Genomic DNA, 55624 nt, shown 5'->3' on the forward strand with positions numbered 1-55624 from the left:
CGACTGGTACGACATGATCCCGCTGCCCACCGGGAAGCTGGCCCTGGTCATCGGCGACGTCCAGGGCCACGACGTACGGGCCGCCGGACTGATGGGACAGCTGCGGATCGCACTGCGCGCGTACGCCTCCGAGGGGCACCACCCGGACGCGGTTCTCTCCCGCGCCTCCCGCTTCCTGGCGGGCATCAACGGGGACGGCGACGAAGGCTCCGAGCAGCGCTTCGCCACCTGCCTCTACATCGAGGTCTGCCCCGGCAGCGGGCTGCTGGTCATTGCTCGTGCCGGGCACCCGGACCCGGCGATCCGGCTGGCCGACGGCACCATGCTCGTCCGCTCCACCGCGGGCGGACTGCCGCTGGGCATCGTGCCCGACGCCGACTACCCCACCACCCGCCTCGTCCTGGAGCCCGGCGAGACGATGCTGGTCTGCACCGACGGCCTGATCGAGACCGGCGGCCACGACCTGGAGACCGGCTGGGAGCGGCTGCGCCGGATCGTCGAGGAGCACCCGCTCGACGCGGTGGACGGCAGCCTGGAGAAGCTCGCCGACGTGCTCGTCCAGGCCGTGCACGGCCCTCCCTCGCACTACACGACCGGACCGCTGATCGACCGGCGCGAGGACGACATCGCCCTGCTGCTGCTGCGCCGCGAGGCCCCGGCCGCGGCGGTCACCGGCGCCCCGCCGGTGCCGCATCCGGTGCGCCGGACGGTGATGACCGTCGCGCAGGCCGAGCCCGAGCGGATCGCACTGGCCCGGCAGCAGCTGCGGGACCTCCTGCACGACTGGCCGGACGCGGGCCAGAGGGACTCGGCGGTGCTGATGGTCTCCGAGATGGTCACCAACGTGCTCGTGCACACCGACGGGGACGCCCGGCTGGTCGCGAAGATATCCGGCGAGCCGGGCACCCGCTGTCTGCGCGTGGACGTCTCCGACGGCAGCGACGAGCTGCCGCACCTCCGCCACCCCGGCGAGATGGCGTCCTCCGGGCGCGGCCTGGTGCTCATGGAGCTGCTGGCCGGGAGGTGGGGCGTGGACCCGGAGGGCGAGGGCAAGAACATCTGGTTCGAGCTCTACGAGTCGGCCTCCCACGCGGAAGCGGCGCAGGCGGGCGCCCCATAAGGGGCGCGGGGAACTGCGCGACCAGCCCCCACCGGCCCGCAGCGGCAGGACCACACCTCCAGCGGAGCGCTCAGGCGTCGGCCGGAATCCGTCCCAGGCGGCCCGCCTGGAAGTCGTCGAAGGCCTGGGCGAGCTCGGCGTGCGTGTTCATCACGAACGGGCCGTAGTGCTCCATCGGCTCGCGGATCGGCGCTCCGCCGAGCAGCACGACCTCGAAGTCCGGGCTGCGGGACTCCTGAGTGGCGTCCGCCCGGAGGGTCAGCGACTCGCCGTCGCCGAAGACCACGGTCTGCCCCGTGCGGAACGGCCGCCCCTCGCCGCCCGCGGTGCCGCGCCCGGCGAGCGCGTAGGCCAGGGCGTTGAAGTCGGAGCGCCAGGGGAGGGTGAGCTCCGCACCGGGGCTGAGGGACACGTGCATCATCGTGATGGGCGTGTGGGTGATCCCCGGGCCGCGGTGCCCGTCGATCTCTCCGGCGATCAGCCGGAGCAGGGCGCCGCCGTCGGCCGAGGTGAGCAGCTTGACCTTGCCGCCGCCGATGTCCTGGTAGCGGGGGGCCATCATCTTGTCCTTGGCAGGCAGGTTCACCCACAGCTGCAGACCGTGGAAGAGCCCGCCGCTGACGACGAGCGCCTCCGGGGGCGCCTCGATGTGCAGCAGTCCGGACCCGGCGGTCATCCACTGGGTGTCCCCGCCGTTGATCGTGCCGCCGCCCCCGTGCGAGTCACGGTGCACGAAGGTGCCGTCGATCAGATAGGTGACGGTCTCGAAGCCGCGGTGCGGGTGCCAGGGGGTGCCCTTGGGCTCGCCCGGGGCGTACTCCACCTCGCCCATCTGGTCCATCATGATGAACGGGTCGAGGTAGCGGTAGTTGATCCCCGCGAAGGCCCGGCGGACCGGGAAGCCCTCGCCCTCGAAGCCGCTCGGCGCGGTGCCGACGTGCAGCACCGGGCGCTGCCGGGCATCCGCGGCGGCGGCCACGCGTGGCAGGTTCAGCGGGTTTTCGACGGTCACAGCAGGCATGACGGCCTCCTCGGGGTGTCTGCTGCCTCCAATTTAGTTGAAGGGTGAACAACCAGCAAGGCCGCTTTCATTCCCGCTTCATTCCCGTTCCCTTCCCATCACGCGTGTGGGGGCGCCCCGGCCGATCGTGGACACTTGATCAATGCGCCTGAAAGCCACCGGTGCCGGTCCCGCCGGGTACACCGCCCTCGTCGCCGTCGTGCTGGCCCTGGCCGTCGCCGGACTGCTGGTGGCGGGCCGGGGGCTGGACAGTGACGGGCTGCTCGCCGACGGCGACGCCTCCGGCCACTACAAGGAGCCGGCGCGGGCCGGCGACGCGGCGGCCGACGCCATGCGGTCGGTGGTGCACTCGGCACCGCCCAAGCCCCTGGAGGCCGCGCAGACGGACGCCGCCGCCGGCACCCGCACCGACGGGCTGACCCCGTCCAAGCCGCTGGTGGCGTCCGACATGCCCTCCTCGCCGGCGGTGGGGCCGCTGTTCTACACCGGTCAGGGCGAGGTGGGGCACGGCTGCACGGCGAGCGTCGTGCACAGCGACCGGGGCGATCTGATCGCCACCGCCGCGCACTGCGTGCACCAGGGCGGCTTCCGCACGGACATCACCTTCGTGCCCGGCTACCACGACGGGGTGGCGCCCTACGGGGTGTGGGTGCCCACGGCGGTCGACATCGACCCCGCCTGGGCCGAGGACCGCGACCCGGATCACGACGTGGCGTTCCTGCGCGTGCGCCCCGTGGACGGCTCCGGGCCCATCGAGCGCGTCACGGGCGCGGAGCGGATCCGCTTCGGGGCGCCGGCACGGCAGCCGGTGCGCGTCCTGGGCTACCCCAGCGGGGCCGAGCGGACGGTGGGCTGCCAGAACTCCACCGTGGCCGAGAGCGCCACACAGCTGCGCTTCGACTGCGCGGGCCTGCCGAACGGCACGAGCGGCAGCCCGTTCCTGGCCGACGTCGACGCCACCACGGGCCTGGGCACGCTCGTGGGCGTGCTCGGAGGCAAGGACGAGGGCGGCGACGACGAGACGTCGTACGCCGCGTACTTCGGCGCGGCGGCCGAGCACCTGTACCGGCGCGCCACGGGCTGAGCCGGACGCGCCACGGCATTTAGCCGTCTAGCCGTCTAGCCGTCTGCGAAGCAATGGCGTCTAGCCATACATCCGCCGCATCGCGAAGTCCACCATCTGCTCCACCGACTTCGCGTCGAAGACCATCCGGTGATCCCCCTCCATGTCGAGGACGAAGCCGTACCCCGTCGGCAGCAGGTCGAGCACCTCCGCGCCGGTGATCACGAAGTACTTCGACTCCTTGCCCGCGTACCGCCGCAGCTCCTTGAGCGAGCTGAACATCGGGATCACCGGCTGCTGGGTGTTGTGCAGGGCCAGGAAGCCCGGGTTCTCACCGCGCGGGCAGTAGACCTTGGAGCCGGAGAAGACCGTCTGGAAGTCCTCGGCGGACATCGAACCCGTGGTGAAGGCCCGTACCGCGTCGGCCAGTGACGGGGGCGACGGCTCGGGGTAGAGCGGCTGTTCGCCGTAGCCGCCGGGCTGCTGCGGGGGCGCGTAGCCCTGCTGTGCCGCGTTCTGGTCGTAGCCGTACATGCCCAGAAGAGTAACGAGTCACAGTTGGGCGATCAGGTCTTGCTTCTTATTACCGGCCGGTAGCATCATGGAGCTTACTGACCGGTACGCACAGAGGATCGCCCTCCCGTCACCTACGGAGCCGTCTGTCATGGGCCACTACAAGTCGAATCTCCGCGACATCGAGTTCAACCTCTTCGAGGTTCTCGGTCGCGACAAGCTGTACGGCACCGGCCCGTTCGGTGAAATGGACGTCGAGACGGCGAAGAGCGTGCTGTCGGAGATCGCCCGCCTCTCGGAGAACGAGCTGGCCGCCTCCTTCGTCGACGCCGACCGCAACCCGCCGGTCTTCGACCCGGAGACCAACACCGCTCCCGTCCCGGAGTCCTTCAAGAAGAGCTACCAGGCGTACATGGACGCCGAGTGGTGGCGCCTGGGCATCCCGGAGGGCATCGGCGGCACCACCACGCCGCGCTCGCTGCTGTGGGGCTTCGCCGAGACGATCCTGGGCTCCAACCCGGCGATCTGGATGTACTCCTCCGGCCCCGCCTTCGCGGGCGTGCTCTACGCCGAGGGCACCGACGAGCAGAAGAAGATCGCCAAGCTCGCGGTGGACAAGCAGTGGGGCTCCACCATGGTCCTCACCGAGCCCGACGCCGGCTCGGACGTGGGCGCCGGCCGCACCAAGGCCGTCAAGCAGGAGGACGGCTCCTGGCACATCGAGGGCGTGAAGCGCTTCATCACCTCGGGTGAGCACGACATGGCGGAGAACATCTTCCACTACGTCCTCGCCCGCCCCGAGGGCCACGGCCCGGGCACCAAGGGCCTCTCCCTCTTCCTCGTGCCGAAGTTCGAGTTCGACTTCGAGACCGGCGAGCTGGGCGCGCGCAACGGCGTCTACGCCACCAACGTCGAGCACAAGATGGGCCTGAAGGCCTCCAACACGTGCGAGATGACCTTCGGCGACAAGCACCCCGCCAAGGGCTGGCTCATCGGCGAGAAGCACGACGGCATCCGCCAGATGTTCATGATCATCGAGTTCGCGCGGATGATGGTCGGCACGAAGGCGATCGCCACCCTCTCCACGGGCTACCTCAACGCCCTGGAGTACGCCAAGGAGCGTGTGCAGGGTCCGGACCTGGCCGCCTTCACGGACAAGTCCGCGCCCAAGGTCACCATCACGCACCACCCCGACGTGCGCCGCTCGCTGATGACGCAGAAGGCGTACGCCGAGGGCATGCGCGCCCTGGTCCTCTACACGGCCGCGATCCAGGACGAGATCCTGGTCAAGGAGGCCGCGGACGAGGACGCCAAGGCCCTGCACGGCCTCAACGACCTGCTGCTGCCCATCGTCAAGGGCTACGGCTCGGAGAAGTCCTACGAGCAGCTGGCCCAGTCGCTGCAGATCTTCGGCGGCTCCGGCTACCTGCAGGAGTACCCGATCGAGCAGTACATCCGGGACTCCAAGATCGACACCCTCTACGAGGGCACCACCGCCATCCAGGGCCAGGACTTCTTCTTCCGGAAGATCGTCCGCGACCAGGGCCAGGCGCTGACCACCCTCTCCGAGGAGATCAAGAAGTTCCTGGCCGAGGCCGCGGGCGGCGAGGAGCTGGCCGAGGCCCGCGAGCAGCTGGCGAAGGCCGCGGTCGACCTGGAGGGGATCGTCGGCGCGATGCTGACCGACCTCGCCGCGACCGAGAAGGACGTCAAGTCCATCTACAAGGTGGGCCTGAACACCACCCGCCTGCTGATGGCCTCCGGTGACGTCGTCGTCGGCTACCTGCTCCTCAAGGGCGCGGCCGTGGCCGCCGAGAAGCTGCCGACCGCCTCCGCCAAGGACAAGGCCTTCTACGCGGGCAAGGTCGCGGCGGCGAAGTTCTTCGCCCACACGGTCCTGCCGGCCCTGGCCGTCGAGCGCGCCCTCGCCGAGAGCGTCGACCAGTCCCTGATGGAGCTGGACGAGGCCGCCTTCTAAGGCCTCTCCCGCTTTAAGCAACCACCGTCTGACGGGCAAGAGCCGGGCACCGAAAGGACCGCCCGGCTCTTGCCCTGATCTCTATCCTGAGGCCATGAGCTCTGCGCACCGCTTCGACCGCGGCCACACCGACGACCTGATGACCTTCCTCGCGGCCAGCCCTTCGCCGTACCACGCGGTGGCGGAGGCCGCCGAGCGGCTGGAGAAGGCGGGCTTCCGCCAGGTCGCGGAGACGGACGCCTGGGACGCCTCGGCGGGCGGCAAGTACGTCCTGCGCGGCGGCGCGATCATCGCCTGGTTCGTACCGGAGGAGGCGAGCGCCGCCACCCCGTTCAGGATCGTCGGCGCCCACACCGACTCCCCCAACCTGCGCGTCAAGCCGCTGCCGGACACCGGCGCCCAGGGCTGGCGGCAGGTGGCCGTCGAGATCTACGGCGGCACGCTGCTCAACACCTGGCTCGACCGCGACCTCGGCCTGTCCGGCCGGATCACCCTGCGGGACGGCTCGCACCGCCTGGTCAACGTCGACCGGCCGCTGCTGCGCGTGCCGCAGCTGGCCATCCACCTCGACCGCGGGGTCAACGCGGACGGGCTCAAGCTGGACAAGCAGCGCCACATGACGCCGATCTGGGGCCTGGGCGAGGTCGGCGAGGGCGATCTGATCAGCTTCGTCGCCGAGGAGACCGGCGTCGACGCCGCGGAGATCGGCGGCTGGGACCTGATGGTGCACAGCGTGGAGGCGCCCGCCTACCTGGGGCGCGACCAGGAGCTGCTGGCGGGACCGCGCATGGACAACCTGCTGTCGGTGCACGCCGGTGTCGCGGCCCTGATCGCGGCGTCCCGGCCGGGCGCCGCGCTCACGTCCATCCCGGTGCTCGCCGCCTTCGACCACGAGGAAAACGGCAGCCAGTCCGACACCGGCGCCGAAGGCCCGCTGCTCGGCAACGTCCTGGAGCGCTCGGTCTTCGCCCGCGGCGGTTCGTACGAGGACAAGGCCCGCGCCTTCGCCGGGACTGTCTGCCTGTCCTCCGACACCGGCCATGCCGTGCACCCCAACTACTCCGAGCGCCACGAGCCGGGCCACCACCCGATGCCCAACGGCGGGCCGATCCTCAAGGTCAACGTCAACCAGCGCTACGCGACCGACGGCAGCGGCCGGGCCGTCTTCGCCGCCGCGTGCGAGCGCGCGGGCGTGCCGTGGCAGCACTTCGTCTCGAACAACTCGATGCCCTGCGGCACCACGATCGGTCCCATCACCGCCGCCCGGCACGGCATCACCACCGTGGACATAGGCGTCGCGATCCTCTCCATGCACTCCGCGCGCGAGCTGTGCGGTGCGGACGACCCGCATCTGCTGGCCTCCGCACTGACCGCCTTCCTGGAGGGATAGGGTGCCGCCACACCGCCCGTACGGCAGCACCGCAGCATCCGAACCGTCGAACGTCCCACCGGGGGAAGCACCATGACCATCCGCACCCTGCGGATCACCGCCGCCGCCTTCACCGCCGCGGCCGCCCTCACCCTCACCGCCTGCGGCAGCAGCAGCGATAGCAAGAAGGACGACAAGGCCGCGGCGGCCGACCCGCAGGCGTCCGACGCGACGAGCGACCAGGGCAGCGATGCCGGGGCCGACGGCGACGAGGGCGGCAGCGACACCGAGGGCAGCTCCGCCAAGGCCGGCGCCTGCACCCCGGCAGCCGTCAAGTTCGAGGCGCGGGCCGTGAAGTCGCCGGTCAACCACGTGCTGCTGGTGGCGACCAACACCTCCAAGTCCCCCTGCACGGCCTACGGCTTCCCCTTCCTCCGCTTCGACGAGGACCAGGCCAGCTCCGGCGTGACCGAGGAGAGCAAGCCCCAGGGCAAGATCACCCTCGCGCCCGGCAAGTCCGCCTACGCCGGGGTGCTGGCCTCCGCCGCCGACGGCTCGGGCGGCAAGGGCCACGAGGCCAAGAAGCTCGCGGTCACCTGGCAGAACCCGGACGGCAACCCCATCGAGGGCGGCCCGTCCCAGGCCGACGTGCCGGGCGGCTCCCTGCACGTGGACGACTCCGCCAAGACCACGTACTGGCTGGACAGCGAGGCCGCGGCCCTGAAGTGGTAGCCCGCCGCCGGTGATTGGCCGTACCGCGCGGGGGTACCCGCCCGGTACGGACGGCCCATCACACGGGAAGGTGTTCTGCCATGGGCATGGGATGGTGCATAGGCCTGATCGCCGCGGGCGCGATCCTCACCTTCGCGGTGGACTGGCGCATCGACGGCATGAACGTCCACCTCGCGGGCCTGATCCTGATGGCGGTCGGCACCCTGGGCCTGAGCGCCTACGTCAGCGTGCTCAGGCGCCGTAGGGTGCAGCCGCCGCCCCCGGCGGCCCCCGTCGTGGAAGAGGACCACCGGTTCGTACCCTGACCGGCGGGGCGGCGCCTCAGCCGTCGAGGCCCGCCAGCACCAGCGGCAGCCGCCCGGCGGCGCCGGGCACGATGCGCACCGGGACGCCCCAGTCCTGCTGGTGGACGTGGCAGGCAGGGTATTCGTTGGCGGGGTCGTCGTCGCAGGACGCGGCCATCGCGGAGACGTGCAGCACGCCTTCGGCCACCCCGTCCGCCAGGGTCAGCGCACGGCTGAGGTCCGTGCCCTGGCCCGAGCCGTCCGCGAGCAGCTCCGGCGGCGTGGAGCTCACCAGCAGCCGCGTCGACGGCCCGTAGCGGGTGTCCAGCTTCTGCCCCGACGGCGCCTGGAAGACGATGTCCAGCAGCAGCGTGCCCGGCGCGATCTCCGTCGCCTCGCGCTGCGTGCGGTGCGCCACCGCCTCCACGCGCACGGCCTCCTCCGGCAGCCGCAGCCGCGTCAGCCGGTGCCGGGCCGACTCGACGACCACGATGTCGTCACCTGCCAGCACGGCGTCCGAGGGCTCGCGCAGATCCGTCGCGAGCGTGCTCACCTGTCCGGTGGCCGGGTCGTAGCGGCGCAGCGCGTGGTTGTAGGTGTCGCAGACGGCCACCGAGCCGTCCGGGAGCACGGTGACGCCCAGCGGGTGCTGGAAGAGCGCCTGCCCGGCGTCCCCGTCGCGGTGCCCGAAGTCGAAGAGGCCGGTGCCGACGGCGGTGCGGACCGCGTAGCCGTCCTCGGTCCGCTCGACCCAGCGCAGGGCCGAGGTCTCGGAGTCGGCGATCCACAGACGCTCGCCGGCCGCGGCCAGCCCGGAGGGCTGGGCGAACCAGGCCTCGGCCGCGGCCCCGTCCACCAGGCCCTCGTTGGTGGTGCCGGCCGCGACCGCGACGGTCCGGGCGGCCGGGTCGTACGTCCACAGCTGGTGGACGCCGGCCATGGCGATCCACACCCGGTCGTCGAAGAAGGCCACGTCCCAGGGGGAGGACAGCTCCACCTCGCGGGCGGGTCCGGAGGTGGGCGCCCCCTGCATCCACTGCAGGCCGGTGCCCGCGACGGTCTCGACGGCGCCCGTCTCCGGGTCGTACGCGCGCAGCGCGTGGTTGACGGTGTCGGCGACGATCACCCGGCCGTCCGGCAGCAGCGCGAGGCCCTGCGGCTCGCTGAAGCGCGGGGGGCTGTCGGTGAAGCCGCGCTCGCCGGTGCCGATGCGGCGCACGACGCTCTCGCCGTCGGCGGCCAGCTCGACCAGCTGGTGCCGGGTGGAGTCGGAGACCAGGAAGGTGCCGGACGGCAGTTGCACGGCCTTGCCGGGGAAGCGCAGATCGGTGGCGACGGGCTCCGGCGGCACGTACGGTCCGTCGCCGCGGCGCAGCGTGCCCTTCGCCGCGTGCTCGGCCTCCAGCTCCTCGACGAGCTTGGCGAGCGCGTGCGCATGCCCCTCGCCGGCGTGCTGGGCGACGACGTATCCCTCGGGGTCGATGACGACGAGGGTGGGCCAGGCGCGGACCGCGTACTGCTTCCACGTGGCGAGCTCGGGGTCGTCGAGGACGGGGTGGTGGACCCCGTAGCGCTCGACGGCGTCGACAACGGCCTGGTGATCGGCCTCGTGCACGAACTTCGGGGAATGCACGCCGATGATCACAACGGTGTCGCGGTGCGCCTCCTCCAGCTCCCGCAGCTCGTCGAGGACGTGCAGGCAGTTCACACAGCAGAAGGTCCAAAAATCCAGGATGACAATGCGTCCTCGCAGGTCAGCGAGGGAGAGGTCAGTGCCGCCGGTGTTGAGCCAGCCGCCCTTGCCGATGAGTTCGGGGGCGCGGACGCGTACGTGAGCCATGCCCGCATGCAACACCACCTCCCCCCGCGGCTATTCCTCGGTCCACCGAGTGGACCTACCGTCCCAGCACTCGGTCCCGCAGGGCCGGGAAGTCCTTGCGGGTCTTGGCCACCCGGCCGAGGTCGAGCTCCACCGTGAGCACCTCCTCGTCCGCCCCCGCCTCCGCCAGGACCTCGCCCCAGGGGTCCACGACGATGCTGTGACCCGCCTGTTCGACGCCCGCGTGGGTGCCGGCGGTGCCGCAGGCCAGGACGTAGGCCTGGTTCTCCACGGCGCGGGCGCGGGCGAAGAGCGTCCAGTGGTCGCGGCGCTTCGCGGGCCAGCCCGCGGGGACGACGAAGACCTCGGTGCCCTGGTCGACCAGGGCGCGGAAGAGCTCGGGGAAGCGCAGGTCGTAGCAGGTGGCCAGGCCCAGCGTCGTCTCCGGCAGCCGTACGGTGACCGCTTCGGAGCCCGCGCTCATCATGACGGCCTCGCCCTTGTCGAAGCCGAAGCGGTGGATCTTGCGGTAGGTGCGCACGAGATCGCCCGAGGGCGAGAAGACCAGGGAGGTGTTGTAGAGCGGGCCCTCGGGGTCCCGTTCGCAGATCGAGCCGGCGTGCAGCCAGACGCCCGCGTCCCGCGCGGCGTCCGACATGGCCTCGGCCGTGGGTCCGTCCAGCGTCTCCGCCTCGGCGGCGAAGGACTCGTAGGCGAAGGCCCCGACCGGCCAGAGCTCGGGCAGCACCACCAGATCGCTGCCGCGCTGTGCGCGCACGAGCTCCGCGACGCGGGCACGGCGGGCGGCCACGGGCTCTTCGGGGTCCACTGCCGTCTGGATCAACGAGGCGCGCACGGTACCACCACTCTCAGCTTTGCTCGGGTGTTTCCTCGGGTGAAAACTCTGCCGGGCCGACCCTGCGCAGCGTAACTTAACTGCAGAGAACCCAGACAGCACTTGCCACGCACCCGTTGCCCAGCGCCGCCCGAGGGATCCGCCCGTGACAGTCCACCCCAGCCTCCAGCCCGTCATCGACGCCTGGACCCATTCCATCGAAGCGATCAACGAGTTGGTGAAACCGCTCGCCGAGAGCGACTGGAACCGCGCCACGGAGTGTCCGGGCTGGTCCGTACGCGATGTGGTCTCGCACGTCATCGGCGTCGAGTGCGAAATGCTGGGCGAGCCACGGCCGATCCACACGCTGCCGCGCGATCTCTACCACGTCACCGACGAGTTCACGCGCTACATCGAGGTGCAGGTCGACGTGCGGCGCTGTCACACGGCGCTGGAGATGACGGCGGAGCTGGACTACACGATCCTCAGGCGCTGCCGGCAGCTGCGCAACGAGACGCGCTCCCCGCGGGCCACGGTCCGCTGGCCGCTGGGCAGCGGCAGCGAGCAAACCCTCGAACGGGCCCTGACTGTACGGGCGTTCGATGTGTGGGTGCACGAGCAGGATCTGCGCCGGGCCCTGGGAATGCCGGGGAACCTGGATTCGCCTGCGGCCGTCGTCGCCCGGGACTTCCTGCTGCGCGCGCTGCCCCGGGTGGTGGCCAAGGACGCGGGGGCGTGGCCGGGTTCGACGGTCGTCTTCGACGTCGGCGGGCCGCTGGAGTTCATGCGCACGGTCCGGGTCGACGCGCAGGGCAAGGCCACGATCGACGGCAGCATCTCGCTGGGCCCGACGGTGACCTTCGCGACGGACTGGGAGACCTACGCCCGGCTGGCCTGCGGCCGGGTCCGCCCGGAGGCGGTGGCGGACCGGATCAAGGCGGGCGGCGACGCGGAGCTCGCGGCCGCGGTCCTCGGCAATTTCTCGGTCACCCCCTGAGCCCTCCCGGCTCCCCGACCGGCACGTGCACGGTCTCCACGCGCGAGGCCACGATCCGCTCCCGCTCCCGCCGGCTCGCCCGGCCGCGCAACCGCAGGACCTGCCACAGCCCCAGCGCCTGGAGCACGAACACCGAGGCGAACGCGGCCTTGTAGTCGTCCCCGGTCGCGTCCAGCAGGACGCCGACGGCCAGCAGCGTGGTGATGGAGGCGGTGAAGCCGCCCATGTTGACGATGCCGGAGGCGGTGCCCTGCCGCTCCGGCGGATTGGCGGGCCGGGCGAAGTCGAAGCCGATCATCGAGGCGGGGCCGCAGGCGCCGAGCACCGCGCACAGCAGGACCAGCAGCCACATCGGCGCGTGCGCGCCGGGCCAGACCAGCACCGCCGCCCACAGCAGCGCGGTCGCCGCGACCGTGCCCAGCGCCAGCGGCAGCCGGGCTGCGTGGTGGCGGCTGATGACCTGCCCGTAGACCAGCCCCACGGCCATGTTGACCAGGACCACCAGCGTCAGCAGTGAACCGGCCGTGCCGCGCGAGAGCCCCTCGGCCTCCACCAGGAACGGCATCCCCCACAGCAGCAGGAACACCATGGCGGGGAACTGGGTGGTGAAGTGCACCCACAGCCCCATCCGGGTGCCCGGCTCCCGCCAGGTCCGCGCGATCTGCTGCCGCACGAAGCCCTTGCCCTTGTGCGCCACGGGCGTCGGGGCACGGCCCTCGGGGTGGTCCCGCAGGAAGAACAGCATCAGTACGAGGACGACCGCTCCGGCGCCCGCGCTGCCCGCGAAGGTGGCCGTCCAGCCCTCGCTGTGCAGCAGCCGGGCCAGCACCAGCGTCGAGACCAGGTTTCCCGCCATCCCGAACAGCGCCGCGACCTGCGCGATCATCGGCCCGGTCCGGGCGGGGAACCAGCGCGCCCCCAGCCGCAGCACGCTGATGAACGTCATCGCGTCGCCGCAGCCCAGCAGCGCGCGGCAGGCGAGCGCGGCGGCGTAGGAGTGCGAGAGGGCGAAGCCGAGCTGCCCTCCGGTGAAGAGAACGATGCCCAGCGCGAGCACCTTCTTGGTGCCCAGCCGGTCGACCATCAGGCCGACGGGTATCTGCATGCCCGCGTAGACGAGCAGTTGGAGTATGGAGAAGCCGGCCAGGGCCGAGGCGTTGATGTGGAACCGCTCGGCCGCGTCGATCCCGGCCACGCCCAGGCTCGTGCGGAAGATGATGGCGACGAAGTACACCGCGACGCCGATGCCCCACACGGCGACGGCGCGCCGTCCGCCGGGAGGGTCGTCGGGCAGCGCCGCGGCGCTGCGGCTCATCGGACCTCACCCCGCGCCAGGTGCCGCACCCAGCCGACGTGCCGGTCGATGACGCGGACGGCCTCCTGGGCGTCCCCCGCGCGCAGGGCTTCGAGGATCTCGGTGTGTTCGGTGTGGTTCTTGGTGATCCGGTCGGGGTGGGCGTGCATCAGGGCCACGCCCATCCGCAACTGCCGGTCGCGCAGCTGGTCGTAGAGGCGGGAGAGGATCTGGTTCCCGGCGCTGCGCACGATCTCCGCGTGGAAGGCGCGGTCGCTGACGGAGACGGCGGCCAGGTCTCCGGCGGCGGCCTGGCGGCGCATGGCGTCGAGGAGTTCCTCCAGCCGTGCGATCAGGCCCTCGGGGGCGGGCACGGCCTTGGCGGCCGCGTGCTTCTCCACCAGCAGCCGGGTCTCCACCACGTCTGCGATCTCCTGGGCGGACACCGCCAGCACGAGCGCCCCCTTCTTGGGGTAGAGCTTGAGCAGCCCCTCCCCCTCCAGCCGCAGCAGCGCCTCTCGTACCGGTGTCCGGGAGACGCCTACGGCCTCGGCCAGATCGCCTTCGGTCAGCAGCGTCCCGCCCTCGTAACGCCGGTGCAGTACGGCGTCCTTGACGTGCGCGTACACCCTCTCGGCGGCTGGGGGTCGTCTGGTCTGGACAGCGGGAGAGGGTGCCATGCGCACAGCATAGATACAACATGGGTGCGTGAGCAGTCCCGGTCCGCCATTCGGACCACGCGAGGGGGGACGCGGGCGGCCGTCAGACCCCCGCCCAGCCGTCCGCCGGAGTGATGAAGACGAATCGCAGGTCCGGGCGTTGTATGGGCAGCAGCACATGGGTGGTCACCCTGATCTCGGCGTTGCCGTGGTACGGCAGGCGCAGCCGGAAGTCGTGGCCGTCGCGGTGCTCGACCACGTCGTACTCCTCGGCCCAGATGCGGCGGCAGTCGGCGTCGGCTTCGAGGATGTCGCGGACCAGGGTGCGCAGTTCCTCGTTGCCGGGGTTGCTGTTGGAGGCGACGCGGAGCATGGCGAGGTAGATGCGGGCGCAGCTGTCCTCCCAGTCGAGCATCTGCTCGCGGGCCTCGGGGTGCAGCAGGGCCCAGCGCATGAGGTTGGGCTGGGGGCGGGTGACCCAGGGAAACCATTCGCCCATCAGGGAATTGGCCGCGACGACATTCCAGGCGACGTCGGAGAGATAGGCGGGATAGGAGACCTGCTGTTCCAGCAGGGCTTTCACGCCTCTGGGCAGATCGGACCGGTCGCGGCCGGATTCGGGCGGGCGGCGGCCGCAGACGGCGAGAAAGAGCGTGAGGGTCTCCGCCTCGCTCAGCCGGAGCGCCTGGGCGACCCGCAGCAGAAAGCTTTCGGAGAAGTCCTGGCGGCGGCCCGCCTCCAGCGCCCGGTACCAGCCCTCGCTCACCCCGGTCATCCGGGCCACGTGCTTCTGGGAGAGCCGGCGCCCCGGGCGGGGAAAGACTCCCCGCAGCTCGGGGAGGGTCCGGGCGTCGACGCGCGCGCGCCAGCCGCGGAGCAGGCGGCTGATGGATTCGCCGTCCACCCGGTCCACCGCAGCCTCCATTTCCGACACTGCAAGTGTCGGTCAATCTTAAGTAATTTGCTTAGCACGGGCCATTTGGCACCCGACCAGGGGTGCTTTCTGCCCGAGGCCGCTCCGTACACGGACAGAGGGCCCGGACGACTGCTCTCTCCTCGCTGGAGGGGGGTGAGGAGAGAGCGTCCGGGCCCTCTGTCCTGTTGTACTTCCGAACGTCGTACGTCGGCGGCTATTCGCCCGTCACGCCCAGGTAATGAGGCGCTTGGGGTTTTCCAGGACGGCCGCGATGTCGGCGATCACCTTCGAGCCGAGCTCGCCGTCGACGAGCCGGTGGTCGAACGAGAGTGCCAGGGTGGTGACATGGCGCGGCTTGACCTTGCCCTTGTGCACCCACGGCTGGAGCTTGACCGCACCGAAGGCGAGGATCGCGGACTCGCCCGGGTTGAGGATGGGCGTGCCGGTGTCGACGCCGAAGACGCCGACGTTGGTGATGGTGACCGTGCCGCCGGACATCGCCGCCGGGGTGGTCCTGCCCTCGCGCGCCGTCGCCACCAGCTCGCCCAGCGCCTGCGAGAGCTCGGGCAGGGTCTTGGTGTGCGCGTCCTTGATGTTCGGGACGATCAGGCCGCGCGGGGTGGCGGCGGCGATGCCCAGGTTCACGTAGTGCTTGAGAACGATCTCCTGGTTCTCCTCGTCCCAGGCGGCGTTGATCTCGGGGTTCCGCTTGATGGCGACGAGGAGCGCCTTGGCGACGATCAGCAGCGGGTTGACGCGCAGTCCGGCCATGTCCGGGTCGGACTTGAGCTGCTGGACGAGCTTCATGGTGCGCGTGACGTCGACGGTGATGAACTCCGTGACGTGCGGCGCGGTGAAGGCGCTGTGGACCATCGCCTGGGCGGTGGCCTTGCGGACGCCCTTGACGGGGATGCGGGTCTCGCGGCCCTCGGGGGCGGCCTGTGCGACGGCGGCCGGCGCCTCCTCGGCGACGGGCTGCGCCGTGGCGCTCACGGCCGCGTGCACGTCGTCGCGGGTGACGACCCCGCCGGGGCCGGTCGGGGTGACCGCGGCCAGGTCGATGCCCAGGCTCTTGGCGAGCTTGCGCACCGGCGGCTTGGCCAGCGGACGGGCGCCGCCGGCTGCCTCCACGGCGGCCGGGGCCGCGGGCTGCGCGGGGACGGCCGGTGCCGCGTGTCCGTTCAGCTCCGCCTGGACGGCGGCCGCTACGGAGGAGCGGTCGGCGTCCGGACGCGCCTTGCGGGGGCGGCGCTTGGTGGAGGAGGGGGCGGCTCCGTAGCCGACGAGCACGGCCTGGCGGCCCTGCGGCTCCTCGTCCTCGGCGGGGAGGGCGGGGGCGGCGGACACGGTGCTCTCGGCGTGGGCGGCCGTCGCGGCGGGGGCCTCCTCCGCGGGCCCCGCACCGGGCTGGGTGTCCACGGAGATGATCACCTGGCCGACGTCGACCGTGGTGCCCTCGGGGAAGCGCAGCTCGTGCACCACCCCGTCGAAGGGGACGGGGAGTTCGACGGCCGCCTTGGCGGTCTCGACCTCGCAGACCACCTGGCCGTCGGTGACGGTGTCGCCGACGCCGACGTACCACTTGAGGATCTCGGCCTCGGTGAGGCCCTCGCCGACGTCCGGCATCTTGAACTCGCGGAAGCGCTGACCGGCGTTCGCGGTGCTTGCAGTCATGGTCACGACTCTCCTAGGGCCCTAGTACGCCAGCGCGCGGTCGACGGAATCGAGCACCCGGTCCAGGCCGGGCAGGTACTCGTCCTCGAGCCGGGACGGCGGGTACGGGGCGTGGTAGCCGCCGACCCGCAGGACGGGGGCTTCCAGCTGGTAGAAGCAGCGCTCGGTGATCCGGGCGGCGATCTCCGCACCGGCGCCGAAGAAGACGGGCGCCTCGTGGACGACGACCAGGCGGCCGGTCTTCTCCACGGAGGCCTGGATCGCGTCGAAGTCGATCGGCGAGACGGACCGCAGGTCCAGCACCTCGAGGGACTTGCCCTCCTCCTCGGCCGCCGCGGCGGCCTCCAGACAGGTCTTGACCATCGGCCCGTAGGCGACCAGCGTCAGGTCGGTGCCGGAGCGGACCGTGCGGGCGGCGTGCAGGGGGCCGGGGATCGCGGCCGTGTCCAGCTCCGAGCGGTCGTGGTAGCGGCGCTTGGGCTCGAAGTAGATGACCGGGTCGTCGCTCTGGATGGCCTGCTGCATCATCCAGTAGGCGTCGGCGGCGTTGGACGGGGTGACCACCTTCAGGCCCGCCACGTGCGCGAACAGCGACTCGGGCGACTCGCTGTGGTGCTCGACCGCGCCGATCGCGCCGCCGTAGGGGATGCGGATGACGACCGGCAGCTTGATCTTGCCGAGTGCGCGGGCGTGCATCTTCGCCAGCTGGGTGACGATCTGGTCGTAGGCGGGGAAGACGAAACCGTCGAACTGGATCTCCACGACCGGGCGGTAGCCGCGCAGGGCCAGGCCGATCGCGGTGCCCACGATGCCGGACTCGGCGAGCGGGGTGTCGATGACGCGGTCCTCGCCGAAGTCCTTCTGCAGGCCGTCGGTGACCCGGAAGACGCCGCCGAGCTTGCCGACGTCCTCACCCATGATCACGACCTTGGGGTCGTTCTCCAGGGCGGTGCGCAGCGAGGCGTTGATCGCCTTGACGATGGAGAGCTTCTCTACGGCCATCAGTTGCTCTCCTCAGCGAAAGACGCCTGGTAGGCGGCGAATTGTGCACGCTCTTCGTCGACCAGGGCGTGGCCGTCGGCGTAGATGTTGTCGAAGATCGCCATGTCGTCGGGGTCCGGCATGGTCCGGACGGCGTCGCGCACCCGCTTGGCGAGGGCGTCGGCCTCCTCCTCCAGGGCGGTGAAGAACGCCTCGTCGGCGTGGCCCTCGCGCTCCAGATGGGCGCGCAGCCGCAGGATCGGGTCCTTGGCCTCCCACAGCTCGCGCTCCTCGTCCCGGCGGTACTTCGTCGGGTCGTCCGAGGTGGTGTGGGCGCCCATGCGGTAGGTGAAGGCCTCGATGAGCATCGGGCCCTCGCCGGAGCGGGCGCGCTCCAGCGCGGCCTTGGTGACGGCCAGCACGGCCAGCACGTCGTTGCCGTCCACCCGGACGCCGGGGAAGCCGTAGCCCTGGGCGCGCTGGTAGAGCGGGACGCGGGTCTGCCGCTCGGTGGGCTCGGAGATCGCCCACTGGTTGTTCTGGCAGAAGAAGACCACCGGCGCGTTGTAGACCGCCGCGAAGGTGAAGGCCTCCGCCACGTCGCCCTGGCTGGAGGCGCCGTCGCCGAAGTAGGCGATCACGGCCGAGTCCGCGCCGTCCTTGGCCACGCCCATGGCGTAGCCGGTGGCGTGCAGCGCCTGCGAGCCGATGACGATGGTGTAGAGGTGGAAGTTGTTCTCGTTGGGGTCCCAGCCGCCGTGGTTCACGCCGCGGAACATGCCCAGCAGGTTGGTGGGGTCGACCCCGCGGCACCAGGCGACGCCGTGCTCGCGGTAGGTCGGGAAGACGTAGTCGTCGTCCCGGGTGGCCCGGCCGGAGCCGATCTGGGCGGCCTCCTGGCCCAGCAGCGAGGCCCACAGGCCCAGTTCGCCCTGGCGCTGCAGGGTCGTCGCCTCCCCGTCGAACCGGCGGGTCAGCACCATGTCCCGGTACAGGCCGCGCAGTTCCTCGGGCGACAGGTCGATGGAGTAATCCGGGTGCTCGACCCGGTCGCCTTCCGGCGTCAGCAGCTGTACGAGCTCGGGCTCACCGGCGGCCTTCTTGGCTCCGGCGCGCTTGCTGCTGCGTCGCGGCTTGCGCGCGGCAGTGCTGTCCACGGTCACGTGTGCTCCTCCGTCTGTCCGGCCCCCGGGGTTGCCGGCGGCCAGAGGGGGTCCCCCCGCCGTCAGGCGGAGAGAGGCTCGCTCGATCCCCGACGGCACACGGGGTGGGTGTGCCGAGGCCGGAACCGGGCGTGACAGGTGCCCCGGCGAATGGCCTGCAATAAGCACGTTACCCAGTGGGCGGCATTCCTGCGAAACCCCCCTTGACCTGCGATTTTGCTTGGATTTCCAAGTAAATCGGCAAAGCGGGTCCCTATGCCTGGCCAATCACTGGCCAATCCACTGGTCACAGCCTTGCGGCCGCATGCCGGAACGGGGGCACGTTATCCCGGAGGACAAGAGCAGGGGAAGGGTCGATGTGTGAGACTGGCCCTGTGCGCGAACAAGGAAAAATCACGGTATTTCTGCTTGACGACCACGAGGTCGTGCGCCGTGGGGTCCATGAGCTGCTCGCCCAGGAGCCCGACATCGAGGTGGTCGGAGAGGCCGGAACGGCCGCCGACGCCCTTGTGCGCATTCCCGCCACGCGCCCCGATGTGGCCGTACTGGACGTTCGTCTTCCGGATGGCAGCGGAGTCGAAGTATGCCGTGAGATCCGTTCGCAGGACGAAAACATCAAATGCCTGATGCTCACTTCCTACGCCGATGACGAAGCGCTCTTCGACGCCATCGTGGCGGGCGCCGCGGGCTATGTCCTGAAGGCCATTCGCGGCAATGAGCTGCTCTCGGCGGTGCGGCACGTGGCGGCCGGGAAATCCCTGCTCGACCCGGTGGCGACGGCCCGGGTGCTGGAGCGGCTGCGCGACGGCAAGGGCACCCGCGGTGACGACCGGCTCGCCTCCCTCACCGACCAGGAGCGCCGCATCCTCGACCTCATCGGCGAGGGCATGACGAACCGCGCCATCGGCGAGCGGCTGCACCTCGCCGAGAAGACCATCAAGAACTACGTCTCCAGCCTGCTGTCCAAGCTGGGCATGGAGCGGCGCTCGCAGGCGGCCGCCTACGTGGCCCGGATGCAGGCCGAGAAGCGCTGAGCCCGTGGAGGGCCCTCAAGAGGACCTACGTCCCGCCCCATCAGGGGCGGGTGCCCCTACGCCGCCCGCGGTCCGGGGCGGCACAGTGGTGCGCATGCCCTCTGCGTCGTACGACGAACACCGTGCACTCCAGCTGCTGGCCGGCACCCCCTACGGCCGGATCTCCGTGAGCATGCGCGCGCTCCCCTTCGTGACCGTGGCCCGGCACGTCGTCGTCGGCCGGAAGGTGCTGCTGCGGCTGCACGGCGGCTTCGGCTACGCCCGCGCCTGCGACGGCAGCGTGGTGGCGTACGGCGCCGACAACCTGGCCGACCGGCGTGCGGGCGACGAGTCGGTGTGGACCGTGCAGTTCGTCGGCACGGCGCGCGTCTTCGACCCGGACCCCGCGGAGCTGGCACTCTTCGGCCGTGCGCCCAGCACCGCCGACGACGCCCCCTTCATCCCCGAATACCTGTGCATAGAACCCCAGTTCATCACTCTGCACCACCTTGAGGGCGTTCCCGTGCGAGTGGCCGCGCACTCTTCGTGAACTAACATTTGGGACGTGCCGCGCTCACTTGTATCCACCCCCGCCCCACCGGACAGCGGCACCCTGCGCACCCTTCTGCACCGCTATGCGCACGCGGGCGAGCCCGTCTCCTGCGAACCCCTGACCGAGGGCCTGCTCAACCGCGGCTATCGCCTCTCCACCACCCGGGGCCGCTTCTTCCTCAAGCACCACCTCGACGGCGACCGCGAGGCCATCGCCCGCCAGCACGAGGCCACCCACCGCCTGGGCGCCCTCGGCCTGCCCGTGGCCCCGCCCGTCGCCGACACCGAGGGGTCCACCGTCGCCGTGCTCGGCGGCCGCTGCTACGCCCTGCACCCCTGGATCGAGGGCCGCCACCGCGACGGCGGCGAGCTGACCGCGGCCCAGTCCCGCCGCCTCGGCGCGCTGCTGGGGCATGTGCACACCTGCCTGGAGCAGGTCATGGAGGGCCCGGAAGGGGCCTGTGCGGGCGCTGGAGCGGCTCCGGACGCCGCGGCGGACCCCGAGGACACCTTCGCCCTCATCGAGGAGCTCCTGGGGCTGGTGCGCCGGGGCACGGGGAGCCGTCCCCGCGACGCCTTCGACGAGCTGGCCGAACACCGGCTCGTGGAGCGCCGCGCGCTGCTGGAGCGGCACGCCCACCGCCGCCCGCCCGCGGCCGTCACCCCCGCCCGGGGCTGGGTGCACGGCGACTTCCACCCGCTCAACCTGCTCTACCGGGGCGCCGAACCCGCCGCGATCATCGACTGGGACCGGCTGGGCGTGCAGCCCCGCGCCGAGGAGGCGGTACGGGCCGCCGTGATCTTCTTCCTGCGGCCCGACGGCACGCTGGACCTGGCGAAGATACGGCCGTACTCCCGCGCGTACCGCAGGGCCACCGGCGCGGACGCCGCGGAGCTGGCCGCCGCCGTGCACCGGGTGTGGTGGGAGCGGCTCAACGACTTCTGGATGCTGCGCTGGCGCTACCAGCTGGGCGACCACCGCGCCGACCCCGGTTTCCCGGCGTCGGCGGCGCTGTCGGTGTGGTGGACGCGCGCGTACGAGTCCGTGCGCGACGCGTTCACCGACTGACGGCCGGGCCGCGGCGGCCGGCGTCAGCCGGTGGTGCCGCGGACGGTGCCGCCCCCGGTGCCGCCGACCGGCGGCGTGGGCGGGTTGGGCGTCGGCTGCTTGCCGTCGTCCGTCGGGCCGGCGGTCGGACCGCTGGTCGGGCCGGTGCTCGGCTGCTCGGCCGTCGGACCCGTGGTCGGCCCGTGCGACTGGCGGCCGGTCGACTCGTCGGTCGGCTCCTGGGTCCAGCCGCCCGTGCCGTTCTGGTCGCTGGTGTCGCCGCCGGTGGTGCCGCCCTGGTTGGGGGTCGGGTTGGTGTGCTTCTTGCCGGGCGTGGACGCCTCGGGGGTGGGCGACGCGGGGGCCGAGGTCTGGGAGTCGGTGGTGTTGCTCTTTTGGTTGTTGTGGTTCGTCGTCTTGGACACCATGAAGTAGCCGCCCACCGCCACCGCGATCACCGCGATGGCCGCGACCAGCCACAGCACGCCCTTGCCGCCGCCGCTCCGGCCCCGGCCGCTGCCACGGCCGCCGTAGCCGTCGAAGCCGCCGTCGTTACCGGCACCGGCGCGCTGCGGGATGAGCGGCTGCTGCGAGGTGTCGCCGTGCGGCGGGTGCTGCATGGCCGTGGTGGCGCCCATGCCCATGCCGCCCAGCACCTGGGTGGAGGCCGTGACGTGGTCGATCGGGCCGGTGTTCCACACGCCCGTGTGGCTGCCCGCGTCGTGCAGCATCTGCAGCGCGTACTGGACCAGCCCGCGCATCTCCTCCGCGCTCTGGAACCGGTCGTCCGGGTCCTTGGCGAGGGAGCGCATGACGAGCCCGTCCAGCTCCGGCGGCACCGTCTCCAGCACCTGGGACGGCGCCACGGGGGTGTCCTGGACGTGCTGGTAGACCACCGACAGCGGGGTCTCGCCGGTGAACGGCGGGCGCAGCGCCAGCAGTTCGTAGAGGAGGCAGCCGGTGGCGTAGAGGTCCGAGCGGGCGTCGACGGTCTTGCCGAGGGCCTGTTCGGGCGAGAGGTACTGCGGGGTGCCCATGACCATGCCGGTCTGGGTCATGGTGGACGCCGCGCCGTGCAGGGCGCGGGCGATGCCGAAGTCCATGACCTTGACGGCGCCCGTGTTGGTGATGATCACGTTGGCGGGCTTGATGTCACGGTGCACGATGCCGTGCTGGTGGCTGTAGGCCAGCGCTTCCAGCACGCCCGAGACGATGATCAGGGCCTGCTCGGGCGGCGGCGCGTCGGCGTTGAGCAGCAGGTCGCGAATGGTGCGGCCTTCAACCAACTCCATGACGATGTACGGCACGACGTTGCGGCCGACGGTGTCCTCGCCGGAGTCGTAGACGGCGACCACGGCGTGGTGGTTCAGGCCGGCGACGGACTGTGCCTCGCGGGTGAAGCGGGCCTTGGAGACCGGGTCCTCGGCGAGGTCGGCACGGAGCAGCTTCACCGCGACCGTACGGCCGAGGCGCACGTCCTCGGCGGCGAAGACCTCCGCCATGCCGCCGCGGCCGAGACGGTGGGTGAGGCGGTAGCGGCCGTCGCCGACCAGCCCTCCATTGCCCCACATTTCAGGCACATCGGGCATTCCGCCCCCGTTGGCGTCAGGGTCGGGACCCTGGGCGCTCTGCGTCTGTGCCATCAGTCCTCGCCGTCGTGTCTGGTCCGGCTTTTCGCGTGAGAGGCGAATGCGCGGGGAAAACGGTCTTCCGCTAGGGCACGCTACAGCCTTCGAGCCGTGTGCCGGTCCGGGATGGACCGGCTATCAAACCCGTACCGGTACGAGCAAGGCAAATCCCGTGACGGCTTGTCGCGCAGACGGTCACGGAACGGGCACGCGGCTTGACGTGCCCGTGACCTCGGGCAGACTTGGCCGGGATACGACGAAGAACAGCTGGATCAGACCCTGGGACCGAAGCGGTCCGGGCCTGGTCGGCGGGACCGGGCACGCCGGGCAGGGCGCCGAGGGGGAAGTAACACCATGAGCCAGGACGGCGCACAGGGCCGGTACACGGGGCGAGCTGTCGGCGGTGGGCGCTATCAGCTGCGCGACCTGCTCGGCGAAGGCGGCATGGCATCCGTGCACCTGGCCTACGACTCGGTGCTGGACCGCCAGGTCGCCATCAAGACCCTGCACACGGAGCTGGGGCGCGAGGCCTCCTTCCGCGAGCGGTTCCGGCGCGAGGCCCAGTCGGTGGCCAAACTCACGCACACCAACATCGTCTCGGTGTTCGACACGGGCGAGGACGACCTGGACGGGTCGACCATGCCGTACATCGTCATGGAGTACGTCGAGGGCCGCCCGCTGCGCTCCGTGCTCGACGAGGACGTCACCCACTACGGCGCGATGCCCGCCGACAAGGCACTCAAGATCACCGCCGATGTGCTGGCGGCCCTTGAGGTCAGCCACGAGATGGGCCTGGTCCACCGCGACATCAAGCCCGGCAACGTGATGATGACCAAGCGCGGCGTGGTCAAGGTCATGGACTTCGGCATCGCCCGCGCCATGCAGTCCGGCGTCACGTCGATGACCCAGACCGGCATGGTCGTCGGCACCCCGCAGTACCTCTCGCCCGAGCAGGCGCTGGGGCGCGGCGTGGACGCCCGCTCCGACCTGTATTCGGTCGGCATCATGCTCTTCGAGCTGCTGACGGGCCGGCTGCCCTTCGACGCGGACTCGCCGCTGGCCATCGCCTACGCGCACGTCCAGGAGGAGCCGGTCGCGCCCTCCACGATCAACCGCTCGATCCCGCCCGCCGTGGACGCGCTCGTCGCCCGCGCGCTGAAGAAGAACCCGAACGAGCGCTTCCCGAGCGCCGAGGCCATGCGCGACGAGTGCGCGCGGGTGGCGAGCACGGCGCAGGCCGCGCCCGCGCCCACGATCGTGTCGGGCGTGCCGCCGCGCAGCGGCGCCGGGGTCGGCTCGGCCGTTTTCCCGCCCGTGGACGGCCACGCGCCCGCTCCGGGCCCGCACAGCGTCCAGACCCCGTACCAGCCCCAGCCGGGCCCCCAGGGCCCGTACAGCGGCGGCTACGGGCCTTCCACGCCGCCGCCCGCCCCGCAGAGCTACCCGACGCCCGCCCCGGCCTACCAGACCGGTCCGAGCACCCCTCCGCCGTACTCGGCGCCCTCCTCCTCCGGCCAGGGCGGCGGCAAGAACAACAAGCCGGTGCTCATCGGCTCGGGTGTCGTCGCCGTGCTCGCCGTCATCGGCGTGATCGCCGCCGTCGCGCTCAACGGCGGCGGGAAGACGGACGACGCGAGCAAGAACAAGCCCTCCCAGTCGGCCGCTTCGGCCGCCCCCGCGGGCGGTACGGGTGGTACGAGCGGCTCGGGCGGCACGACCGGCAAGCACCGGGACGGCGACAAGTCGAAGACCATCGACAAGGAGAAGTGCACGCAGGCCTACGACGTCTACAACGACAAGACGAAGAAGTCGGCGCCGGACTTCCGCTACATGTACATCGACTCCGTGAAGGAGTGCCTGCAGGCCGCCGGTTGGAAGTACCGGGTGGACACGCAGAACGAGAACACCTGGGGCCAGGGCACCGTGCTCAGCCAGACGCCGGACGCGGGCGACCCCTTCGACCCGAAGTCGCCGAGCTCGGAGTTCGTGCTGACGGTGTCGACGGGCGAGCCGTCCTCGTAAGCCGCTTGTGCGAAAGGCCGGTTGTCGCGGACGACAACCGGCCTTTCGCTTTCGAAAGAGCTTGCAGACAGCGCTTTACAGATACGGCCCGGACCGCGCGCCACCGTGCTGCGGGCCGTCGTGGTCGTCCTCGCCCAGGACACCGGCCGGCAGCGCCCTGCGCATCTGCTCCAGCTGCGCGCGGGCGGCCATCTGCTGGGCGAACAGCGCCGTCTGGATGCCGTGGAAGAGGCCTTCCAGCCAGCCGACCAACTGGGCCTGCGCGATGCGCAGTTCGGCTTCGGTGGGGATCGTCTCGTCGGTGAAGGGCAGCGACAGCCGCTCCAGCTCCTCCACGAGCTCGGGAGCGAGCCCGTCCTCCAGCTCCTTGACGGAGCTGTGGTGGATCTCCTTGAGCCGGACGCGGCTCGCCTCGTCGAGAGGCGCGGCCCGCACTTCCTCCAGCAGCTGCTTGATCATGCTGCCGATGCGCATGACCTTCGCGGGCTGTTCCACCATCTCCGTCACCGGGACCTCGCGCGGCTCGTCGTCGCCCTCCCCGCCGCCGGGGCTGGCGCTGCCGAGAGCCATGCCGTCCGGTCCCACGACCAGGACGTGCGGGCTCTCCTGCGACCGTTCATTCCTCGGCATATCCATGCCGCCATTCTCTCGCACAGGTGATTTCCCCCTCTTGATGCCCCCGTACACGCCTGATCCACCGCCCCATTGCGCGGGGCGCACCGGCAGCACGTGGGCGGACGGCACTCACTCTTCCGTATCGCCGCACTCCCCGGCGTACGAGCCGCGGCGCGGCGCGCGGATCCGCGCGCTACCGCCTGCGGAGCCGCAGCGCGAGGAAGCCGAGGCCGAGGCCCGTCAGCGTCATGCCCGTGCCCAGCGGCAGCACCCGCATCACATGGGGCGCGGGCTCCGCCTCGTCCTTGCGCACGGGCCCGTGCCGGGCGGGGGCGGGGGCCTGCGAGGGCCGCGGGGCCGGGTCGCCTCCCTCGCCGTCGCCGTCGGCCGGCAGGGCCGCGGCCGGCCCCTTCGGCGCCCCGCGGCGCGGTGTGGCGCCGGGGCTGCCGCCCGGGGGGCCGGCGGACGAGGCGTCCGTACGGCCGGGGTGTCTGCGCCCCTCGCCCGCGACCGTCCCGGCGAGTTCGCCGGCGCCGGGCGAGGGCGGTGCCGAGGGGAACACCGTGGTGGACGTGGTGGCCGCCGCCGGTGGCGGCGGCCCGTCCGTGGGCTCGCGCTCCTGCGCCGACGCCGGGCCCTGGGATATGAGGGCCGCCGCCAGCACCAGTCCGGGGAAAGCCACCGCGCGGAACCCGCCGGCCCTGCCGCTCATGCGCCACCCTCCGTGAAGAGTCGTCGCCCCCTGCGGACATGCCCACCCTCACACGGCCCCGTGGTGCCCGGCACGCCGGGCCGCGTCCGGTCGGGTGAAAACCGGGCTCCAGGCAGGGCTCAGGCGGTCAGCAGCACCTTGCCGACGTGCGAGCTCTCCTCCACCACGCGGTGCGCCGCCGCCGCGTCCCGCATCGGCAGCGTGCGGTCGACGACCGCCCGTACCCGCCCTCCGGCGATCAGGGGCCAGACGTGTTCGCGCACGGCCGCCACGATCGTCGCCTTCTCCGCGAGCGGGCGGCCGCGCAGCGAGGTCGCGGTCACCGCGGCCCGCTTGGCCAGCAGCTTGCCGAGATCGAGCTCGCCCTTGCGGCCGCCCTGAAGGCCGATGATGGCCAGACGGCCGTTGACGGCGAGGGCGTCGACGTTGCGCTCCAGGTACTTCGCCCCGACGATGTCGAGGATCACGTCCGCGCCGACCCCTCCGGTGACCTTGTGCAGTTCTTCGACGAAGTCCTGCTCGCGGTAGTCGATGAGGATGTCCGCACCCAGCTCGCGGCAGCGCTCCAGCTTCTCGGGGCCGCCCGCGGTGACCGCGACGCGCGCCCCGACCGCCTTGGCCAGCTGCACGGCCATGGTGCCGATGCCGCTGCCGCCGCCGTGCACCAGGAGCGTCTCGCCGGGCCGCAGGTGCGCCACCATGAAGACGTTCGACCAGACGGTGGCGGTCACCTCGGGCAGCGCCGCCGCCGAGAGGACGTCCAGGCCGGCCGGTACGGGCAGCAGCTGGCCCGCCGGCACGCAGACCTTCTCCGCGTATCCGCCGCCCGCCAGCAGCGCGCACACCTCGTCGCCGACGGACCAGCCGCTCACCCCCGGCCCGATCGCCGCGATGCGGCCGGAGCACTCCAGGCCCGGGTAGGGGGAGGCGCCGGGCGGCGGGTCGTAGAAGCCCTGCCGCTGGAGCAGGTCGGCGCGGTTGACGGCGCTGGCCACGACCTCGACCAGGACCTCTCCCGCTCCGGGCGCGGGGTCGGGGACCTCCGCCCACACCAGGGCCTCGGGTCCGCCGGGTACGGGAATGGTGATCGCATGCATGCCGCGAGGCTACTCCCGCGGCTGCCGGGCGGCTTGGGGTGCGCGCTGGCGCCCGTCCTGCGCCGGGCGGGCCCGGACGATCGTGATCAGGCGGTCCGTCGCTTGCAGGGGCCCGCCTCGGGGTCGTCGTAGGCGAGCAGCCGGTGGCCGCGCAGCACGGAGACGACCAGGTCGTCGGTCTCCCGCACGCCGCGCCCGACCTCAAATTTGACTACCGGCTCGTTCCGCGATGTCGACGCGGCCGTCGGCGTTGTCGTGGTAGCCGCCGCGGTCCGCGTAGACGATGAGGATCGTCGCGGCCATCACCAGCAGGGCGACGACGATGCGCCGGGCCACCTGGCGGAGCGGGGCCGCCGTGTGGCGCGGCAGTATGACGCGGAAGCGGGCGCCGGGCGCGCCGTCGCGGGCCGCCGCGTCCTGCGCGGGCAGCTTCACCCGGCGCTCCCTGCCGCCTCCGTCTGCCAGGGCAGGCGCAGGAGTTCGACTTCGGCGCCGCGGGCCGCGCCGCCGGGCGGTACGACGGCCAGCGCGTCGGCGGCGGCGAGGCCGCGCAGCATGGCGGGACCGTGGAAGCGCAGCAGGCGGACCCGGCCGCCGTCCTCCCGGGTGACGGGCACCAGGCGGGTGTCGGCGGACGGTCCCGGTACGGACTCGGTGAGCCGGGCCGGGTGCGGCCACGGCGCGGCGAGCCGGCCCGAGAGCGTGCGCAGCAGGGGTTCGGCGAGGGTCAGCAGGGCGGCGACGGCGGCGAGGGGGTTGCCGGGGAGCCCCACCAGGTGCCGTCCGCCCTCCAGCCGGGCGAGCAGCATCGGGTGCCCGGGGCGTACGGACACGCCGTCGACGAGCAGTTCGGCGCCGAGGCGGGCGAGGGCCGGGCGCACGTGGTCGACGGGGCCCGCGGCCGTGCCGCCGGTGGTCAGCACGAGGTCGGCGGCCGAGCCTTCGAGGGCGGCGTGCAGCGCGTCGGCGTCGTCGCCGAGGCGGCGGGTGACACTCACGTCGGCGCCCAGTGCGTGCAGCCAGGGGCCGAGCATGGGGCCGAGGGCGTCGCGGATCCGGCCCTCGCGGGGCAGGCCGTCGGCGAGCAGTTCGTCGCCGAGGACGAGGACGTCGACGCGGGGGCGGGGGGTGACGGTCAGCTCGTCGTAGCCGGTGGCGGCGGCGAGGCCGAGGACGGCGGGGGTGACGAAGGTGCCGGCGGGCAGCAGGGGGTCGCCGGTGCGGCACTCCTGGCCGCGGGGGCGGATGTCCTGGCCCTGGGTGACGCGGCGGGTGGCGTGGAGCTCGCCCTGGCCGGTGACGGTGCCGTGCTCGCTGCGCAGGACGGCGGTGGCACCGGGGGGCACGCGGGCGCCGGTGGCGATGGGCACGGCCTGCCCGTCGCACAGGGCGTCCTCGCCGGGGTCGTGGCCGGCCAGGATGCCGGTGCCGTCCCGGGGCAGCCGCCAGGGTCCGGGGCCCGCGACGGTCCAGCCGTCCATGGCGGAGGTGTCGAAGGCCGGGAGGTCGGTCAGCGCGGTGAGCGGAGCGGCGAGGGTGTGCCCGAGGGCCTCGTCGAGCGCCCGGGCACACGGGGCCGGCGGCTCGGCGGCCGCGGCGGCGACGGCGCGGGCGGCGGGCCAGGCGGGGGCGCGGGGCGCGGTGGTTTCCGGGGCTTCGGGTGCCTGGGGGTCTGCTGCGGGCGACCGCTGGGCCGGGGGTGTGGCGAAGGGGTCGCCTGCGAACAAGTCGTCGGTGAAGTCGGGGAGCGGGCGGCTGGTGCGGGGCGGCGCGACGCGGGGGCGGCGGTCGTCGGCGAAGAGCGCCAGCACCTCTTCGGTGGCCCGGTCGAGGGCGGCGTCGGCGTCACGGTCCTTCATGAGGGCCCGCCGGGGGTGGTCGGGCCGGTCTCCTCGGCCCACCGGGCGGCCAGGGCCGCCGCCTTGCGTGCGCCTTCGGCCACCGCCTCGGGACCGCCGCCGCTCAGGGCCGCCGCGTATCCGACGAGGAAGGTCGTCAGCGGCGCGGCGGGGCGGGCCACGCCGTGCGCGGCGTCGCGGGCGAGGTCGAGGAGGCCGGTGGTGTCGACGTCGAGTTCGATGCCCAGCTCGGCCTTGACCGCGGAAATCCATTCATCCAGCACGCTCCCATGGTCCCTGATGCGTGCGCGGGCCGTGCCGACGTCCTCCCAGGTGTCGCAGTCGAAGGAGGCGGTGGGGTGGTGGAGCCGGGTGAGCGACAGCTCGCCGGTGAGCAGGCGCAGGGGCAGGCCGGTGAGCGTGCCGTGCTCGGCGGCGAGCAGGGCGATCTCGCGGCGCAGCGGCTCGGTGCCGTAGGCGCCGACCAGCGGCTGCTCCGCGCCGCCCGCGTCGGCGAGGAGGGCGCCTTCGGCGCCCGCGGCGCGGGCGGCCTCGACGAGCTCGCGCACCGTCTGCGGGCCGAGGAAGGGCAGGTCGGCGGAGAGGACGAGGACGTGCTCGGCCGAGACCTGGCGCAGCCCGGCGGCCAGGGCGGCCAGCGGGCCGCCGCCGGGCGGCTCCTCGCGGGCCCAGGCCACCGGGCGGGCCGTGGGGCGCCGGGGCCCCACGACGACCGTCCGCCGGGCGTCGGTGCAGGCGCCCAGGACCCGGTCCAGCAGCGGCCGTCCGCCGACCTGCAGGCCGGGCTTGTCCACGCCGCCCAGGCGCCGGGCGGCGCCCCCGGCCAGTACCACCGCGTCGTATTCCGTCACCCGTCGAGTATGGCCAACGGTTTGCCGATCACAGCGTGCGCAGCAGCACCGCGGGCTCTTCGACGCAGTCGGCCACGTACCGCAGGAACCCTCCGGCCGTGCCTCCGTCGCACACCCGGTGGTCGAAGGTGAAGGACAGCTGCACCACCTGTCGCACGGCCAGCTCGCCCTGGTGCACCCAGGGCTTGGGGGCTATCCGGCCGACGCCGAGCATGGCCGCTTCGGGGTGGTTGAGGATCGGGGTGGAGCCGTCGACGCCGAACACCCCGTAGTTGTTGAGGGTGAAGGTGCCACCCGTGAGCTCGGCCGGGCTGAGCTTGCCCGCGCGCGCCGCGTCGGTGAGCCGTGCCATCTCCACGGAGAGCTCGACCGCATTGCGGGCGCCGGCGTCGCGCACGACGGGGACGACGAGCCCCCGGTCGGTCTGGGCGGCGAAGCCCAGGTGCACGTCGGGCAGCCGGACGATCTCCTGGGCTGCCATGTCCACCGTGGCGTTGAGCTCGGGGTATTTGGCGAGGGCCGCCGTGCAGATGCGCGCCAGCAGGGCCAGCAACGACACCTTGGCGCCGCCGGAGGCGTTCATGGCCTTGCGGGCCGCCATCAGCTCCGTGGCGTCCGCGTCCACCCAGCAGGTGGCGTCGGGGATCTCCCGGCGGCTGCGGCTCAGCTTCTCGGCGACGGCGCCGCGCACGCCGCGCAGCGGCACGCGCAGTCCGTCGGGCCGGCGGCGGCCGGCGTCGCGCCTGCCCGTGCGGGCCGGCTCGGTCCGCACGGCCGCGGGGCGGGCGGCCGGCTGTGCCTCCGGCGGCGTGGGGGCGGTGTGCGCCGCCTGTTCGACGTCGGCGCGGAGGATGAGCCCGTCGGGGCCGCTGCCGCGCAGCCGGCCGAGGTCCACGCCACGCTCGCGGGCAAGGCGGCGGACCAGCGGGGATATGACCGCGACGGCCGTGGCCGGCGCGCTCTCGGCGGCGGGCGGCGCGCTCTCGTGGGACGGCGGCCGCACCCTGCGGCGGCGCGCCGCGGGGGCCTGCGTGCCGTAGCCGACGAGCACATTGCCCGAACCCTCGTCCGCGGCGGTCGGCGCGGCTTCGCGGGGCGGGGGGTCGCCGGCCCCGGCGTCACCGGCGGGCGCGGCATCGCCGACGGCGACGGTCAGCAGAGGGGCGCCGACGGGCAGTTCGGTGCCCTCGTCGCCGAAGCGGGCGGTGACCACGCCCCCGTAGGGGCAGGGCACTTCCACCATCGCCTTCGCCGTCTCGACCTCGACCACCGGCTGGTCGACGGCGACCACATCGCCGACGTTCACCATCCAGCGGACGACCTGTGCCTCGGTGAGTCCCTCGCCCAGGTCCGGCAGCGTGAATTCGCGCACCACGGCCATCAGCGCGCACCACTCTCGTATGCGTCGGCGGTTTGGTGTGCGGCGGCTCCGGGCTCCGGTGAGGTCCACTGGGACTCCCACTGCAGCCGTGCCACCGCGTCCAGCACCCGGTCCACGCCGGGCAGATGGTGCTTCTCCAGCATCGGGGGCGGATACGGGATGTCGAATCCGGCAACCCGCAGCACCGGCGCCTCCAGATGGTGGAAGCAGCGCTCGCCGATCCGGGCGGCGATCTCGCCGCCGGGGCCGCCGAAGCCGGCCGACTCGTGCACGACCACGGCCCGGCCGGTGCGCCGCACGGAGGCGCACACCGTCTCCTCGTCGAAGGGCACCAGCGAGCGCAGGTCGACGACTTCGAGATCCCAGCCCTCGGCGACCGCCGCCTCGGCGGCCTCCATGCAGACCGGCAGCGACGGCCCGTAGGTGATCAGCGTCGCGGACGTGCCGGGCCGGCGGACGACGGCGCGGCCGATGCCCGGCACCGCGTCGGGCCGCTCGGGATCCCAGGGCGCCTTCGACCAGTACAGCCGCTTGGGCTCCAGGAAGATCACGGGGTCGTCGGAGGCGATCGCCGCGCGCAGCAGCCCGTAGGCGTCGGCGACGGTCGCGGGGGCGACGACGGTCAGGCCGGGGGTCGCCAGGTAGTAGGCCTCGGAGGAGTCGCTGTGGTGCTCGACGCCACCGATGCCGCCGCCGTAGGGCACCCGGACCGTCAGGGGCATCGGCATGGCGCCGCGGGTGCGGTTGCGCATCCGGGAGACGTGGCTGATGAGCTGCTCGAACGCCGGGTAGGCGAAGGCGTCGAACTGCATCTCGACCACGGGCCGCAGCCCGTACATGGCCATGCCGACGGCCGTGCCGAGGATGCCCGCCTCGGCCAGCGGGGTGTCCGTGCAGCGGTCTTCGCCGAACTCCTTGGACAGCCCGTCGGTGACCCGGAAGACACCGCCCAGGGTGCCGACGTCCTCGCCGAGGACGTGGACGGAAGGGTCATCGGCCATGGCGTCGCGCAGCGCCCGCCCGAGCGCCTGGGCCATGGTGGCGGGCTTGAGACCGGTGCCCGCGGCCGCGGTGGTCATCGCTGACGTCCTTCCTGGGGGCTGCCGTCGCGCTCGCCCGGGAGCTCCTGTGCGGCAGCCAGCTCAGCACGCAATTGTGCTGCCTGCTCGCGCAGTTGGGCAGTCTGCTCGGCGTAAACGTGTGTGAACAATTCCATCGGGTCGAGGACGGGGTCCTGGTTCATCCGCTCGCGCAGATCGGCGGCCATCCGCTCGGCGGCCTCCTGTGCGGCCTGTATGCCCTGCTCGTCCAGCAGCTTGCGGGCGGTCAGCTCGCGCTCGAGCAGGACGATCGGGTCGTGCGCGCGCCATGCCTCGACCTCGGCGTCGCTGCGGTAGCGGGTGGCGTCGTCGGCGTTGGTGTGGGCCTCGATGCGGTAGGTGACCGCTTCCACCAGCGTGGGGCCGCCGCCGGCCCGGGCCCGCCGCACGGCCTCGTCCAGTACTTGATGGACGGCTGCCGCGTCGTTGCCGTCGACCAGGCGGCCGGGCATGCCGTAGCCGACGGCCTTGTGGGCGAGGGAGGGCGCGGCGGTCTGCTTGGCCAGGGGCACGGAGATCGCGAAGCCGTTGTTCTGCACGAAGAAGACGACCGGGGCCCGCCAGACCGCCGCGAAGTTGAGCGCCTCGTGGAAGTCGCCCTCGCTGGTGCCGCCGTCGCCGACCAGGGCGAGCGCGACGACGTCGTCGCCCTTGAGCCGGGCGGCGTGCGCGAGGCCCACCGCGTGCGGCAGCTGGGTGGCCAGGGGCGTGCACAGGGGCGCGACGCGGTGCTCGTGCGGGTCGTAGCCGGTGTGCCAGTCGCCGCGCAGCAGCGTGAGGGCCTCGACGGGGTCCAGGCCGCGGGCGACGGCGGCGAGCGTGTCGCGGTAGCTGGGGAAGAGCCAGTCCCGCTCTTCCAGCACCAGCGCGGCGGCGACCTGGCAGGCCTCCTGGCCGGTGGAGGAGGGATAGACGGCCAGCCGGCCCTGCCGGGTGAGGGCCGTGGCCTGCGTGTTGTACCGACGGCCGCGGACCAGCTCGCCGTAGAGCCGCTTGAGGAGCTCGGGGTCCGAGGCGGCAGCCGCCTCGGTGCCCAGCACCCGGTACGGCTCCGCGTCGGGCAACAGCGGGGCGGGGTCGGTGCGGGGCTGCCAGGCCGGGGGCGGGATGTGCCGGTACGAGCCGGGCTGCTCCAGAACCGTCATGACGAGCACCTCCTCTTGGGACGAGCTTGACCGGAAAGCGTCCTGCGCTCTCCCTACCGATTGTTCGGTCGTCGGCACTTTTTGGCTACAGGCGGCCCAAGCCTGTGGACAAACGGTTCTCCACAACCTGAGATATGGACAGGACGTCCATGAAGGGGAGGCAGGGCGGTATGCCGGACGAACAGATGGCCACTTCGGGCGGCAGACCGCCCGCCCGGTCGCTCGACGACATCGACCGCTCGATCCTGCGCATGCTGCAGGCCGACGGCCGCGCCTCGATACGGTCCGTGGCCGAGCGCGTACACGTCTCGCGCGCCAACGCCTACGCGCGGATCAACCGGCTCATCGACGACGGCGTGATCCGCGGCTTCAGCGCCCGGATCGACCAGGAGCGCGCCGGGCACGGGGCGTCGGCCTACATCACGCTGAAGATCGTGCAGAACTCATGGCGCACGGTGCGGGAGAAGCTCCAGGAGCTGCCCGGGGCCGCCCACATCGCGCTGGTGAGCGGCGACTTCGACGTGCTGCTGCTCGTCCACACCCGGGACAACCGCGCGCTGCGGGAGCTGGTGCTCACCCGCATCCAGGCCATGGACGAGGTGCTCAGCACCCGCACGCTGCTGGTCTTCGAAGAGACGGACCTGGCCGAGGGCCACTAGCCGAGGGCGCCCGCCGGGGCTACCGGTACGTCCGCAGGCCCGCGAAGGCCGTGTGGACCACGGCGTCGGCCACCTCGTCGCTGGTGGCCGCACCGCTGCGCTCCGGCCGGTACCACTCCACCACGGAATTGATCATGCCGAAGAGCAGCCGGGTCGCCAGCCGTACGTCCACGTCCGCGCGGAGGTCGCCGTCGCTGGCGGCCTCCTTCAGCAGCCCGGCCACCTGGTGGTCGAACTCGCGCCGCCGCTCCATCGCCCAGCGCTCGGTGTCGGTGTTGCCCCGCACGCGCAGCAGGAGCGTCACATAGGGCAGCTCGGCGATCAGCACCTCCACGGTGCGCCGGGTGACGTACTCCAGCCGCTCCACGGCCCGGCCCTCGGTGGCACCGGGCTCGCGCAGCACCGCGAAGAGCTCGTCCAGCGCGCGGCTTATCGCCAGCCGCAGCAGCTCTTCCTTGCTCTTGACGTGGTGGTAGATGGAGGACTTGGAGATCCCGGCGGCCTTGGACAGATGCTCCATGGAGGTGCCGTCGTAGCCCCGCTCGTTGAACACCTTGACGGCGACCGCGAGCAGCGATTCGGGCGTGTAGGTGTCGCGCTTGGCCATGGTCATGATTACAGCAGGCTCTCTTCGACGGCCGCACGGCGGCGGAGTGGCTGGCAGGCGCCGTAACGGCCGCCCGGGTACTCGTGATCAAGGTTCTGCAGGACCAGGCGCACCCAGTCGTAGCTGACCGCGGCGGCCCACTGGAGCGGCCCTTCGGGATAGTTCACGCCGAGCCGCATGGCCGTGTCGATGTCCTCGCGGCTCGCGACGCCCCGTCCGGCGGCGTCCTCGGCGAGGTCGGCGAGCATCGCGACCGTCCGGGCGACGATCATGCCGGGGACGTCGCTGATGACGCTGACCTTCTTGCCGAGCGCCTGGAACAGACCGATCGCGGCCTGCAGGTCCTCCTCGGGCACGGTCTCGCCCGGGGCGAGGGCGATCCGGGTGCAGGTGCGGTAGTCCAGCGCCAGGTCGAAGCTGATGCGCGGGCCCAGATAGGCCGTGTTGGTGGCGCCCGAACCGTCGGTGAGGGCCAGCTGGGTGCCACCGGGCAGCGAGATGAACCCGTCGGAGCGGGCGGGCTCACGGTCGCGGACGACCTCGATGCCCGCCTCCTCGATCATCTCGCGCAGCACCGAGGCGTTGGCGGGCAGCCTGGCGTGCCAGCCGACCCTGCCGGGCGCCCGGCAGGGCCCGGCCGTGTGCGGCTCGGGCCGTGCGGCGTCCGTCCCGTGGCCGAACCACCCGCGGCCGGTCTTGCGGCCCAGCAGCCCGGCCTCCACGAGCCGCCGCTGTGCGAGCGAGGGCGTGAACTTCGGGTCGTGGAAGAAGGCCTCGTAGACCGACCGGGTGACGGCCTCGTTCACGTCCTGGCCGATGAGGTCGGTGAGCTCGAAGGGGCCCATGGCGAAGCCGCCGCTCTCGCGCAGCACGGCGTCGACCGTCGCCGGATCCGCGGCCTGCTCCTCGTACACGCGCAGGGCCTCGGCGTAGAAGGGCCGGGCGATCCGGTTGACGATGAAGCCCGGGGTGTCGGCGCAGGTCACGGGCGTCTTGCCCCAGGCGGCCACGGTCGCCCGGGCCAGCTCGGCGGCGGCCGGGGCGGTGGCGTGGCCGCGGACCACCTCGACCAGCGGCAGCACCGGCGCCGGGTTGAAGAAGTGCAGGCCGACCAGGCGGCCGGGCACACGCAGCCCGCCCGCCACGGCGGTCACCGACAGCGAGGAGGTGTTGGTGGCGAGCAGGCAGTCGTCGGACACGGCCGATTCGAGCTCGGCGAACAGCTTCTGTTTGACGGGGAGTTGTTCGAGAATCGCCTCGATGACGAGCGCGGAGTCGGCGAGTTCGGTCAGCTGGGCGGCTGGGCGCAGGCGGGCGAGGGCCGCGTCCCGCGCGGCGGCGTCGAGCCTGCCCTTCTCCACGAGCCGGCCCAGGCGTGCGGCGATCGAGCGCACCGCCTCGTCGGCCCGGCCGGGTGCGGCGTCGTACAGCCGCACGAGATGCCCCGCGACCAGAGCGACCTGGGCGATCCCCTGGCCCATGGTGCCGGTGCCGACGACGGAAACGGTGCGGCCCGGGTCGATTGCGGTCATGTCGGTGATCCTCCCCGATTGGTTGTCCACAGGTTCGCCGGGCCCCCTTGTCCCGACCGATCGTTCGGTTACTGTATCCATCGGGGGTGTTCCCGGCCCCCCGAACGCTGTCGCGCGATCCCACTCGTGCGATCTGTGTCCTAGTCGCACCGCTTAGCCGCACTGCTCACAGCCACACTGCTCAGCCACTCTGCTTCACCGCACTGTCAGAGCACCGCTCGACGAGGAGTTGGTCAGACGTGACCGCCGGACTCACCACAGCCCAGTTGACCGAGAAGCACCGCGCCGTTCTCGACCAGGCCCTGGACGCGATCCGCTCGCGCGCCTACTGGTCCCCGCATCCCGAGCACCCCAAGGCCTACGGGGCGGACGGGGTGCCCGACAGCCTGGACGCAGCCCAAGGGCAGGCCGCCTTCGAGGCGCTGCGCGGCAAGCGCTTCGAGCTGGACCAGCCGGGCACGGACGGCTGGTCGGGCTCCGAGGTCTCGCCGTACGGCCCCGAGCTGGGCATCGAGTATCCGCACGCGGACCTCGGCATCCTGCTGCCCGCGATGCGCGCGGCCATGCCCGCGTGGCGCGAGGCCGGGCCCGAGGCGCGGGCCGCGGTCTGCATCGAGATCCTGTCCCGGATCAACGCCCGTACGCACGAGTTCGCGCACGCCGTGATGCACACCAGCGGCCAGGCGTTCATGATGGCGTTCCAGGCGGGCGGCCCGCACGCCCAGGACCGCGGGCTGGAGGCCGTCGCCTACGCCCTGCGGGCGCAGACGGGCGAGGCCCCGGCGTCGGCGGAGTGGGTCAAGCCGCAGGGCAAGCGCGAGCCGTTGAAGCTGGACAAGCAGTTCACCTCCGTGCCGCGCGGCATCTCGCTGCTCATCGGCTGCAACACCTTCCCCACCTGGAACGGCTACCCGGGCCTGTTCGCCTCCCTGGCCACGGGCAACGCCGTCCTGGTCAAGCCGCACCCGCGGGCGGTGCTGCCGCTGGCGCTGACGGTGCAGGTCGCGCGCGAGGTGCTGGGCGAGGCCGGGTTCTCCCCCGACCTGGTGGCGCTGGCCGCCGAGCGGGACGGCGAGGGCATCGCCAAGACCCTGGCCGTGCGCCCGGAGATCCGCATCATCGACTACACGGGCTCCAGCGCCTTCGGCGACTGGCTGGAGGCCAACGCCCGCCAGGCGCAGGTCTACACGGAGAAGGCCGGGGTCAACACGGTCGTCGTCGACTCGACGGGCGACTACAAGGGGATGCTCTCCAACCTCGCCTTCTCCCTGTCGCTCTACAGCGGCCAGATGTGCACCACCCCGCAGAACCTCCTCATCCCGCGCGACGGCATCGCCACCGACGCCGGCCACAAGTCGTACGACGAGGTGGTGTCGGACGTGGCGGCGGCGGTCGAGGGCCTGCTGGGCGATGACGCGCGGGCCAACGCCCTGCTGGGCGCCATCGTCAACGACCAGGTCAAGGAGCGCATCGACGCCGCCGCGCAGCTCGGCGAAGTGGCCCTGGCCTCGCGCACGGTGGCCAACCCCGACTTCCCCGGCGCCACCGTGCGCACGCCCGTCATCGTCAAGCTGGACGGCGCCAAGCCGGACACCGAAGCGGCCTATCTGTCCGAGTGCTTCGGCCCGGTCTCGTTCGCGGTGGCCGTCGATTCGGCCGCGGACGCCGTGGAGCTGCTGCGGCGCACGGTCCGCGAGAAGGGCGCGATGACGGTCGGCGCGTACACCACCTCGGCGGAGGTCGAGCGGCTGGTCGAAGAGGCGTGTCTGGAGGAGTGCGCCCAGCTCTCGCTCAACCTCACGGGCGGGGTGTATGTGAACCAGACGGCCGCCTTCTCCGACTTCCACGGCTCCGGCGGCAACCCCGCGGCCAATGCGGTGCTGTGCGACACCGCCTTCGTGGCGGGCCGGTTCCACACGGTGGAGGTGCGCCGCCAGGCCTGAGCCCGGTCAGCGGCCGGGAGCCTCGCCCGCCCAGTGGAAGAGCGCCATGGCGACGCTGGTGGCGAGGTTGTAGCTGGACACCTGGGGGCGCATGGGCAGGGCGACCAGCCGGGTCGCCCTGGACCGCAGCTCGGGCGAGATGCCGTGGCGTTCGGAGCCGAAGGCGATCAGCGCGTCGTCGGGGACGGACACCGAGCGGATGTCGTCGCCCTCGGGGTCCAGCACGTACAGCGGCCCGGGCGGCAGCTCCTCCAGGGGCAGCCGCTCGACGGCCGTGGCGTAGTGCAGGCCCGCGCCGGAGCGCACGGCGTTCGGGTGCCAGGGGTCGAGGTCGCCGGTGGTGACCACGCCCGTGACGCCGAAGCCGGCGGCCAGGCGCACCACGGCGCCGACGTTGCCCAGGTTGCGGGGGTTGTCCAGGACGACGACGGGAGACTTCCTGGGCGCGCGGGAGAGGGCGTCGAGGTTGGCCCGGCGCTCGGGCCGGGCGGCCAGGGCGGCCACACCGGTGGCGTGCACCCGGGGCACCAGCTCGCGCAGGGTCTGCGCGGGCACCTCCACCAGGAGGCCGTCGAGCACGCCCGTCAGGTCGTCGGCGAGTTCGGCGGCCAGGGCGAGGGCGGCCGCTTTGTCGCTGGTGACGGCCAGGTGCACCCGGGCCCCGAAGCGCAGGGCGTGCTTGAGCGCGTGGAATCCGTCGAGCAGCACGGCGCCCGGGAGGTCTTGCCCCCACTGCCCCACGACGCTCTCGGCCCGGTCCTGCGCATTGGCTTCCATGGCCTCAGCCTACGGGCCCGGACCAGGGCAAACGTCCGGTCCGGGCTCCGGTCAGCCGACCAGGGTGCGGGTGGCCGGCTCCGTCTCGCCCCCGGCGGGGAGCGGGCCCGTACGCCGGGGAAACAGGCTCCCGCGGGCCCGGCCGGCGGCGGTGCCCAGGCGGATCAGGAAGGGCGTCGGCAGGAAGACCGCGTCGGCCACGATCATCGCGAGGGAGAAGAAGGGCAGGCCGAGCGTGACGGCGATCCCCAGGTGCTCGGCCATCATCAGCGCCAGCAGGACGTTCTTCACCTTCCGGTTGAGCAGTGTGAAGGGGAAGGCGACCTGCACGGCCACCGTGCCGTAGCTGAGCAGGAGGACGATCGTCCCGCCGGCGGCCAGGGCGTGCGAGAGCGAGGGCCAGGGCGCGAAGTAGTCGATGTGCATCGGGTAGTACAGCGCGGTGCCGTCCTGCCAGCGCGATCCCTGGATCTTGTACCAGCCGGCCGTCGCGTAGATCAGGCAGACCTCCGCCATGATGACCAACAGGGCCGCATTGTGGGCGAGGTGGGCCAGCGTGTCCAGCACGGTCCGCGGCTCCCCCGGGGCGTACCGCTCCACGACCCACCACACGCCGTGGACGAGCCACAGGCCCCACAGGGCCGTCGCCCAGCCGAGGCCGGGCAGGGGGCCGTCGGCCGTCCAGGACAGGCCGGGGTGGGCGAACACCTGGGCGGCGATCAGGGCGAGGCCGCAGACGGTCCACAGCACGATGCCGGTCAGGTCCGTGCCGTCGGCCGCGCCGCCGGGCCGGGGATGGCGGCGGGCGGCGCGCCGGGCGTCGAGGGACCAGACCCGTCCGCAGCGGGTGAAGACGGTGTAGAGGGCCATCAGGTGGATGACGTTGTCGCCGCCGTCGCCGATGAAGATGCTGCGGTTCTGCAGCGACAGCACCCCGAGCATGGAGATCACGGACATCGTCCGGGTGCGCCAGCCGAGCATCAGCAGGGCGGCGGAGACGACGGCCAGGGCGTAGACGGTCTCGAACCAGGCGGTGCCATCGGACCACATCAGCGCCGTGAAGGCGTGGTTGTCCGAGGTCAGTTGCCTGGCGAGGCCCCAGCTCCAGGGGGAGTCAGGCCCGTAGAGCTCCCGGCGGTTGGGCCACTCGCGCAGCAGGAAGCACAGCCAGGTGAAGGAGAGGCCGATCCGGATGACGGCCGTCTGGTACGCGCCGAGGGAGGAGGTGCTGACGCGGGCGAAGCCGCGGGCGAGGGAGGTGGTGCTCATCGGTTATTCGCCTCCGGGAGGTCGGCGCCGGTGACCGTCCACCAGCCGAGCAGGCGGTAGCCGGGCTTGGTGTCCACCTTCTCGTCGCTCCACGGCGGCGGGGCGATGAGCGTGGTCACCGATCGCACCTGGACGCGCAGGAGCGGCTGCCCGTCGTGGGCGGCGACGAGCCGGGCGGCGACGATGCGGCGGACGTACTGCTCGGAGAGGTTTCCGCGCAGGCCGATGGGGTGTTCCGCGGTGTCGTGGGTGCTCGTGTAGAAGTCCCAGGCGCGCCGCAGTTCGTTCTGCCGGGTGTGGCTGGGGAGGGGGTTGTGGCGGATGGCGGCGCCGTCCTGGGCGGACAGGTCGGTCCACGGGGTCGTCGTGGTCCGGCCGTCGGGGCCGCGCAGTTCGGCGCGGGCCTGCACGGCGACGTTCTGCTGCAGCGGGTTGGGCGCGAAGAACTTCCAGTTCTGTTCGAACTCCGGGTAGACGTAGCCGTCCACGGCGGCCGCGTGCTGCTTGCTGATGGTGTTCGTCGGCGCCACGTGCAGGAACATCATCACCAGGTGTACGGCGGTGGCGAAGGCCACCACGGTCGCGCCGACGGCTATCGCCAGACGCGCGGGGAAGGACAGCTCGGCCGCGGCGCGCTCCCCGGTCCGATCGTGCCCGTCATCCGTCTCCATGTCCCGCCCCGATTCCGCTTACCGCTGCTGTGCCGTGCACACCGCGCGTCGGCGTGCAGACGAACGGTACCGATGCCACCCCACCAGGCCCAGCGCCCACGGGTTATCCACAGGGTTGACACGCCACGGGGCTCGGCCCACCATTGAACCGAACGATCGGTCGGTCGGGTGGCGCTGGTATGCCGGGTCCCCGGCGGACGCCGCACGCGGATGACACCGTTATCGGGAGCGAGGGGGCACGGTCATGACGACGACGGCGCCGGAGGCAGCAGCGCTCGAGGCGGTGTTCGACGCCGCTGTGGCCGCGGACGAGCGCATCGAGCCACGCGACTGGATGCCCGACGACTACCGGGCCACGCTGGTCCGGCAGATCGCCCAGCACGCCCACTCCGAGATCATCGGCATGCAGCCCGAGGCCAACTGGATCACCCGGGCGCCCTCGCTGCGCCGCAAGGCCATCCTGATGGCCAAGGTGCAGGACGAGGCGGGCCATGGCCTGTATCTCTACAGCGCCGCCGAAACCCTGGGCATCGGCCGCGAGGAGCTCCTGGACAAGCTGCACGCGGGCCGTCAGCGCTACTCGTCCATCTTCAACTACCCCACGCTGACCTGGGCTGACGTCGGCGCCATCGGCTGGCTGGTGGACGGCGCCGCCATCACCAACCAGGTGCCGCTCTGCCGCTGCTCCTACGGCCCCTACGCCCGTGCCATGGTGCGCATCTGCAAGGAGGAGTCCTTCCACCAGCGCCAGGGGTACGAGCTGCTGCTGGCCCTCAGCCGCGGCACCGAAGCCCAGCACGCCATGGCCCAGGACGCGGTGAACCGCTGGTGGTGGCCGTCCCTGATGATGTTCGGCCCGCCCGACGACGAATCGGCGCACTCCGCCCAGTCCATGGCCTGGAAGATCAAGCGCCATTCCAACGACGAGCTGCGCCAGCGCTTCGTGGACATCTGCGTCCCCCAGGCCGAGTCCCTCGGCCTCACCCTGCCCGACCCGGACCTGGTGTGGAACGAGTCGCGCGGCCACCACGACTTCGGCGCCATCGACTGGGCCGAGTTCCACGAAGTCCTCCGGGGCAACGGCCCCTGCAACGACCAGCGGATCAACCAGCGCCGCCGGGCCCATGAAGAGGGCGCCTGGGTGCGCGAGGCGGCCGCCGCGTACGCGGCCAAGCACGGGGAGGAAAGGGCATGACCGGCACCGACTGGCCTCTGTGGGAGGTCTTCGTGCGCAGCAGGCGCGGGCTCTCGCACACCCACGCGGGCAGCCTCCACGCACCCGATGCGGAGATGGCCCTGCGCAATGCCCGCGACCTCTACACCCGGCGTTCCGAGGGCGTTTCGATCTGGGTGGTGCCCTCAGCCGAGATCACCGCCTCCTCGCCGGACGAGAAGGACCCCTTCTTCGAGCCCGCGGCCGACAAGCCCTACCGCCATCCCACCTTCTACGACATCCCGGAGGGGGTGCGGCACCTGTGACCGCAGTGCCTGTGCAGGCCGCGCTGGCCCTCGGGGACGACGCCTTGGTGCTCTCCCACCGGCTGGGGGAGTGGGCCGGGCACGCTCCCGCGCTGGAGGAGGACGTGGCCCTGGCCAACATCGCCCTGGACCTGCTCGGCCAGGCCCGCGCCCTGCTCTCCCTCGCCGGCGACGAGGACGAGCTCGCCTACCTCCGCGAGGAGCGCGCCTTCCGCAACGCCCAGCTCGTCGAGCAGCCCAACGGCGACTTCGCCCACACCATCGCCCGCCAGCTGTACTTCTCGGCCTACCAGGAGCTGCTCTACGGCCAGTTGTCCGCGGCGGACGGCCCCTTCGCCCCGCTGGCCGCCAAAGCCGTCAAGGAAGTCGCCTACCACCGCGACCACGCCGAGCACTGGATGCTGCGGCTCGGCGACGGCACGCCCGAGAGCCACGAGCGGATGCAGCGCGCCCTGACCGCGCTGTGGCGGTACACGGGCGAGCTGTTCGAGCCGGTCGAAGGGGTGGGCGTCGACTGGGACGTCCTGCGCGAGCACTGGCTGAAGACGGTGACGGATGTCGTCGACCGCGCCACGCTGACGCTGCCCACCGGGCCGCAGACCGGGGCGTGGGCGGCGGGCGCCGGGCGCCAGGGCATCCACACCGAGCCGTTCGGGCGGATGCTCGCGGAAATGCAGCATCTGCACCGCAGCCACCCGGGGGCGTCATGGTGAGCGCACCCACCCCCCTGGAAGCGGAGCTGCGCGCGCTGGCCGGCGCGGTCCCCGACCCGGAGCTGCCCGTCCTCAGCCTGGCCGAGCTCGGCGTGCTGCGCGCCCTGCACGTCACGGGCCCCGGCCGGGTGGAGGTGGAGCTGACCCCCACGTACACCGGCTGCCCGGCGATAGAGGCGATGTCCGCGGACATCGAGCGGGTGCTCCGCGAGCAGGGGCAGGCGGAGGTGACCGTCCGGACGGTACTCTCCCCTGCCTGGTCGACCGACGACATCACCGCCGAAGGGCGGCGCAAGCTGGCGGAGTTCGGCATAGCCCCGCCCCGCACCCGCCCCGCGGGCCCGGTGCCGGTCGGGCTGGGCCCCACCCGGCACGCCCCCGCACCGGCGCAGGAGATCCGCTGCCCGCACTGCGGGTCCGCCGACACCACTCTGCTCAGCCGCTTCTCCTCCACCGCCTGCAAGGCCCTGCGCCGCTGTGAGGCCTGTCGCGAACCGTTCGACCACTTCAAGGAGTTGTAGATGGCAGCGGCCCGCCATGGCGCCTTCCACCCGCTGCGGGTGGAAGCCGTCGAACCGCTCACCGACGACTCGGTCGCCGTCACCCTCGCCGTGCCCCCCGGGCTGCGGGCGGACTTCCACCACGCGCCCGGCCAGCACCTGGCGCTGCGGCGGATCGTGGAGGACACCGAGATACGCCGCACGTACTCCATCTGCGGGCAGGCGCCCGGCCCCGACGGGCCGAGGACGCTGCGGGTGGCGGTGCGCCTGGTGGACGGCGGCGTGTTCTCGACCTACGCGCTCAAGGAGCTGACGGCCGGGGACACCGTCGAGGTGATGCCACCTGCGGGCCGGTTCGTGCTGGAGCCGCGCGCGGGCCGCTTCGCGGCGATCGTCGGCGGAAGCGGCATCACACCCGTCCTGTCCATCGTCTCGACGCTGCTGGCCCGCGAGCCGTCGGCCACGTTCTGCCTGATACGCAGCGACCGGACCACGGCGTCGACGATGTTCCTCGACGAGGTCGCCGACCTCAAGGACCGCTACCCCGACCGCTTCCAGCTCGTGCAGACCCTCTCCCGGGAGGAGCAGCAGGCAGGCCCCGCCTCCGGGCGGCTGGACGAGAAGCGGCTGGTCAAGCTGCTGCCCGCGCTGCTCCCGGTGGAGGCGGTCGACGGCTGGTTCCTGTGCGGCCCCTACGGCCTGGTGCAGGGCGCCGAGCGGGCGCTGCGCACCCTGGGCGTGGCCAGGGACCGCGTCCACCAGGAGGTCTTCCACGTCGAGGAGACACCGGCCGGCACCCGGGCGCCCGCCGGTGCCCCCGAGCACAGCACGGTGACGGCGAAGCTGGACGGCCGCAGCGGCAGCTGGCCGGTGCGGGACGGCGAGTCGCTGCTGGAGACGGTCCTGCGCAACCGGTCCGACGCGCCCTACGCCTGCAAGGGCGGGGTGTGCGGCACATGCAGGGCGTTCCTGGTACGGGGCGAGGTGCGGATGGACCGCAATTTCGCTCTGGAACAGGAGGAGTTGGACGCCGGGTATGTACTGGCCTGCCAGTCGCACCCGGCCACCGAGCAGGTGGAGCTGGACTTCGACCGCTGATCGGGGGGATGGGGGTGGGGCAGGGGGGCGGGGGGGTGGGGCCCCCGGTCTCCTGCCGATAACCACCCCTCCCGCTGTTCCCAATTACCGCCCCCTGCCCTATCTTGACGCTCCGTCAGGCAGAGGTCGGGGGCACGGCGACCGGGAGGGCCCAGTGGACTTCACCTTCACCGAGGAGCAGCAGGCCGCGGCCGAGGCGGCGCGGGCCGTGCTGTCCGGCGTCGCCCCCGACGCCGTCCCCAGCCCGGCCCTCGTGCCGGGAGCGGTCGCCGAGGGCTTCGACCGGGAGCTGTGGCGGCGTCTGGCCGATGCCGACCTGCTGAGCCTGCTCGTTCCGCCCGTCTACGGCGGGGCGGGCCTCGGGCCGCTCGCCCTGTGCCTGGTGCTGCGCGAGGCCGGGAAGGTCCTGGCCCGCGTCCCGCTGCTGGAGCACAGCGCGGCCGCTCTGGGCTTGCGCACCTTCGGCGGCGCCGGGACGGACCGGCTGCTGGGGGCGATGGGCAGGGGCGAGCTCGTCGTCACGGTGGCGGCCCACGGCCGCACCGGCCACGACCCGGCCGAACTGGCCGTCGCCGCACGTCGGGACGGCGGTCACTGGGTGCTCGACGGGGTGCACACCGCCGTGCCCTGGGCCCACGGTGCGGATCGCGTGCTGCTGCCGGCCCACACCGGTGACGGCCGTGCCGTCCTCGCGCTCGTCTCCCGCCACGCCCTCGGGCTGGGTCTGGCCGGCCAGGTCTCCACCAATGGTGAGCGGTATGCCGAGGTGAGCCTGGACTCCGTCCGCGTGGAGGATACCGGGATGATCACCGCGCCGGGCGCCTGGGAATGGCTGCGCGGGGTGCTGGTCACGGGCACCTGTGCGCTGGCCCTGGGGCTCGGCGAGGCGGTGTGCCTGATGACGGCCGAGTACACGGGCAAGCGCGAGCAGTTCGGCCATCCGCTCGCCACGTTCCAGGCCGTGGCCATACAGACGGCCGACCGCTACATCGATCTCCGGGCCATGGAGGCCACGCTCTGGCAGGCGGCCTGGCGCATCGAGTCAGACGCGGAAGCAGCCCTTCCGGCCGCTGCCGACATCGCCGTGGCCAAGATATGGGCCGCCGAGGGCGTACGGCGGATCGTCCAGACCGGGCAGCACCTGCACGGCGGCTTCGGCGCGGACACCGACTACCGCCTGCACCGCTATCACGCCTGGGCCAAACAGCTCGAGCTCTCCCTCGGCCCGGCCCCGGCACACGAGGAGGCCCTGGGCGAGCTGCTGGCCGCCCATCCACTGGACTAGCGGCGCCCGCCCCCAGGAGCTAGATCACGGTGCCGGGAGCCCCGTGGCCGTCCACGACCGGGCGGCCCATGGCCTCCCAGGTCTGCATGCCCCCGTCGACGTTCGCCGCGTCCAGGCCCTGTTGCACCAGGTAGGCGGTGACCTGCGCCGAGCGCCCGCCCGAGCGGCAGATCACATTGATCCGGCCGCCCTCGGGCGCCTTCTCCGTCAGCTCACCGAAGCGCGCCACGAAATCGCTCATGGGGATGTGCAGGGCGCCTTCGGCGTGCCCCGCCTGCCACTCGTCGCTCTCCCGCACGTCCAGCAGGAAATCGTCGGACGCGAGGGAGTCGACGGCGACCGTGGGGATACCAGAACCAAAATGCATGCTTCCGACGCTACCCGACGCCGCCGAGCAGCCCCGCCAGATGCGCCTCGCGCTCGGCGATCTGCGCCACCAGCCCGTCCGCGATCTCCGCCAGCAGCCCGTCCGGGTCGTCCGGCGCCATCTTGAGCATCGCGCCGATCGCGGAGCCCTCCAGCTCGGCGGCCACCGCCGACAGCAGCTCCTTGCGCCGCGCCAGCCACTCCAGCCGCTCGTACAGCTCCTCGCTGCGGCTCGGCCGGCGATGGGCCGGCACCGGGCCCGCCGCCCACTCCTCGGCCAGCTCGTGCAGCAGCACCTCGTCACCGTCGGCGTACGCGGCGTTGACGCGGACGATGAACTCCTCGCGGCGCTGCCGGTCGGCCTCGTCCGGCGCGAGGTCCGGATGCGCCTTGCGCACCAGCTCGCGGAAGGCGCGGCGCGCCTCGTCGCTCGGCCGCACCCGCTTGGGCGGCCGCACCGGCCGCTCCGTGAGCATCGCCGACGCCTCGGGGGACAGGCCCTCCCCGTCCATCCAGCCGCCGAAGAGCTCGTCCACCTCGGGCATCGGCTGCACCAGCGACCGCGCCTCGCGCGCCCGCCGCACGTCCTCGGCGGCCCCGGTGCGCGCGGCGACGGCCTCGGCGATCTGCGCGTCCAGCTCGTCGAGGCGGGAGTACATCGGGCCGAGCCGCTGGTGGTGCAGCCGGGAGAAGTTCTCGACCTCCACCCGGAAGGTCTCCACCGCGATCTCGAACTCGATCAGCGCCTGCTCAGCCGTCCGCACGGCCTGCTCCAGCCGCTGCGTTCCCGGTTCCTCGGCGCACTGGTCCTGCTCGGCTTCCGGATTCGTCACCCGCCCAGCGTACGGGCCCGCGCACCCCGGCCGACTCCCCCGGCCCCACCCGCACCGGACGGCCGGGCGGACCCGCCGAAGCCCGCCCCGCACCGCGGCCCCCCTACACCCCCATCTCGGCCGCCACCCGCCCGCTGCGCACCGCAGCCAGCAGCTCCGCGTGGTCGGCCTCCATTTGGTCCGCGTAGCGCACGGCGAAGTCGGCGACCGCCTCCTCCAGATCCTCGCTCTTGCCGCAGTACCCGCCGATCAGCAGCGGATCGACGCTGTGCGCATGGGCCCGGGCCAGCAGGGCGCCGGTCATCCGCCCGTAGTCGTCGATCTCGTTCGGGGCCAGAGCCGCCGGGTCGACGCTGCCCTTGCGGTTGCGGAACTGGCGCACCTGGTACGGCCGCCCCTCGACCGTCGTCCAGCCGAGCAGCACATCGCTGACCACCTGCATGGCCTTCTGCCCGAGCACCACGCGCCGCCCCTCGTGCCCGGCGTCGGGCAGCACGAAGCCCGCCTGCTCCACGTACGGCAGCAGGGCCGAGGGCCGCGCCTCCTTCACCTGGAGCACCAGGGCCTCGCCCCGGTGGTCGAGCAGCAGCACCACGTACGAGCGCAGGCCCACGCTCCCGGTGCCCACCACCCGGAAGGCGACGTCCTGCACCTCGTACCGCTCCAGCAGCGGCAGCAGGTCCCCCGGCAGGGTTTCCAGATAGCCGCCCAGCGACAGGGCGACCGCCGCCGCCTCCGCATCCGGCACCCGGCGCAGCACGGGCGGCGCGTCCACGAAGCGCCGGCCGCCTTCGCCGTCCGGTTCGGTCGACTTCGCCGCGAAGCGCGCGCTGGTGTTCCGCCGGGCCTTCTCGCCCACCTTCTCCAGCGTGCCCAGCAGCTGGTGGGCGTCCGCGTGCGAGACGAGCTCCTCGTCGGCGATCGCGTTCCATGCGTCGATCACCGGCATCTTCGCCAGCAGCCGCATGGTGTGCCGGTAGGCGCCCACCGCGTCGCGCGCGGCGGTGCGGCACGTCTGCTCGTCGGCCCCGGCCTCCCGGCCCGCCAGCACCAGCGAGGCGGCGAGCCGCTTGACGTCCCACTCCCACGGTCCGTAGAGGGTCTCGTCGAAGTCGTTGAGGTCGATGATCAGTTCGCCGCGGGCGTCGCCGTAGAGGCCGAAGTTGGCCGCGTGCGCGTCGCCGCACAGCTGCGCCCCGACGCCCGTGACGGCCGTGGCCGCCAAATCATGGCCCATCAGGGCGGCCGTACCGCGCAGGAAGGCGAAGGGGGAGGCAGCCATCCGGCCGATGCGGATCGGGGTCAGCTCGGGCAGCCGCCCGGCGTTCGAGGCCTCGACGGTCTCCACCGCGCCGGGGCGGCCGTCCGCGGGCTTCCAGTCGGCGTGCGCGGCGCGGGGCACCCTCGTCCGCAGCGCCTTCCCGGCGCTCCTGGCCGCCTTGCGGGCGGCCCGCCCGTCCCCCGGCTGCGCGAACCCCGGTACGTACGGCAGTCGCGTCATCGCGGCGCCACCTCCCCCTTCACGGCTCCTTCAAGGCTCAACTGCCCCTGACCGTACCGCCCTCCGGTGTCAATGGCCCGGTCAGACGCCCACGGCCTCCTCCATCTCCTCCTCGGCGGTCCCTCGGGCGGCCCCTCCGGCAGTCTCCTCAGCGGCCTCTTCTGCACCGTCGGCCGCGGCTGTCACAGCTGCGGGCGCGCTGTTCCGCCGCGCCTCCGCCGCCCAGGCGACGGCGGTCACCGCCGCGCCGACGACCAGCCACCACGCCAGCGTCCACACGTGTCCGCCCAGCCCCGCACCGTCGAAGTAGATGTGGCTGCGCACGCCCTCCACGAATCCGGCGCCGTTCCAGAAGGAGTGCAGCGCCGCGAAGAAACCGTTCTGCAGTTCGGGCCGGAACACCCCGCCCGCACTGGTGAAGTTGAGCATCACGAACAGCACCATCACGCCGAGCGTCGTCCACCGCTTGAGGAAGGTGTGCAGCCCGACGCCGACGAGCAGCACGCCCGCCGAGTAGAGCCAGGCCATCCCCCACAGCCCCGCGAGTCCGTGGTCGACCAGGTGGAAGACGGGCCCGGCCAGCGCCGTGCCGATCGCGCTGACGACCAGGGAGGTCGCCACGGCCAGCAGCGCGCGCAGCCGCATGGGCAGCACCGCGCCCGCGCCACCGATCACGGCCACGGAGGCGTACGAGCCGATGCTCAGCGCCACCAGCAGGAAGAAGATCCCCTGCCCGGTGGGGTCGTGCTCGCCGGGCGGTGCGACATCGCTCACTTTCAGCGGCGCGCCCTGGTGCGCGGCGACCGGCGTGAAGACCTTCTGCACCACCGTGGCGGTGGTGTCCGAACCGGCGGAGGCGACCAGCAGCTCCGGGGCGCGCTTGTCCGGGACGTACGCCCCGAAGATGTGCTGCTCCTTCAACTGGCGCTCGGCCTCGGCCCGGTTGGGGACGGTCCGCACGGCGAGCCCGCCGTCCGCCTTGTCGTCCAGCGTCTGGGCGAGCACCTTGGCGGCCGGCCCGGAGCCGACGACCGCCACCGGCAGCTGGTGCGGCGACGGGTCGGCGAACGCGCCCAGGTAGGCGAGCCCCATGCCGATGCACATCAGCAGCGGGGTGAGCAGATGGGTCAGGACGTGACGCAGAGCGCCACCCGTGGCGGGCTTCACAGGCTCGCCTCCCTCACAAATAGTTGGCTTATACAACCCTCACTTCAAGTTGTAACATACAACCATCGGGTTGACGCAAGAGGTCGACGCAAGAGGTCGATGCAAGAGGAGCGGCTCCCGCGGCCGCCGGAAGGAACCCCCGTGTCCCACCGTGAAGAGTCCGTGGCGACGATCCAGCGCGAGCTGACCTCGTTCGCCCGCCGCGCCCGCGCCACCGCGGCCCAGCTGCACCCCGAGCTCTCGCTCGTCTCCTTCACCCTCCTCGCCCACCTCGAGGACGAGGGAGGCTGCCGGGCCACCGATCTGGCAGCGCACTACCTGCTCGACAAGTCGACCGTCAGCCGTCAGATCGCGGGTCTGGAGCGCCTCGGTTTCGTCGAGCGCCGCGTCGATCCGGCCGACCAGCGCGTCCAAGTGCTGCATCTCACAGAACTCGGCGCCCGGACCCTGGCCCAGGTCACCGCCAGCCGCCGGGTGGCTCTCCAGGAGCGCCTGGCCGACTGGGACGAGGCCGACCTCGACCGCTTCGCCGGCTACCTGCGGCGCTACAACGCGGGCCGGTGACAAGCCGGCCGCAGCGCCCACCGCGACCACCGCGACCACGACAGGACGCGACGACGACAGGGCCCGACTACAGCAAGAAAACGACTGCAACAAGAAGATGAGTACGACAAAAAGCTCCGCAGGTCCGAAGACCTGCGGAGCTTGATGGTGCGCGAGGGGGGAGTTGAACCCCCACGCCCTTGCGGGCACTGGAACCTGAATCCAGCGCGTCTGCCTATTCCGCCACCCGCGCATGGGTGCGTCTTCCGGCTTTCGGACCGTTTCCCCGGCGTTTCCGCCCGGTTCTTGTCCGTTCGCCTTCCGACATCGAGAACATTAGCACGGTCGCAAGGGTGCCTTCACGCCCGTTGTCCCCGGCCCGCCCCCGAGGTCGCCGCGGGGAGGGCACCGGTTGCGGGACACTGGGCTCGGACCGCCTCTACGATCCCCCGTAGACGGGCGCGTGAAGGCGACACTCGTCACTCCTGGCGTCGAAGGGGAACCAGCCGTTTTCCCGACGCGTGGATACGATCAGTAAGCAGTATCAGGAACGACACTGAGCATCAGAGACGTCACTGAGGGAAGGAGGTGCCCCGTGGGAGTACTGAAGCGCTTCGAGCAGCGACTCGAGGGTCTCGTGAACGGCACCTTCGCCAAGGTGTTCAAGTCCGAGGTGCAGCCGGTCGAGATCGCCGGCGCACTCCAGCGGGAGTGCGACAACAACGCCACCATCTGGAACCGTGACCGCACCGTCGTCCCGAACGATTTCATCGTCGAGCTGAGCACCCCGGACTTCGAGCGGCTCAGCCCGTACTCCGGCCAGCTCGGTGACGAACTGTCCGGCATGGTCCGCGACTACGCCAAGCAGCAGCGCTACACCTTCATGGGGACCATCAAGGTCCACCTGGAGAAGGCCGACGACCTCGACACCGGCCTGTACCGGGTGCGCAGCCGCACGCTCGCCTCCAGCGAGTCGCAGGACCAGCAGGCCCAGCGGCCGTCGTCCCCGGGCCCGTCCGGCGCCGTCACCAACGGCGCGGGCTACCCGGCACGGCCCGCCGGTGCGCCGCCCATGCCCGCGTCCCCGCCGCCCGGCGGCCGGCCGCAGCCCCGCACGGGCGGTGCCGCACCGGGTCCGGGCGCTGCGCCGGGCGCCCAGACCAGGCGCTGGATCGAGATCAACGGCACCCGGCATCAGATTTCGCGGTCCACCCTCGTGCTGGGCCGCAGCACCGAAGCGGACGTACGGATCGACGACCCCGGCGTCTCCCGCCGGCACTGCGAAATCCGGGTCGGCACCCCCGCGACCATTCAGGATCTGGGGTCGACCAACGGCATCGTGGTGGACGGACAGCACACCACGCGCGCTACGCTCCGCGACGGCTCACGCATCGTCGTGGGCAGCACCACCATCGTTTACAGGCAAGCCGAAGGGTGAAGCGGGGGCAATGTCAGAGCTGACCCTCACGGTCATGCGGTTGGGTTTCCTCGCCGTACTGTGGCTGTTCGTCATCGTGGCCGTTCAGGTCATTCGCAGCGACCTGTTCGGCACACGGGTGACCCAGCGCGGTTCCCGCCGCGGCGGCGAGACCCGTCCGCAGCGCGCACAGGCGCAGGCCGCGCCGCCGCAGCAGCGCCAGCAGCAGCCCGCAGCCGGCGGCGGCCGCCGGGCCGAGCGCGGCCGGCGCGGCGCACCCACCAAGCTGGTGGTCTCCGAAGGCAGCCTGACCGGCACCACGGTGGCCCTCCAGGGCCAGACGATCTCCCTGGGCCGCGCCCACGACTCGACCATCGTGCTGGACGACGACTACGCCTCCAGCCGGCATGCCAGGATCTACCCCGACCGCGACGGCCAGTGGATCGTCGAGGACCTCGGGTCGACCAACGGCACGTATCTCGACCGCACCCGGCTGACCACCCCGACCCCGATCCCGCTCGGCGCGCCGATCCGTATCGGCAAGACCGTCATCGAGCTGCGGAAGTAGTAGGACCATGACGACCGGAGGGTGGGCAGCGTGGCTGGGAAGGGGCTGTACCCGGAGCCGACGGGCGAGGTGCGCATGAGTCTGTCACTGCGCTTCGCCGCCGGATCGCACAAGGGCATGATCCGGGAGGGCAACGAGGACTCCGGCTACGCCGGCCCCCGCCTGCTGGCCATTGCCGACGGCATGGGCGGCCAGGCCGCCGGCGAGGTCGCCTCCTCCGAGGTGATCTCCACTCTCGTCACGCTCGACGACGACGTCCCGGGCTCCGACATCCTGACCTCCCTCGGCACGGCCGTGCAGCGCGCCAACGACCAGCTGCGCGCCATGGTCGAGGAGGACCCGCAGCTGGAGGGCATGGGCACCACGCTCACCGCCCTGCTGTGGACCGGGCAGCGGCTCGGCCTGGTGCACGTCGGCGACTCGCGCGCGTACCTGCTGCGCGACGGCGTGCTCACGCAGATCACCCAGGACCACACCTGGGTGCAGCGCCTGGTGGACGAGGGCCGGATCACCGAGGAAGAGGCCACCACCCACCCGCAGCGCTCCCTGCTGATGCGCGCGCTGGGCAGCGGCGACCACGTGGAGCCGGATCTCTCGATCCGCGAGGTGCGTGCCGGTGACCGCTATCTGATCTGCTCCGACGGGCTCTCCGGTGTCGTCAGCCACCAGACGATGGAGGAGACGCTCGCCAGCTACCAGGGCCCGCACGAGACCATCCAGGAGCTGATCCAGCTCGCGCTGCGCGGCGGCGGCCCGGACAACATCACCTGCATCGTCGCGGACGTGCTCGACGTGGACGGCGGCGACACCCTCGCCGGACAGCTCAACGACACGCCCGTGATCGTCGGCGCGGTCGCCGAGAACCAGCTCCAGGCCGGCGGCGAGGGTGCCATGCACACCCCCGCGGGCCGTGCCGCCGAGCACGCCCGTGCCAACCGGCCCGTGCCCGGCCAGGACGGCGGCGGCTTCGGCCCGCCCGGCAGCGGCGACCCGGCCGTGGGCGGCATGCCGGACGGCGCCTTCGGGGCGTTCACGGACGAGGACTTCATCAAGCCCGCCCGGGGCCGCGGCCGTTGGATCAAGCGGTCGCTGATCTTCGCAGTCGTCCTCGGCGTGGTCGGCGGCGGCCTCTACGGCGGCTACCAGTGGACCCAGACGCAGTACTACGTGGGTGCCAAGGACAACGACCACGTGGCCGTCTACCAGGGCATCAACCAGGACCTGGCGTGGGTGAGCCTCAGCAAGCTCTCCAAGGACCACCCCGAGATCGAACTCAAGTACCTCCCGGTCGACCAGCGCAGCCGTGTCGTGGACACGATTGCGGTCGGCAGCCGCGACCAGGCCGAGAAGAAGGCCGACGAACTCGGCAAGCTCGCCGGCGCGTGCAAGAAGGAGGACGAGCGGCGCAAGGCCGAACAGCAGCGGCGCGAGAACGAGAAGCAGACCGGGGACCGTACCGGCGGGGCGGCCAAGGAGAGCGCGGGCGAGCCGCACTCGAACGCCACCCAGGCCACCCCGGCCCCGAGCCCGGGCCCCACCCTCAGCGAGGAAGAGCAGAAGTTGGTCCCGCAGTGCAGCAGCGCCCAGCAGTGAAGCCGTAGGGGGCCATCAACGCCATGTCAGCGATTTCACCCATGTCCCACACCAGTAACACCACGACGATCAGCACCGCGGGTGCGCCGAGCCGGCGCAACACCGAGCTCGCGCTGCTGGCCTTCGCCGTGATCATCCCCTGCTTCGCCTACGCCAACGTGGGCCTGGCCCTGCACGGCGAGATGCCCTCCGGCATGCTCGGCTACGGGATCGGCCTCGGCCTGCTGGCCGGCGTCGGGCACCTGGTGGTGCGGAAGTTCGCCAAGTACGCCGACCCGCTGCTGCTGCCGCTGGCCGCGCTGCTGAACGGCATCGGACTCGTCCTGATCTGGCGGCTCGACCAGTCGCCGCGGCTGGCCCAGCTCGCCAAGAACCAGGGCTTCAAGTTCGTCCCCTCGGCGCCCAACCAGATGCTCTACTCGGCGCTGGGCATCGGCCTCTTCGTCGCCGTGGTGATCTTCCTCAAGGACCACCGCATCCTCCAGCGCTACACCTACATCTCCATGGCCGTGGCGCTGGGCCTGCTGATCGCCCCGATGTTCTTCCCCGCGAAGTTCGGTGCCCGCATCTGGATCACCCTCCCGGGCCTGGGGTCCCTCCAGCCCGGTGAGTTCGCCAAGATCGTCCTTTCGATCTTCTTCGCGGGCTACTTGATGGTGAAGCGCGACGCCCTGGCCCTGGCCAGCCGGCGCTTCATGGGCATGTACCTGCCGCGCGGCCGCGACCTCGGCCCCATCCTGGCCGTCTGGGCCCTCTCCATCCTGGTCCTGGTCTTCGAGACCGACCTCGGCACCTCGCTGCTGTTCTTCGGCATGTTCGTCGTGATGCTCTACGTCGCGACCGAGCGCACCAGCTGGATCGTCTTCGGTCTGCTGATGTCCGCGGTGGGCGCGGTCGGCGTGGCCTCCTTCGAGGCCCACGTCCAGGCCCGTGTGAACGCCTGGCTCGACCCGTTCGGCGGCTGGGGCAAGTCCGCGGCCAGCGAGCAGATCTCCCAGGCCCTGATGTCCTTCGGCTCCGGCGGCGTCTTCGGCGCGGGCTGGGGCCAGGGCTACTCGGACCTCATCGGCTTCGCCGCCAACTCCGACTTCATCCTCGGCACGGTCGGCGAGGAGCTCGGCCTGGCCGGCGTCATGGCGATCCTGCTCATCTACGGCCTGATCGTCGAGCGCGGCGTGCGCACCGCGCTGGCCGCCCGCGACCCGTTCGGCAAGCTGCTCGCCTGTGGCCTGTCCGGCGCCTTCGCCATCCAGGTCTTCGTGGTGGCCGGCGGTGTCATGGGCCTCATCCCGCTGACCGGTATGACCATGCCGTTCATGGCGTACGGCGGTTCGTCCGTGCTCGCCAACTGGGCCCTCGTCGCCATCCTGATCAAGATCAGCGACACCGCGCGCCGCCCGGCCCCGGCCCCCGCCCCTTCCCCCGACGCCGAGATGACCCAGGTGGTCCGCCCGTGAACAAGCCCGTGCGCCGGATCGCGATCTTCTGTGGCCTCCTCGTGCTCGCCCTGATGCTCCGCGACAACTGGCTGCAGTTCGTCCAGGCCGACGAGCTCAAGACCAACAAGCACAACCACCGCGTCGACATCGCCCGCTACAGCCAGCCGCGCGGCAACATCATCGTGGACGGCCAGGAGATCACCGGGTCCCAGGAGACCAACGG

The 55624-nt window shown here is 72.2% G+C and carries 54 protein-coding genes, 1 tRNA gene and 1 pseudogene (2 of these 56 only partly in view); 25 read left to right on the forward strand and 31 right to left on the reverse strand.

Annotated elements, in window-relative coordinates:
* Positions 1-1120, forward strand: partial view of an ATP-binding SpoIIE family protein phosphatase gene (locus tag FHS39_RS14915; protein WP_184349834.1) — the 3' portion only. It extends 1010 nt beyond the left edge of the window; the window shows 1120 of its 2130 coding nt (coding positions 1011-2130); its start codon lies beyond the left edge, outside the window; the stop codon is at positions 1118-1120.
* A gap of 70 nt (positions 1121-1190) precedes the next feature.
* Here FHS39_RS14915 and FHS39_RS14920 read toward each other — a convergent pair whose 3' ends face one another.
* On the reverse strand, positions 1191-2141 hold the full coding sequence (locus FHS39_RS14920) for a pirin family protein (RefSeq protein ID WP_045932970.1): 951 nt from the start codon (positions 2139-2141) through the stop codon (positions 1191-1193).
* A gap of 142 nt (positions 2142-2283) precedes the next feature.
* Between FHS39_RS14920 and FHS39_RS14925 the strand changes: the two genes are divergently transcribed.
* Positions 2284-3225, forward strand: a complete 942-nt coding sequence (locus tag FHS39_RS14925) for a trypsin-like serine peptidase (protein WP_184349835.1) — start codon at positions 2284-2286, stop codon at positions 3223-3225.
* Between the two features lie 60 nt (positions 3226-3285).
* Here the strand turns inward: FHS39_RS14925 and FHS39_RS14930 are convergent, their stop codons facing one another.
* Positions 3286-3738: an SseB family protein gene (locus FHS39_RS14930; RefSeq protein WP_045932971.1), complete on the reverse strand. Its 453-nt coding sequence runs from the start codon at positions 3736-3738 to the stop codon at positions 3286-3288.
* 130 nt (positions 3739-3868) lie between these two features.
* Here FHS39_RS14930 and FHS39_RS14935 point away from each other — a divergent pair, with 130 nt between their 5' ends.
* The 4 genes from FHS39_RS14935 (at position 3869) to FHS39_RS14950 (ending at position 8101) form a co-directional block, all read left to right on the forward strand.
* Positions 3869-5695 carry an acyl-CoA dehydrogenase gene (locus FHS39_RS14935; protein WP_045932972.1) on the forward strand — a complete coding sequence of 609 codons (1827 nt, stop codon included), beginning with the start codon at positions 3869-3871 and terminating at the stop codon, positions 5693-5695.
* Positions 5696-5789: 94 nt separating this feature from the next.
* Positions 5790-7085, forward strand: coding sequence for a M18 family aminopeptidase (locus tag FHS39_RS14940; protein WP_045932973.1), 1296 nt, complete (start codon positions 5790-5792; stop codon positions 7083-7085).
* 72 nt (positions 7086-7157) lie between these two features.
* Complete coding sequence (locus FHS39_RS14945) at positions 7158-7796, forward strand: DUF4232 domain-containing protein (RefSeq protein WP_184349836.1); 639 nt, start codon at positions 7158-7160, stop codon at positions 7794-7796.
* Positions 7797-7876: 80 nt separating this feature from the next.
* Positions 7877-8101 (forward strand): hypothetical protein, encoded by a 225-nt coding sequence (locus FHS39_RS14950; RefSeq protein ID WP_184349837.1) that lies wholly within the window; start codon positions 7877-7879, stop codon positions 8099-8101.
* A gap of 16 nt (positions 8102-8117) precedes the next feature.
* Here FHS39_RS14950 and FHS39_RS14955 read toward each other — a convergent pair whose 3' ends face one another.
* Positions 8118-9920, reverse strand: a complete 1803-nt coding sequence (locus FHS39_RS14955; protein WP_184349838.1) for an NHL domain-containing thioredoxin family protein — start codon at positions 9918-9920, stop codon at positions 8118-8120.
* 55 nt (positions 9921-9975) lie between these two features.
* On the reverse strand, positions 9976-10755 hold the full coding sequence (locus FHS39_RS14960; protein ID WP_184349839.1) for a nitrilase-related carbon-nitrogen hydrolase: 780 nt from the start codon (positions 10753-10755) through the stop codon (positions 9976-9978).
* A gap of 145 nt (positions 10756-10900) precedes the next feature.
* Here FHS39_RS14960 and FHS39_RS14965 point away from each other — a divergent pair, with 145 nt between their 5' ends.
* Complete coding sequence (locus tag FHS39_RS14965) at positions 10901-11731, forward strand: maleylpyruvate isomerase family mycothiol-dependent enzyme (protein ID WP_184349840.1); 831 nt, start codon at positions 10901-10903, stop codon at positions 11729-11731.
* Here FHS39_RS14965 and FHS39_RS14970 read toward each other — a convergent pair.
* The 6 genes from FHS39_RS14970 to pdhA (FHS39_RS14995) all read right to left on the reverse strand — a co-directional run bounded on the left by FHS39_RS14970 (position 11721) and on the right by pdhA (FHS39_RS14995) (position 18418).
* Positions 11721-13046 (reverse strand): MFS transporter, encoded by a 1326-nt coding sequence (locus FHS39_RS14970; protein ID WP_184349841.1) that lies wholly within the window; start codon positions 13044-13046, stop codon positions 11721-11723. The two genes, FHS39_RS14965 and FHS39_RS14970, sit on opposite strands and share 11 nt — an antisense overlap.
* Complete coding sequence (locus FHS39_RS14975) at positions 13043-13705, reverse strand: GntR family transcriptional regulator (protein WP_184349842.1); 663 nt, start codon at positions 13703-13705, stop codon at positions 13043-13045. The genes FHS39_RS14970 and FHS39_RS14975 overlap by 4 nt, the downstream gene beginning before the upstream one ends.
* Before the next feature lie 82 nt (positions 13706-13787).
* Positions 13788-14609 (reverse strand): helix-turn-helix transcriptional regulator, encoded by an 822-nt coding sequence (locus tag FHS39_RS14980; RefSeq protein ID WP_184349843.1) that lies wholly within the window; start codon positions 14607-14609, stop codon positions 13788-13790.
* Positions 14610-14825: 216 nt separating this feature from the next.
* Entirely contained in the window at positions 14826-16274 is a 1449-nt protein-coding gene (locus FHS39_RS14985; RefSeq protein ID WP_184349844.1) for a dihydrolipoamide acetyltransferase family protein, read from the reverse strand.
* Between the two features lie 21 nt (positions 16275-16295).
* Positions 16296-17276, reverse strand: a complete 981-nt coding sequence (locus FHS39_RS14990) for an alpha-ketoacid dehydrogenase subunit beta (RefSeq protein WP_184349845.1) — start codon at positions 17274-17276, stop codon at positions 16296-16298.
* A complete protein-coding gene (pdhA, locus tag FHS39_RS14995; RefSeq protein WP_184349846.1) occupies positions 17276-18418 on the reverse strand; it encodes a pyruvate dehydrogenase (acetyl-transferring) E1 component subunit alpha in 1143 nt (380 codons plus the stop codon). The genes FHS39_RS14990 and pdhA (FHS39_RS14995) overlap by 1 nt, the downstream gene beginning before the upstream one ends.
* A 374-nt stretch (positions 18419-18792) precedes the next feature.
* Here pdhA (FHS39_RS14995) and FHS39_RS15000 point away from each other — a divergent pair, with 374 nt between their 5' ends.
* The 3 genes from FHS39_RS15000 (at position 18793) to FHS39_RS15010 (ending at position 21052) form a co-directional block, all read left to right on the forward strand.
* Complete coding sequence (locus FHS39_RS15000; protein WP_343069587.1) at positions 18793-19452, forward strand: response regulator; 660 nt, start codon at positions 18793-18795, stop codon at positions 19450-19452.
* 94 nt (positions 19453-19546) lie between these two features.
* Complete coding sequence (locus tag FHS39_RS15005) at positions 19547-19981, forward strand: pyridoxamine 5'-phosphate oxidase family protein (RefSeq protein WP_184349848.1); 435 nt, start codon at positions 19547-19549, stop codon at positions 19979-19981.
* Between the two features lie 15 nt (positions 19982-19996).
* Positions 19997-21052, forward strand: a complete 1056-nt coding sequence (locus FHS39_RS15010) for a phosphotransferase (RefSeq protein WP_184349849.1) — start codon at positions 19997-19999, stop codon at positions 21050-21052.
* 23 nt (positions 21053-21075) lie between these two features.
* On the opposite strand, the gene FHS39_RS15015 is transcribed toward FHS39_RS15010, so the two are convergent.
* Positions 21076-22674, reverse strand: coding sequence for a protein kinase domain-containing protein (locus FHS39_RS15015; protein ID WP_184349850.1), 1599 nt, complete (start codon positions 22672-22674; stop codon positions 21076-21078).
* Positions 22675-23013: 339 nt separating this feature from the next.
* Here FHS39_RS15015 and FHS39_RS15020 point away from each other — a divergent pair, with 339 nt between their 5' ends.
* Positions 23014-24681: a protein kinase domain-containing protein gene (locus tag FHS39_RS15020; RefSeq protein ID WP_184349851.1), complete on the forward strand. Its 1668-nt coding sequence runs from the start codon at positions 23014-23016 to the stop codon at positions 24679-24681.
* Positions 24682-24756: 75 nt separating this feature from the next.
* Here FHS39_RS15020 and FHS39_RS15025 read toward each other — a convergent pair whose 3' ends face one another.
* From FHS39_RS15025 to pdhA (FHS39_RS15070), 10 genes and pseudogenes are all read right to left on the reverse strand, one after another.
* A complete protein-coding gene (locus tag FHS39_RS15025; protein ID WP_281396840.1) occupies positions 24757-25317 on the reverse strand; it encodes a bacterial proteasome activator family protein in 561 nt (186 codons plus the stop codon).
* Between the two features lie 172 nt (positions 25318-25489).
* A complete protein-coding gene (locus FHS39_RS15030) occupies positions 25490-26008 on the reverse strand; it encodes a hypothetical protein (RefSeq protein ID WP_184349852.1) in 519 nt (172 codons plus the stop codon).
* Between the two features lie 119 nt (positions 26009-26127).
* On the reverse strand, positions 26128-27105 hold the full coding sequence (locus tag FHS39_RS15035; RefSeq protein WP_184349853.1) for an NAD(P)H-quinone oxidoreductase: 978 nt from the start codon (positions 27103-27105) through the stop codon (positions 26128-26130).
* Between the two features lie 9 nt (positions 27106-27114).
* A pseudogene (locus tag FHS39_RS15040) lies at positions 27115-27323 on the reverse strand (Ion channel protein); the annotation flags it as partial.
* Complete coding sequence (locus tag FHS39_RS15045) at positions 27307-27540, reverse strand: hypothetical protein (RefSeq protein ID WP_184349854.1); 234 nt, start codon at positions 27538-27540, stop codon at positions 27307-27309. The gene FHS39_RS15045 and the pseudogene FHS39_RS15040, both read right to left, overlap by 17 nt.
* A complete protein-coding gene (locus FHS39_RS15050; RefSeq protein ID WP_184349855.1) occupies positions 27537-28964 on the reverse strand; it encodes a molybdopterin molybdotransferase MoeA in 1428 nt (475 codons plus the stop codon). The genes FHS39_RS15045 and FHS39_RS15050 overlap by 4 nt, the downstream gene beginning before the upstream one ends.
* A complete protein-coding gene (locus tag FHS39_RS15055; protein ID WP_343069589.1) occupies positions 28961-29815 on the reverse strand; it encodes an NTP transferase domain-containing protein in 855 nt (284 codons plus the stop codon). Before FHS39_RS15055 ends, FHS39_RS15050 begins: the two co-directional genes overlap by 4 nt.
* A 28-nt stretch (positions 29816-29843) precedes the next feature.
* Complete coding sequence (locus tag FHS39_RS15060) at positions 29844-31196, reverse strand: dihydrolipoamide acetyltransferase family protein (protein WP_184349856.1); 1353 nt, start codon at positions 31194-31196, stop codon at positions 29844-29846.
* A complete protein-coding gene (locus FHS39_RS15065; RefSeq protein ID WP_184349857.1) occupies positions 31196-32275 on the reverse strand; it encodes an alpha-ketoacid dehydrogenase subunit beta in 1080 nt (359 codons plus the stop codon). Before FHS39_RS15065 ends, FHS39_RS15060 begins: the two co-directional genes overlap by 1 nt.
* Positions 32272-33441 carry a pyruvate dehydrogenase (acetyl-transferring) E1 component subunit alpha gene (gene pdhA, locus FHS39_RS15070; RefSeq protein WP_184349858.1) on the reverse strand — a complete coding sequence of 390 codons (1170 nt, stop codon included), beginning with the start codon at positions 33439-33441 and terminating at the stop codon, positions 32272-32274. The genes FHS39_RS15065 and pdhA (FHS39_RS15070) overlap by 4 nt, the downstream gene beginning before the upstream one ends.
* A gap of 170 nt (positions 33442-33611) precedes the next feature.
* Between pdhA (FHS39_RS15070) and FHS39_RS15075 the strand changes: the two genes are divergently transcribed.
* Positions 33612-34100, forward strand: a complete 489-nt coding sequence (locus tag FHS39_RS15075) for an Lrp/AsnC family transcriptional regulator (protein WP_184349859.1) — start codon at positions 33612-33614, stop codon at positions 34098-34100.
* Positions 34101-34119: 19 nt separating this feature from the next.
* Here FHS39_RS15075 and FHS39_RS15080 read toward each other — a convergent pair whose 3' ends face one another.
* Positions 34120-34713 (reverse strand): TetR/AcrR family transcriptional regulator, encoded by a 594-nt coding sequence (locus FHS39_RS15080; protein WP_184349860.1) that lies wholly within the window; start codon positions 34711-34713, stop codon positions 34120-34122.
* A gap of 2 nt (positions 34714-34715) precedes the next feature.
* Positions 34716-36239 (reverse strand): 3-hydroxyacyl-CoA dehydrogenase, encoded by a 1524-nt coding sequence (locus FHS39_RS15085; protein ID WP_184349861.1) that lies wholly within the window; start codon positions 36237-36239, stop codon positions 34716-34718.
* Between the two features lie 239 nt (positions 36240-36478).
* On the opposite strand from FHS39_RS15085, the gene paaN reads away from it, so the two are divergent.
* Positions 36479-38182, forward strand: coding sequence for a phenylacetic acid degradation protein PaaN (gene paaN / locus FHS39_RS15090; RefSeq protein WP_184349862.1), 1704 nt, complete (start codon positions 36479-36481; stop codon positions 38180-38182).
* A 6-nt stretch (positions 38183-38188) separates the two neighbouring features.
* Here the strand turns inward: paaN and FHS39_RS15095 are convergent, their stop codons facing one another.
* Genes FHS39_RS15095 through FHS39_RS15105 form a run of 3 tightly spaced genes read right to left on the reverse strand, consistent with a single transcriptional unit; the run spans position 38189 to position 40899 of the window.
* Positions 38189-38959 (reverse strand): TrmH family RNA methyltransferase, encoded by a 771-nt coding sequence (locus FHS39_RS15095; protein ID WP_184349863.1) that lies wholly within the window; start codon positions 38957-38959, stop codon positions 38189-38191.
* 51 nt (positions 38960-39010) lie between these two features.
* Positions 39011-40228, reverse strand: coding sequence for an HTTM domain-containing protein (locus FHS39_RS15100; RefSeq protein ID WP_184349864.1), 1218 nt, complete (start codon positions 40226-40228; stop codon positions 39011-39013).
* Entirely contained in the window at positions 40225-40899 is a 675-nt protein-coding gene (locus FHS39_RS15105; protein ID WP_184349865.1) for a DUF5819 family protein, read from the reverse strand. Before FHS39_RS15105 ends, FHS39_RS15100 begins: the two co-directional genes overlap by 4 nt.
* A gap of 244 nt (positions 40900-41143) precedes the next feature.
* On the opposite strand from FHS39_RS15105, the gene paaA reads away from it, so the two are divergent.
* The 6 genes from paaA (at position 41144) to FHS39_RS15135 (ending at position 45974) form a co-directional block, all read left to right on the forward strand.
* Positions 41144-42094 (forward strand): 1,2-phenylacetyl-CoA epoxidase subunit PaaA, encoded by a 951-nt coding sequence (paaA, locus tag FHS39_RS15110; RefSeq protein WP_184349866.1) that lies wholly within the window; start codon positions 41144-41146, stop codon positions 42092-42094.
* Positions 42091-42378: a 1,2-phenylacetyl-CoA epoxidase subunit PaaB gene (paaB, locus tag FHS39_RS15115; RefSeq protein ID WP_184349867.1), complete on the forward strand. Its 288-nt coding sequence runs from the start codon at positions 42091-42093 to the stop codon at positions 42376-42378. Before paaA ends, paaB begins: the two co-directional genes overlap by 4 nt.
* A gap of 11 nt (positions 42379-42389) precedes the next feature.
* The gene (gene paaC, locus FHS39_RS15120; protein WP_184350206.1) at positions 42390-43091 is read left to right on the forward strand and encodes a 1,2-phenylacetyl-CoA epoxidase subunit PaaC; all 702 of its coding nucleotides are present in this window, start codon (positions 42390-42392) and stop codon (positions 43089-43091) included.
* On the forward strand, positions 43088-43612 hold the full coding sequence (gene paaD, locus FHS39_RS15125) for a 1,2-phenylacetyl-CoA epoxidase subunit PaaD (protein WP_484600448.1): 525 nt from the start codon (positions 43088-43090) through the stop codon (positions 43610-43612). Before paaC ends, paaD begins: the two co-directional genes overlap by 4 nt.
* Positions 43613-44689, forward strand: coding sequence for a 2Fe-2S iron-sulfur cluster-binding protein (locus FHS39_RS15130; protein ID WP_184349869.1), 1077 nt, complete (start codon positions 43613-43615; stop codon positions 44687-44689).
* Between the two features lie 154 nt (positions 44690-44843).
* Positions 44844-45974, forward strand: a complete 1131-nt coding sequence (locus FHS39_RS15135; RefSeq protein WP_184349870.1) for an acyl-CoA dehydrogenase family protein — start codon at positions 44844-44846, stop codon at positions 45972-45974.
* Positions 45975-45993: 19 nt separating this feature from the next.
* On the opposite strand, the gene FHS39_RS15140 is transcribed toward FHS39_RS15135, so the two are convergent.
* The 4 genes from FHS39_RS15140 to FHS39_RS15155 all read right to left on the reverse strand — a co-directional run bounded on the left by FHS39_RS15140 (position 45994) and on the right by FHS39_RS15155 (position 49841).
* Positions 45994-46341, reverse strand: coding sequence for a rhodanese-like domain-containing protein (locus FHS39_RS15140; protein ID WP_184349871.1), 348 nt, complete (start codon positions 46339-46341; stop codon positions 45994-45996).
* 10 nt (positions 46342-46351) lie between these two features.
* Positions 46352-47173 carry a hypothetical protein gene (locus FHS39_RS15145; RefSeq protein ID WP_184349872.1) on the reverse strand — a complete coding sequence of 274 codons (822 nt, stop codon included), beginning with the start codon at positions 47171-47173 and terminating at the stop codon, positions 46352-46354.
* Between the two features lie 103 nt (positions 47174-47276).
* Positions 47277-48674, reverse strand: a complete 1398-nt coding sequence (locus FHS39_RS15150) for a DUF2252 domain-containing protein (RefSeq protein WP_184349873.1) — start codon at positions 48672-48674, stop codon at positions 47277-47279.
* A gap of 81 nt (positions 48675-48755) precedes the next feature.
* Complete coding sequence (locus FHS39_RS15155; RefSeq protein WP_184349874.1) at positions 48756-49841, reverse strand: YhgE/Pip domain-containing protein; 1086 nt, start codon at positions 49839-49841, stop codon at positions 48756-48758.
* 141 nt (positions 49842-49982) lie between these two features.
* On the opposite strand from FHS39_RS15155, the gene FHS39_RS15160 reads away from it, so the two are divergent.
* Positions 49983-50405, forward strand: a complete 423-nt coding sequence (locus FHS39_RS15160) for a MarR family transcriptional regulator (protein ID WP_184349875.1) — start codon at positions 49983-49985, stop codon at positions 50403-50405.
* A 145-nt stretch (positions 50406-50550) separates the two neighbouring features.
* Here the strand turns inward: FHS39_RS15160 and FHS39_RS15165 are convergent.
* Positions 50551-50637, reverse strand: a tRNA-Leu gene (locus FHS39_RS15165).
* Positions 50638-50979: 342 nt separating this feature from the next.
* On the opposite strand from FHS39_RS15165, the gene FHS39_RS15170 reads away from it, so the two are divergent.
* The 5 genes from FHS39_RS15170 to FHS39_RS15190 all read left to right on the forward strand — a co-directional run.
* Positions 50980-51822, forward strand: coding sequence for an FhaA domain-containing protein (locus tag FHS39_RS15170; RefSeq protein WP_184349876.1), 843 nt, complete (start codon positions 50980-50982; stop codon positions 51820-51822).
* 10 nt (positions 51823-51832) lie between these two features.
* Positions 51833-52369 carry an FHA domain-containing protein FhaB/FipA gene (locus tag FHS39_RS15175; protein ID WP_184349877.1) on the forward strand — a complete coding sequence of 179 codons (537 nt, stop codon included), beginning with the start codon at positions 51833-51835 and terminating at the stop codon, positions 52367-52369.
* A gap of 75 nt (positions 52370-52444) precedes the next feature.
* Complete coding sequence (locus FHS39_RS15180; protein WP_184350207.1) at positions 52445-53962, forward strand: Stp1/IreP family PP2C-type Ser/Thr phosphatase; 1518 nt, start codon at positions 52445-52447, stop codon at positions 53960-53962.
* A 41-nt stretch (positions 53963-54003) separates the two neighbouring features.
* Positions 54004-55419: an FtsW/RodA/SpoVE family cell cycle protein gene (locus FHS39_RS15185; protein ID WP_184349878.1), complete on the forward strand. Its 1416-nt coding sequence runs from the start codon at positions 54004-54006 to the stop codon at positions 55417-55419.
* Positions 55416-55624, forward strand: partial view of a penicillin-binding transpeptidase domain-containing protein gene (locus tag FHS39_RS15190; protein ID WP_184349879.1) — the beginning only. The gene runs 1249 nt beyond the window's last position; the window shows 209 of its 1458 coding nt (coding positions 1-209); its start codon is at positions 55416-55418; its stop codon lies off the right edge, out of view. Before FHS39_RS15185 ends, FHS39_RS15190 begins: the two co-directional genes overlap by 4 nt.

The sequence above is a fragment of the Streptomyces olivoverticillatus genome, from assembly GCF_014203555.1.
GTDB lineage: Bacteria > Actinomycetota > Actinomycetes > Streptomycetales > Streptomycetaceae > Streptomyces > Streptomyces olivoverticillatus.

Coding starts and splice junctions, on each gene's coding strand:
- FHS39_RS14920 (WP_045932970.1), bottom strand. CDS start 2,141: ATGCCTGCTGTGACCGTCGAAAACCCGCTGAACCTGCCACGCGTGGCC.
- FHS39_RS14925 (WP_184349835.1), top strand. CDS start 2,284: ATGCGCCTGAAAGCCACCGGTGCCGGTCCCGCCGGGTACACCGCCCTC.
- FHS39_RS14930 (WP_045932971.1), bottom strand. CDS start 3,738: ATGTACGGCTACGACCAGAACGCGGCACAGCAGGGCTACGCGCCCCCG.
- FHS39_RS14935 (WP_045932972.1), top strand. CDS start 3,869: ATGGGCCACTACAAGTCGAATCTCCGCGACATCGAGTTCAACCTCTTC.
- FHS39_RS14940 (WP_045932973.1), top strand. CDS start 5,790: ATGAGCTCTGCGCACCGCTTCGACCGCGGCCACACCGACGACCTGATG.
- FHS39_RS14945 (WP_184349836.1), top strand. CDS start 7,158: ATGACCATCCGCACCCTGCGGATCACCGCCGCCGCCTTCACCGCCGCG.
- FHS39_RS14950 (WP_184349837.1), top strand. CDS start 7,877: ATGGGCATGGGATGGTGCATAGGCCTGATCGCCGCGGGCGCGATCCTC.
- FHS39_RS14955 (WP_184349838.1), bottom strand. CDS start 9,920: ATGGCTCACGTACGCGTCCGCGCCCCCGAACTCATCGGCAAGGGCGGC.
- FHS39_RS14970 (WP_184349841.1), bottom strand. CDS start 13,046: ATGAGCCGCAGCGCCGCGGCGCTGCCCGACGACCCTCCCGGCGGACGG.
- FHS39_RS14975 (WP_184349842.1), bottom strand. CDS start 13,705: ATGGCACCCTCTCCCGCTGTCCAGACCAGACGACCCCCAGCCGCCGAG.
- FHS39_RS14980 (WP_184349843.1), bottom strand. CDS start 14,609: ATGGAGGCTGCGGTGGACCGGGTGGACGGCGAATCCATCAGCCGCCTG.
- FHS39_RS14985 (WP_184349844.1), bottom strand. CDS start 16,274: ATGACTGCAAGCACCGCGAACGCCGGTCAGCGCTTCCGCGAGTTCAAG.
- FHS39_RS14990 (WP_184349845.1), bottom strand. CDS start 17,276: ATGGCCGTAGAGAAGCTCTCCATCGTCAAGGCGATCAACGCCTCGCTG.
- FHS39_RS15005 (WP_184349848.1), top strand. CDS start 19,547: ATGCCCTCTGCGTCGTACGACGAACACCGTGCACTCCAGCTGCTGGCC.
- FHS39_RS15015 (WP_184349850.1), bottom strand. CDS start 22,674: ATGGCACAGACGCAGAGCGCCCAGGGTCCCGACCCTGACGCCAACGGG.
- FHS39_RS15020 (WP_184349851.1), top strand. CDS start 23,014: ATGAGCCAGGACGGCGCACAGGGCCGGTACACGGGGCGAGCTGTCGGC.
- FHS39_RS15025 (WP_281396840.1), bottom strand. CDS start 25,317: ATGGATATGCCGAGGAATGAACGGTCGCAGGAGAGCCCGCACGTCCTG.
- FHS39_RS15030 (WP_184349852.1), bottom strand. CDS start 26,008: ATGAGCGGCAGGGCCGGCGGGTTCCGCGCGGTGGCTTTCCCCGGACTG.
- FHS39_RS15035 (WP_184349853.1), bottom strand. CDS start 27,105: ATGCATGCGATCACCATTCCCGTACCCGGCGGACCCGAGGCCCTGGTG.
- FHS39_RS15050 (WP_184349855.1), bottom strand. CDS start 28,964: ATGAAGGACCGTGACGCCGACGCCGCCCTCGACCGGGCCACCGAAGAG.
- FHS39_RS15060 (WP_184349856.1), bottom strand. CDS start 31,196: ATGGCCGTGGTGCGCGAATTCACGCTGCCGGACCTGGGCGAGGGACTC.
- FHS39_RS15065 (WP_184349857.1), bottom strand. CDS start 32,275: ATGACCACCGCGGCCGCGGGCACCGGTCTCAAGCCCGCCACCATGGCC.
- pdhA (WP_184349858.1), bottom strand. CDS start 33,441: ATGACGGTTCTGGAGCAGCCCGGCTCGTACCGGCACATCCCGCCCCCG.
- FHS39_RS15075 (WP_184349859.1), top strand. CDS start 33,612: ATGCCGGACGAACAGATGGCCACTTCGGGCGGCAGACCGCCCGCCCGG.
- FHS39_RS15080 (WP_184349860.1), bottom strand. CDS start 34,713: ATGACCATGGCCAAGCGCGACACCTACACGCCCGAATCGCTGCTCGCG.
- FHS39_RS15085 (WP_184349861.1), bottom strand. CDS start 36,239: ATGACCGCAATCGACCCGGGCCGCACCGTTTCCGTCGTCGGCACCGGC.
- FHS39_RS15095 (WP_184349863.1), bottom strand. CDS start 38,959: ATGGAAGCCAATGCGCAGGACCGGGCCGAGAGCGTCGTGGGGCAGTGG.
- FHS39_RS15100 (WP_184349864.1), bottom strand. CDS start 40,228: ATGAGCACCACCTCCCTCGCCCGCGGCTTCGCCCGCGTCAGCACCTCC.
- FHS39_RS15105 (WP_184349865.1), bottom strand. CDS start 40,899: ATGGAGACGGATGACGGGCACGATCGGACCGGGGAGCGCGCCGCGGCC.
- paaA (WP_184349866.1), top strand. CDS start 41,144: ATGACGACGACGGCGCCGGAGGCAGCAGCGCTCGAGGCGGTGTTCGAC.
- paaB (WP_184349867.1), top strand. CDS start 42,091: ATGACCGGCACCGACTGGCCTCTGTGGGAGGTCTTCGTGCGCAGCAGG.
- FHS39_RS15130 (WP_184349869.1), top strand. CDS start 43,613: ATGGCAGCGGCCCGCCATGGCGCCTTCCACCCGCTGCGGGTGGAAGCC.
- FHS39_RS15140 (WP_184349871.1), bottom strand. CDS start 46,341: ATGCATTTTGGTTCTGGTATCCCCACGGTCGCCGTCGACTCCCTCGCG.
- FHS39_RS15150 (WP_184349873.1), bottom strand. CDS start 48,674: ATGACGCGACTGCCGTACGTACCGGGGTTCGCGCAGCCGGGGGACGGG.
- FHS39_RS15175 (WP_184349877.1), top strand. CDS start 51,833: ATGTCAGAGCTGACCCTCACGGTCATGCGGTTGGGTTTCCTCGCCGTA.
- FHS39_RS15180 (WP_184350207.1), top strand. CDS start 52,445: ATGAGTCTGTCACTGCGCTTCGCCGCCGGATCGCACAAGGGCATGATC.
- FHS39_RS15185 (WP_184349878.1), top strand. CDS start 54,004: ATGTCCCACACCAGTAACACCACGACGATCAGCACCGCGGGTGCGCCG.